We start from the raw sequence: 56,337 nt of genomic DNA on the forward strand, positions 1-56,337 counted from the left end.
AGGGCTTCGGTGGGCGCCTCGACGAACGACGGGTCCGCCGGGGGAGTGACGAAGGTCGGCGGCGGGGGCGGTGCCGGGGTGGCGGTGGCTTGCGGCGCGGGCCGCGGGGCAGCCGTGACGACCGGCTCGGCCGTCTTCTCCTTCAACCAGACCGGCTGACCGGCGACCACCAGCACCACGCGGTCACACGCGTCGGCCAGCGCCTGGTTGGTCGTGCCCAGCGCGTCGGTGAACGCGCGCCCGACCGGCGTCATCGGCACCAGCGCGAGGCCTACCTCCGGGCTGACCAGCACGATCCGTGCCGGGCAGCCGCGCACCGCCTCGGCCAGCGCGGTCACGTCGGCCTCGTCGTCGTTCGGCTGGCGGGCCGGGTCGAGCACCGAGGCCACCCAGCCGCCCAGGTCGTCGACGAGCAGCGTCTCGTCCGGCTTCGCCTCGGCCAGCAGCTCGGTGAGCCGGGCCGGGTCACCGGCGGTCTCCTCGGTCGACCAGGACTGTGGCCGGCGCCGCTGATGCTCCTCGATCCGGGCCAGCCACTCCGGATCGTCCTCACCGCCGATCGCGGTGGCGACGTACCGCACCGTCGGCGCGTCTGCCACCAGCGATTCGGCGAACGCGGATTTGCCGGAGCGGATCCCGCCGAGCACCAGGACCGTGTTCCACCGATCTTCGGACATGCCCCGTACCTTAAAGCCGGGACGCACACGCGCACGCCGTAGGGTGGAAGGCCACCGACGTACGACGTGAGGGGGCGGCTCAATGCCGTGGAGTTGGCGGTACGAAGACGTCGACGGCAAATCGGTCGACTTGCCGACCGAGACGTTCAGCAGCCAGGCCGATGCGGAGTCCTGGATCGGCCAGGAGTGGCGTCAGTTGCAGTCGAACGGAGTCAGTACGGTCATCCTGGTCGAGGACGATCGGGTCGACTATCAGATGAGCCTGCAGTCGGCGGAGTGACGTGACCTACGAACCGGTCTACACGCGCACCCCTCGGAACGCGTTCATCCCGAGCCCGGTCTTCGTCGCCATCGTCGCGGTCTTCGCGGTGAGCGGCGTCCTCACCTGGTCCCGGTACGGCAACGTCGGGTTCGACGTGTTCCTGTTCGTGATCTCCGGCTGGCTGATCTCGCTCTGCCTGCACGAGTACGCGCACGCGGTTGCGGCGTACTTCTCCGGTGACCTGACCGTGGCCGAGCGCGGCTACCTGCGGCTCAACCCGTTGAAGTACACGCACCCGCTGCTCTCCATCGTGCTGCCGGTGGTCGTGGTGATCCTGGGCGGCATCGGCCTGCCCGGCGGCGCCGTCTGGGTCGACCACCGGTACATCAACAGCAAGATCAAGGATTCACTGATCAGTGCGGCAGGGCCGCTCACCAACGTGATCCTCGCGGTGGTGGCGGCCGTGCCGTTCCTGTTCGGCCTGGGACCGGATCTCCTCGACACCGGCACCCGGCTGGTGGTCTACACCGATCATCCGGAGTTCTGGCAGGCGCTCTCGGTGGTGGTCTTCCTGCAGATCACCGCGAGCGTGCTGAACCTGCTGCCCATCCCGGGCCTGGACGGTGGAAGCATCGTCCGGCCCTGGATGAGCCCGGCGTACCGGCGGGCCTGGGACATGTGCGCCCCGTTCGGGTTCCTGCTGCTCTTCGTCGCGCTCTGGCAGACCGACCTCGGCATCTACTTCTCCGACCTGGTGATCTGGATCGGCGAACGCCTGGGCCTCGATCGAAACCTGATCGCCAGCGGCTTCGAGCTGATGCGCTTCTGGAGCAGTAGTTAGTCCGGGCTAGGAACCGGTGCTCACGGCCGCTTCGATGGGCTGGTCGTGAGCGCCGGATCCCGGGTGACGACCGGGTCGACGATCTCGTCGATCGCCTTGAGCAGCCCGTCGTCCAGCTTCACCCCGGACGCCTTGACGTTGTCCCGGACCTGCTCCGGCCGGGACGCACCGATGATCGCCGCGGACACGTTCGGGTTGTGCAGCACCCAGGCCACCGCGAGCTGGGCCATGGTCAGCCCGGCCTCGTCGGCCAGCGGCTGCAGCCGGGCGACCGCGTTCAGCACGTCGTCCTCGAGCCATCGGGCGATGAAGGTCGCACCGGACTTCTCGTCGGTGGCCCGCGACCCGGCCGGCGGCTGCGCACCCGCCTTGTACTTGCCGGACAGCACCCCCTGCGCCAGCGGCGACCAGACGATCTGCCCCAGGCCCAGCTCCTGCGACGCCGGCACCACCTCGGCCTCGATCACCCGCCACAGCATCGAGTACTGCGGCTGGTTCGACACCAGCCGGATCTTCAGTTCGTCGGCGAGCGGCTTCGCGGCCCGGATCTCCGCGGCGCTCCACTCGGACACCCCGATGTAGTGCGTCTTGCCCCGGTGCACCACGTCGGCGAACGCCTCCATGGTCTCCTCGAGCGGCGTGTGGTGATCGAACCGGTGCGCCTGGTAGAGGTCCACGTAGTCGGTGCCGAGCCGCCGCAGCGAGCCGTCGATCGAGCTCATGATGTGCTTGCGGGACAGGCCGCTGTCGTTCTGGCCCGGCCCGGTCCGCCAGTACACCTTCGTGAAGATCTCCAGGCCGTCGCGCCGCTCGTCCTTCAGCGCCCGGCCCAGCACCTCTTCGGCGCGGGTGCCGGCGTAGACGTCGGCGGTGTCGAACGTGGTGATCCCGGAATCCAGCGCCGCGCGCACACAGGCGAGCGCGGCGTCCTCCTCCACCTGGGACCCGTGGGTGATCCAGTTGCCGTAGGCGATCTCACTGACCAGCAGGCCGGAACGGCCGAGATGACGAAACTCCATCCCCCGACCCTATCCACCGCCTCAGAGGACCGGCCGGACCTCCGGGCGCAGCAGCTCCACCTGTTCGATCGCGTCCGCCCGCTCCACGTACCGGGTCTCCACCAGCGGCTCGCCCTGCCGGTCCAGCGCACCCCAGCGCCCCGCCTCGTCGGCGATCAGGAACGCCGACGGGTGCAGCACCACGGCCTTGTGCACCGGCGGGACCACCGGCTGACCGGTCCGGTCCACCACTCCGGCGCCGGCTTCCGCCTCGACCACGGCCAGGCCCTCGTCGCTGAACCCGTCGATCGGCCCGCCGGCGCTGAGCACCGTGGCGAACTGCCGGTACTTCGGCTGCACCACGATCCGCCCGTGCCGGTCGACGGCGCCCCACCCGCCGGCCCGCCGGAACAGCGCCAGCCCGCGCCGGAACGGCCGTACGTCCTCGAAGCCCCCCGGCACCACCAGCCGGTTGGCCCGGTCGATCGCCGACCAGCCACCCTCGGCGTCCCGGGTCACCCAGGCCAGCCCTTCGGCGAACCGGTCGGCCGCGAGGTACCCGGAGTCGGCGCCGATCAGCACCGTCCCGGACGGGTCGATCAGTTCCCAGGCCGGCGACTCGGGGCGGCGCACCCAGGCCACCCCTTCGGCGAACGGCTGCGCCTGGGCGTACCTCGGCTCGACTGCCGCCGCGTACCCCCAGAGGCCGGTGCCGTCGTCGGTCAACGGCGTCGGCGCGGCCGGCAGCCCGAGCACCTCGTCGCGGCTGCGCGGGTACGGCCCCCAGCCCTCACCGGACCGCCGGGAGATCACGTCGAGGGCCAGCTCGATCCGTTCCACCAGCTCCGGGTCACGGTTCTGGCACAGGTCCAGGGCCCGCTCGAAGTGGTTCACCGCCTCCAGGAACCGCCCCTGCTCGAACGCCGACCGTCCGGCCATCTCGCGGATCTCCGCGCGGGTCCGGGCCGGCAGCTCCGGCGTGTCGGCCTGCGCGTAGAGCCGGTCCGCCTCGTCGAATTCGGTCCGCCACTGCAGCACGTGCGCCAGCCGGGTCTGCGCGACCGACACCGTCCGCGCCTCACCGCTCGCCTCGGCGTGCCGCAGCGCCTCACGCCCGTCGGCGAGCGCGTCGTCCAGCTCACCGAGCACCCGCGAGACGACCGCGCGCAGGCTGAGCAGCCCGGCCCGGACGTTGTCCCGCTCGGCGAACTCCAGCCGGTCGCTGAGCCGGTCGGCGAGGTCACCGAGCCGGTCCGGGTCCGCCACCTGCTCCCGCAAGGTCTGCGGATCGAACATCCAGGGGTAGGCGGCCAGGATCTCCTCCGGGTCCGCCCGCCGCCGGTCCGCCGGGGCGTGCTGGTCCCGGCGCTGCCGGATCGGCGCGGCGTCCGCCTCGCCTTCCAAGATCTTTCCGGTACGGACGTCCGCTTTCCCGGCACGGGTGTCTGCGTGCCCGGCCACCGCTTCGGCTTTTCCGGTACGGATGTCAGCGTGCCCCGGCGCCGCTTCGATTTTTTCGGTACGGACGTCAGCGCGCTCGGGCGCCGGTTCGGTGGCCGTCTGCGCCGCTTCTGCGGTCGCGGGGTGCCCCGGGGTCACGATCGGCGCTGCCGGCGCTGCCACCGCGATCTCAGCCGCCTCGTGACCGGTGCCCGCCGTCGTGGCGTCGTCGTCGATCGACGCGGACGCGCTGTCCGTTCCGCCGGCCACCGTGGCGTCCACGATGGTCGGGACGGCGGCGGACGTCTCGGCCGCAGTGTCGTCGGTGAGTGTTCTGACCGGCACGGTCTCGCTGTGGTGGTGCGCAGTGGTCGACCCCGGAGCGGACGTGTCATCCGCGTCCCCGGACGCCGGTCCCGCACCAGCACTCACCGCGCCGGCCGAGACGCCGCCGTCCCGAACGCCCTCACCCGCCGGACCAGCCTGCGCCAGTCCGTCCCCGACGGCCTCCGCGGTGTCCGTCCAGGCGGTGGCGCCGGCCTCAGCGGTCGCGCCGGCTTCAGTGATCGTGCCGGATATGGGGGTCGCGCCGGCCTCAGCGGTCGCGGCCGCCCGGGCCACGATCAGCGGCATCGCCACGGTCGGCGACGCGAACTCGTCCCCCGCCGCCAACTTCCAGCCCTCGGTGCCGGGAGCAGCCGTCGCTTCGTCCGCCGCACTCTCCGCGACAGCGGGTGCCGCGTGTCCGGCGGTGTCCGCTGTCCGGTCCGCCGCGCTCCCGCCGTGCTCCGCAGCAGCGACAACCTCATGATCGGTATCGGCCTCGAGATCATCCCCAGCGACCAGGCTGCGATCGATGGAGACAGTCACCACGTGCTCGCCGTCGACGTCCGCCGACGGCATCGCGCCGGTGGCCGAGTCGTCTCGCCCGGACACCGTGGAGCTGGCTTGCTCCGCCCACCCGGCGACCGCGGTGCTGGCCGGGTTCTCCCAGCCGGCGACCGCAGCCACCGGCAACGTCTCATCCGCCACGAACCCGACCGGCAGCGCCGCACCCGAGACCGGAGCGATGCGGCCGAGGTCCGCCCGCGCGCCGGCAGGCTCGTCGGCAGCCGGGCTTGCGCCCAGTTCCGAGTCGCCCCCGGCCGCTCCGGAGAATTCGGCCGCCCGCTCGTGCCGCCCCGCCCGCTCGCCGAGCGTGTCCTGCTCGTGCCGTCCGGCCTGCTTGCCGAGCGTGCCCTGCTCGTGGCGACCGGCCTGCTCGCCGAGCGTGCCCTGCTCGTGGCGACCAGCCTGCTCGCCGAGCGTGCCCTGCTCGTGGCGGCCGGGCCGCGGCTCTGCTGCTCCGTCCCGCGCGTCATCTGCGATGCCGGTGTCCAGAGCCTGCTGATCAATGCCGGTCAGAAGCTCTTGATCATCGTCCATCCGCGCGTGGCTGTGGCTCTCGCCCGTGGTCCAGCCAGCCGGAGCCTCGGCGGCGGGGAGGCTCGCCGCCGCGGCGGCGACGGCCGCCGCCTCGATGTCCGCCACAACCGTGGTTGCACCGGTCGCCGGGCCGACGGCCGCGGGCGCGTCGACGTTCGTGACCCCGGGCGCTGTCGCAGCGGTGTTCGCGGACCCCAGCGGGGTCTCGGCGGTGCTCGCGGAAGCCGCCGAGGTCTCGGCGGTGCTCGCAGAGCCCGGCGTGGGCTCAGTGGTGCTGTCGTCGGCAGTCCCGCTGCCGGCCTGGGCTTCGCTGGCTTCTGCCTCGGTCGCCTCGGCGTCGTCCTCGTCGACGGGCTGTGCGAACCAGCCGGCCGGTGGCACCGGGATCTCCTCCGGAACGATCGTCTCGGGGACGGCCAGCGGTGAGGTGTCCGGTACCGGCGTTTCCGCGCCGAGCCCGCTCATCGACAGCAGCCAACCCAGCCCGCGCGGCCCCTCGCCGGATTCCGGCTCGGCAACCGGCTGCGCAGAACCGGGCGCTCCGGTGACCGGCGCACTCGCCTCCGCGAACGGCACACCGGTGACCGGCTCGACCGCTTCCGCAAACGGCAGCCCGGTGACCGGCGCGTTCGCCGGAATGAACGACGGCCCGCGTGCCGGTGCGTCGGCCGGGGTGAACGACGGCCCGCTGACCGGCGCACCGGTGACCGGGGCAGTCGCCGCTGCCGGCGGCACGACCGAACCGGCGCGGCGCGGATCGATCGCCTGGGTGCGGTCCTCCGGCGGCAGGTTGCCGTGCGGTCCCTGGTTGCCCAGGTCGACCCGCCGGTGAGTGCGCTCGTCCGGAACCGCCGGACCCGCCACCTGCTCGCGCGGGGCGGTCTCGGCCGGGCCGGCGCGGCGCGGGTCGAAGCTCGGCGTATACGCCTGTTCGTGCAGACCGGACGCGCCGAGGTCCGCGCGCCGCGGGTCGAGCGGCCGGGTCGGCTCGTCGCCGGGTGCGGGCGCTGCCGGGTCGACCGGCCGGGCCGGAGCGGGCCGGGTCGGCTGACCGGTGCGGCGCAGGTCCAGCGGCCGGGTGCGCTCCTCGGAGTCGTGCTCGTAACCCTGAGCCGCACCGACGTCGCCACTCTGCTCCGCACGGCGCGGATCCGCCGCCCGGAACCCACCGTCCGGCCCCGGCCCACCGAATCCCGAACCCTGACCGGTGAAGCTCGTGCTCGGAGCGGACCCCTGGCCGGCGAAGCCCGCACCTGGAGCGGACCCCTGGCTGGCGAATCCCGAGGCAGGCACAGCGCCCGGACCTGCGGACCCCTGGCTGGCGAAGCCCGCACCTGGAGCGGACCCCTGGCCGGCGAATCCCGAGGCCGGCACGACGCCCGGACCTGCGGACCCCTGGCCGGCGAAACCCGAGGCCGGCATCGCGCCCGGGCCCGCGGTGCCGGAGCCCGGCGCGGCCACGCCGGAGACCGGCGCCGAGGAGACGCCGGAGACCGGCGCCGCGGCGATGCCGGAAACGGGCGCATTGCCGGGAATCTGACCGGCGAGACCCGACACCGGGGCGTTGCCCGGCATCGAACCGGCGCCACCCGAGACAGGGGCGTTGCCCGGAACCGAGCCGGCGAAGCCGGATACCGGGGCGTTGACTGGGACATAACCGGCGAAGCCGGACACCGGAGCGTTGCCCGGGACCTGACCGGCGACGCCCGAGACGGGTGCCGAGGTCATGCCCGAGACCGGTGCGGCGGCGATGCCGGAGACCGGTGCCGAGGCGATGCCGGAGACAGGGGCGGCGGCGATGCCGGAGACCGGCTGGTTGGCCGCCCACGAGGAGTCGCGGCCGTAGCCTCCCGGCGCGACCGGCCCGGAGACCGGGGCGACCGGAGCCTGGCCAGGCTGGCCATATCCCTGGCCCGGATTGACGGGAACCTGACCCGGCTGACCGGGCTGACCGGGCTGACCAGGACGGCCGGGCATGACCGGCGGCTGCCCCGGGGTGGCCGGGTAGGACGCGGCCGGCGGCATGGCCGGCTGCTGCGGCGTCATCCGCGTCGGCTGGGCCGCCGGACGGGACGGCGCCGGGCTGTTCCGGTCCTGCGGAACGGGGCGCAGATCGAACGGCGCCTCCGGCGTCCGCCCGCCGTCGCGGGTGGGCCGGGCCGGGAACGCATCCGGCGGAACGGGCCGGGCACTGCCATAGGTCGGCGCGGCCGGCGACATCGGTCGCGGGTCGGCGCGGGGATCGACCCGCGGGTCGGTGCCGGGACGCGGAACGGCCTGCTCCGGAGTCGGCCAGGGCACACCCGGCGCACCGGGTGCACCAGGCGCGACCGGGCCGCCGGGCTGCTCGCCCGCCGGTCGCCGGACCTGGAAACCGGAATCCTGCTCACGGCCCTGCCCAGGCGCAAACCCGGCAGGTCCCCCGAAACGGGACTGCGAAGTACCTTGCTGACGTTCCGGGCCCGGAGCGGGCGACACCGGGCCACGAGGGCCGTTCGGCGCCTGCGCGCCACCGCGGACCGGCGGAATCGGCCCACCCTGCTGGCCCGGCCCGAAGTCCGGACGTCCGGCCGGCGACACCGGCCGTGGACCGTGCCCGGGCGCGTCACCGCGCTCCCACTGCTGCGGGCCGCGTGGCTCCTGCTGCCCGCCCCAGTTCTCCGGCCCGCGCTGCGGCGATCCGGGCTGCTGAGACCCCTGCTGAGCGCCGCGCTGCGGCAGACCGGACTGCTGCCCCGGCTGCTGTTGCGCGCCACGTTGCGGCAACCCGGACTGCTGCCCGGGCTGCTGCTGACCGAACTGTCCGGGCTGCTGCTGACCGGATTGCCCAGGCTGTGGGTAACCGGGTTGCTGCTGACCGGGCTGACCGGGCTGACCGGGCTGACCGGGCTGACCGGGCTGACCGGGCTGCGGGTAACCGGCCTGCCCAGGCTGCGGGTAACCGGGTTGCTGCTGTCCGGTTTGTCCAGACTGCGAAAAGCCGGGCTGACCGGGTTGCGGAAAACCGGGCTGACCGGGCTGCGAAAAGCCGGGCTGCTGCGGACCGGGACCACGACGCGGCCCGTCCTGCTGCTGCCCAGGCCCGCGCGCCGCCCCCGGCGCCGGATAACCGGGCTGCTGGCCGGGCGAGACCGGCGCCGCCGACCCCGGCACCCGGGCATGTCCGGGCGTCACCGGCACGGAGGGAGCACCCCGCCCATAGACCGGAGCCGCCCCACGCCGCGGATCCGGCGCACCCTCGTAGGGGACCGGCCGGTTCCACGACGGATCGTTCTGGGTCTCCCGGCGGCTGCCGCCGTACCTCGGAGGCTCTTCGCCCGAAGCGGCCGGAGGGCGGCCGAAACCTGGCGCCGGACCGCTCACCGGGACCGAGCTGACCGGTGCGGATCCACCGCGGGACGCCTCGTAGACCGGGGTGTGCACGGCCTTGCGCCGGCCCGGGTCGCCGGGGTAGCGCTGGCCGGGTACCGGTTCCCACTCCCAGGTGATCTCGTAGACCCAGGCGGGCTCGTCATCCCAGCCGTCCGCACCCGGACGGGAGCTCCAACCGTTCATCGGGTATCCCGACCCGGCGATTGGCAACGCTCCGTCACGGCGAACTCCAACGTGTCAAAAATCGAGCCGTGGCCGGCCGGGGACCCGGGTACAGTCGCCCGGCTCCACTGCGGGGGTGTGGAAAGGAGATTAGCGGCGTGGTCGGGAAGGACGCCAGCGTGCTCACGATCTCAACGGTCGGTCCGTTACGAGGCTCGGTCACTACTTTCGGTGCACTGGTCGGGTCGGGTTTCCGTCGCTACACGACCTATCGTCAGGCCACCATAGCCGGAACGTTCACCAACATAGTCTTCGGCTACCTGCGCTGCTATGTGCTGCTCGCGGTGGCTGCGGGCACCGTCGGCGGCCGTCCCGGCGGGTACGCCCCGGACCAGCTCGTCACCTATGTCTGGTTGGGTCAGGGGCTACTGAGTGTGGTGATGCTGTGGGGCTGGGCGGAGCTCGCCGAACGCATCCGTACCGGTGACGTCGCTGCCGATCTGTTACGTCCGGTGGCCCCGTTGACCGCTTACCTGGCCGCTGACCTGGGTCGCGCGGCACACGGGATGCTCACCCGGTTCATCCCGCCGGTGGTGGTCGGTGCGCTGTGCTTCCCGATGCGGATGCCGACCCGCTGGCAGACGGTCCCGCTGTTCCTGGTGTCGGTGCTGATCGCGGTGGTGGTCAGTTTCGGCTGCCGGTACCTGGTCAACGCGACCGCGTACTGGCTGCAGGACGCCCGCGGGCCGATCCTGCTCTGGACGCTCGGCGCCGGGGTGCTGGGTGGGCTCTACTTCCCGCTGCGCCTGCTGCCGGAGTCGGTGGCGGTCACGTTGTGGCTGGCCACGCCGCTGCCGAGCATCCTGCAGACGCCGCTGGACGTGGCCGCCGAGCGGGACGGCCCGGCGCTGCAGCTGGGCCTGGTCGCGCTGCAGCTGTTCTGGGCGGTGGTGCTGCTGGTGCTGGCCGCCGTGGTGCAGAAAAGGGCCGAGCGCCGCCTGGTGGTCCAGGGTGGGTGAACTGCGGGCCTATGCCGCGCTGGCCGGCGCCCAGGCGCGTTCGGTCTTCTCCTACCGGGCCTCGTTCCTGATCGAGTTGTTCAGCAACGTCGGTGCCACGGTCTTCGACGTGCTCTCCGTGCTGGTGCTCTTCCGGGCCACCGACCGGGTGGGCGGTTTCACCCTGCCCGAGGCGCTGCTGATGACGAGCATCACGTCGGCCGGGTTCGCGCTCGCCGACTTCACGGTCGGCAACGTCGACCGGCTGAAGGTCTACGTCCGGGCCGGGACGCTCGACGCGGTGCTGGTCCGGCCGCTCGGCGCGCTGCCCCAGCTGCTGCTCATGGACCTGCCGATCCGCAAGCTGCTGCGGGTGGTGTTCGGCTTCGGCGTGCTGGCCGTGGCGCTGCGGATGAACCACATCGACTGGACACCGGCCCGGGTGTTGTTGATCACGGTCGCGCCGATCGCCGCCGCGGTGTTCCTCAGCTCGATCTTCGTGCTGAGCGCCAGCCTGGCGTTCTGGTGGGTGGACTCCGGCGAGCTCGGCAGCGCCTTCACGTACGGCGGCCGGGACTTCACGTCGTACCCGATCACGGTGTACGGCCCGCTCTTCCGCGGCTTGTTCGCGTACGCGCTGGGTTTCGCGTTCGTCTCCTACCAGCCGGCGTTGGCGCTGCTCGGCCGCCCGGACCCGCTCGGTCTGCCGGCCTGGGCCGGCTTCGCCGCCCCGTTCGTCGCCTGCGCCGCCGCGGTGGTCGCGGCGGTCGTCTGGCGCACCGGGATCCGCCACTACCGGAGCACAGGATCATGATTCGTACGAATGAACTGCGCAAGGACTTCACCGTACGGGTCAAGAGCGGCCGGTTCCGGCGCGAGAAACGTGTGGTCGAAGCGGTCGCCGGGGTGACCCTGAGCATCGAGCCGGGGGAGATGGTCGGCTACATCGGCCCGAACGGCGCCGGCAAGTCCACCACCCTGAAGATGCTGACCGGCGTGCTCACCCCGTCCGGCGGTGACGTCGAGGTGTGCGGCCTGCGCCCGGTCCCGCAGCGTACGAAGCTGGCCCTGAACATCGGTGTGGTCTTCGGCCAGCGCTCCCAGCTCTGGTGGGACCTGCCGCTGCACGAGTCGTTCGCCCTGCTCCGGCACATCTACCGGGTGCCCGCCGCGGAGCACGCCGCCCGGCTGCGCCGTTGCCGGGACCTGCTCGACCTGGACGACTTCCTGGACATCCCGGTGCGGCAGCTCTCCCTGGGCCAGCGGATGCGCGGCGAGCTGACCGCGGCCCTGCTGCACGGTCCCCGGGTGCTGTTCCTGGACGAGCCGACGATCGGCCTGGACGTGGTCAGCAAGCAGGCGGTCCGCTCGTTCCTGGCCGAGCTGGGCGCGACCGGTGACGTGACCCTGGTGCTGACCACGCACGACCTGGCCGACATCGAGCGGCTCTGCGAACGCCTCGTGGTGATCGACCACGGCCGGGTGGTGCACGACGGGACGATCGACGCGCTGCACACCCGGTACGGCTCCCGCCGCAGCCTGGTCGCCGACCTGGCGGATCCGCTGCCGGACGGCTTCGTGCTGCCGGGCGCGACCCTCGTCGGTGTCGAGGCGGACCGGCACCGGGTGACGTTCGCGCTGGACGGGGTGACCGCCGGGGTCGCGGTGGCCGGGCTGGTCGCGGCGGTGTCGATCCGGGACCTGTCGGTGGTCGAGCCGGACATCGAGGACGTGGTGGCCCGGCTCTACGCGTCTACCGATGCTCCATGACCAGGACCGCCCAGGACGGCTCGAGGGCCTCGTAACGGTGCGGGACGTCGCCGGGGAACGTCACGTAGTCGCCCGGACCGACCTCGATCGGCTCGTCGACCGGCCCGGTCCGGATCCGGCCGGCGCCCACCACGATGTGTTCCACGCTGCCCGGGATGTGCGCCGCCGCCTCCCGGGCCTCGCCCGGTTCCAGCTCCATCAGGTAGAGGTCCCGGCGTACGTGCGGTGACCCGGTGGCGAGCAGGGTGGCCACGAAGTCGGCCCGGTCGGCGCGCAGCCGGGTGGCGCCCTCACCGGAGCGGATCACCCGGACCCGGGTCGGCTCCGGCTCGACCAGCCGGCTGAACGGCACGCCGAGCGCCACGCCGAGCGCCCACAGGGTCTCGATGCTGGGGTTCCCGTTGCCCGCTTCGAGCTGCGACAACGTGGATTTGGCCAGGCCCGCGCGGCGGGCCAGCTCGGCCAGGGAGATCCCGGCGCGGTCCCGTTCGCGGCGCAGGGCGGCGGCGATGGCGGCGAGCGGCGGCGCCGGCTGATCCATGGGCGTTCGCTCCATCGGTCGGGTCGTTCGGTTTGACGAACGCTGCGGGTTCGTTCAGCATAACGAACCATGAGCCCGGTAAATCGAACGCAAGCCCGTCCGCGTGACGTCGCCGCGCTGGCCGCCGCGACGCTCGCGGTGGGCGCTTCGTTCGGCGCCATCACCATCGCGTACGGCCTGCCCGCCTGGCTGCCCACGCTGATGTCGGTGGTGGTCTTCGCCGGTGGAGCGCAGTTCCTGGCGGTCGGCCTGTTCGCGGCCGGCAACCCGATCGCCGCGGTCCTCGCCGGTCTGCTGCTCAACGCCCGGCACCTGCCGTTCGGTCTGGCGGTCGCGGACACCCTCGGCCCGCGCTGGCGGGACCGGCTGATCGGCAGTCATCTGATGACCGACGAGGTGGTGGCGTTCACCCTCGCCGAGACGGACCCGGCTGCCCGGCGCCGGACGTACTGGCTGGTCGCGGTGTCGCTGCTGGTCGCCTGGAACGTCGGCACGGTGCTCGGCGTGCTGCTCGGCGGCGCCACCGGCGACCCGGACGCCCTGGGCCTCGACGCGGCGTTCCCGGCCGGGCTGATCGCGCTGATCCTGCCGTCGCTGCGGGACCGGGACACCCGCCTGGTGGCGCTCTCCGGCGCGGCGATCGCGGTGCTGCTGACCCCGGTCCTGCCAGCCGGGCTGCCGGTGCTGGCCGCGCTGCTCGGCCTGCTGGTCCTGTTCCGCCCCACCCGCCGCGCCGGCGGTGGCCGGCCGCCCGTGCGAGCGAGCGGAGACCCCGAGGAGAAGACATGCTGATCGTCGCCGTGATCGCGCTCGGCGTGGGCACCTACGCGATGCGGCTGAGCGGTGTCCTGCTGCGCGATCGCCTGGAACTCTCCCCGGCCGTCCAGCGCCTGCTCCCGATGGCCGCGGCGGCCCTGCTGGCGGCCCTGGCCGGCACCGCCGCGCTGACGGCCGGCGCCGAGTTCGCCGGGGTGGCCCGCCCGGCCGGGGTGGCCTTCGGGGCGCTGCTGGCCTGGCGCAAGGTCCCGTTCGTGCTGGTCGTCGTCGGCGCGGCGGTGGTCGCCGCCCTGCTGCGCCTGGCGGGGCTGCCCTGAAGGTCCGGGCAGCGTCCGGATCCCGGGCAGCACGAAGCCCCGGCGCGGAACCGCACCGGGGCTTCGGGGAAAGACGTCAGATCTTGGCGCCGAGCTCGACCTTCGGTTTCGGCACCCGCATCCGGCGGAAGGTCAGGCCGCGCATGATGCCGTACAGGTAGAGCGAACCGAGCCGCTGCTGACTGTTCGGGATGCGCGCCTTGACGGTCTTCTTGATCCGGCGGGCGATGAAGATGCTGTCCACCACGACGGCGAGCGCGAGCAGCGCCCACAGCACGTTGCTGGCCAGGACCACGACCTCGTTCCGGACGATCGAGCCGATCATCACGATCACCGCGCCGGCGATGAAGAACGAACCGACGGTACGGCGGGAGTCGACGAGGTCACGGACCAGCGAGCGCTCCGGGCCGCGGTCCCGGGCGAGGAGGTATTTCTCCTCGCCGTTGCGCATGCCCTCGGAGGCCTCCGAGCGCTCCTGGCGTTGCCGCTCGCGGAGCTGCTTCATCGCCTCCTTGCGGTTGGCGGGAGCGGCCTCCTGCGTCCGGCGACCCTGCTGCGTCCGCTTCGGCGTGACCACACCCAGCTCTTTCTTGCTGGGTGTGTAGCTTTTCCGGCGTGCGGCAGAGTCCTCCTCGGTTACCGAGGTGGTGGCGTCTTCGACGAGGTCGACTGGCTTGCGACGAAACAGCGGGGACACGAGACGAGCGTAGCCAAACGGCGCGGTGTGCCACACACCGCGCCGTTGATCGAGATGAAATTGCAGCTGGAAGGCTACGGCCGCTCGACGTGAGCGCCGAGCGCGGCCAGCTTGGCCTCGAAGTCCTCGTAGCCCCGCTTGATCAGGTTGACGCCGTACACCCGGGAGGTGCCCTCGGCGGCCAGCGCGGCGATCAGGTGCGCGAAACCGGCCCGCAGGTCCGGGATGACCAGGTCGGCGGCGTGCAGCTTGGACGGGCCGGCGATCACCGCGGAGTGCATGAAGTTGCGGCGGCCGAACCGGCACGGGGTGCCGCCGAGGCAGTCCCGGTAGACCTGGATGGTCGCGCCCATCGAGTTGAGCGCCTCGGTGTAGCCGAGCCGCTGCTCGTACACGGTCTCGTGCACGATCGAGATGCCGCGCGCCTGGGTCAGGGCGACGACCAGGGGCTGCTGCCAGTCGGTCATGAAGCCCGGGTGCACGTCGGTCTCCAGGGCCACGGCCTTGAGCTCGGTGCCCGGGTGCCAGAACTTGATGCCGCCCTCGGAGCCGGTCACACCCGGCCGGGACACCCGGTCGTCGGTGATCTTCAGCTCGCCGCCGATGTTCCGGTAGACGTTCAGGAACGTCATCATGTCGGCCTGCCGTGCGCCGAGCACCTCGATCTCGCCGCGGGTGGCGAGCGCGGCGGCGGCCCAGCTGGCGGCCTCGATCCGGTCCGGGATCGGCTTGTGCTCGTAGCCGTACAGCTTCGGCACGCCCTGGATCTCGATCATCCGGTCGGTGTGCACCGTGATGATCGCGCCCATCTTCTGCAGGATGCAGATCAGGTCGATGATCTCCGGCTCGATCGCGGCGTTGCGCAGCTCGGTGACGCCCTCGGCGCGGACCGCGGTGAGCAGCACTTGCTCGGTCGCGCCGACGCTCGGGTACGGCAGCTCCAGCTTCGCGCCGTGCAGCCCGTTCGGGGCACTCAGGTGCATGCCCTCGGGGGTCTTGTCGACGACCGCGCCGAACTCGCGCAGCGCCCTGATGTGGAAGTCGATCGGGCGCGGGCCGATGTGGCAGCCGCCCAGATCCGGGATGAACGCGTGGCCGAGCCGGTGCAGCAGCGGGCCGCAGAGCAGGATCGGGATCCGGCTCGAGCCGGCGTGCACGTTGATCTCGTCGGTGCTGGCGGACTCCACGCTGGTGGGGTCCATCACCAGCTCGCCGTCCTCGACGCCGTCGCTGACCTTGACGCCGTGCAGTTCGAGCAGGCCACGAACGACCTCGACGTCACGGATCCGAGGTACGTCGAAGAGCCGGCTCGGTGACTCGCCCAGCAGGGCGGCGACCATCGCCTTGGAGACCAGATTCTTGGCGCCACGGACCCGGATCTGACCCTGCAGTGGCGTACCGCCATGCACGATCAAGACGTCGTCGGTCAACGTAACCTCCAGCCGGTGGGCGCATGGACGCCCGGTGATCGAGGGGGCAGTGATTTCGGGTGGGGGTACCCGATCCTGCAACCGGGGAAGCATAGCGCTGAGTGACAACTCCGCCAGTCGTAGCGCGGCCGGAAAACCGAGTAGCCGGGCAATCACCCTGCAGGGTGAAATCTCCCGGCTACGCAGCGTTACGAAAATGGGTTACGGCAGGGCGAGCATCTGGTCCAGCGCGATGCGGGCCGCCCGTGCGGTCTCCTCGTCGACGGTGATCACGTTCGGCACCCGGCCGGCGACCAGCTCCTCCAGGGTCCACACCAGGTGGGGGAGGTCGATCCGGTTCATCGTCGAGCAGTAACAGACCGTCCGGTCGAGGAAGGTGACCTGCTTGTCCGGGTGGGCCAGGGCCAACCGGCGCACCAGGTTGAGCTCGGTGCCGATCGCCCACGACGAACCGGCGGGCGCGGCGTCCAGGGCCTTGATGATGTACTCCGTCGAGCCGACGTAATCGGCCGCGCGGACCACCTCGTGCCGGCACTCCGGGTGGACCAGCACGTTCACCCCGGGGACCCGCTCGCGGACGTCCCGGACGCTGTCGATGGTGAACCGGCCGTGCACCGAGCAGTGGCCGCGCCAGAGGATCATCTTGGCGTTGCGCAGCTGCTCGTCGGTGAGGCCGCCCTGCGGCTTGTGCGGGTCGTAGAGGACGCAGTCGTCCAGGTCGAAGCCCATCTCCAGGACCGCGGTGTTGCGGCCCAGGTGCTGGTCGGGCAGGAAGAACACCTTGCTGCCCTGCTCGAACGACCAGTCCAGGGCCCGCTTGGCGTTCGACGAGGTGCAGACCACGCCGGAGTTGCGCCCGACGAAGCCCTTGATGTCGGCGGACGAGTTCATGTACGTCACCGGGACGACGTCGCCGGCGATGCCGAGGTCCTGGAAGTGCTCCCAGGCCGTCTCCACCTGACCCAGCACCGCCATGTCGGCCATCGAGCAGCCGGCCGCCAGGTCGGGCAGGATGACCCGCTGCTCCGGCTTGGTCAGGATGTCGGCGCTCTCGGCCATGAAGTGCACGCCGCAGAACACGATGAACTCGGCGTCCGGCCGGGCCGCGGCCTGCTGGGCCAGCTTGAACGAGTCGCCGGTCACGTCGGCGAACCGGATCACCTCGTCGCGCTGGTAGTGGTGCCCCAGCACGAACACCCGGTCGCCGAGCGTCGCCTTCGCCGCGGTGGCCCGGGCCACCAGGTCCGGGTCGCTCGGCGCGGGCAGATCGCCGGGGCAGTCCACACCCCGCTCGCTCGCGGGGTCGCTGCCCTTGCCGAGAAGTAGCAGCGCGACAGGGGTGTTTCCAGGTTCGGTCCAGGTCGCCGTCACGAGAATCATCGTTGCACAGGGGCTGAGAAGGCGGCTGTGTGCTGCCACACTCCTGGGGTGCGCGTACTGATCTGTCCGGACAAGTTCGCCGGTACCCTTTCCGCCCCCGAGGTGGCCCGTGCGGTCGCCGACGGCTGGGCCGTCCCGACCGATGAGCTGGTCCAGCGACCACTCGCCGACGGCGGGCCGGGCTTCGTCGACGTGCTGGCGTCCGCGCTGGGCGGGCGGCGGATCCCGGTCGGCACCGTCGACCCGCTGGGCCGTCCGGTGCAGGGCGAGATCCTGTATGCGAACGGTGTCGCTTATGTCGAGAGCGCTCAGGCCTGCGGCCTTCACCTGCTGACGCAGGAAGAACGCAACCCCAACACCACTACGTCGTACGGCCTGGGCCTGCTGCTGGCGGCCGCCGCCGAGTCCGGCGCCGCCCAGGTGGTAGTGGGGCTGGGTGGCTCGGCGGTGAACGACGCGGGCGCCGGGATGCTGGCCGCGCTCGGCGCCGCCCCGGTCGACGTGGCCGGGTACGCGCTGCCGTACGGCGGGGCGCCGCTGCTCACGGCGGAGAGCCTGGGCGGGACGCCCCAGCTGCGGCCGATCAGCCTGATCGCGGCGACCGACGTCGACAACCCGCTGACCGGGCTGCACGGCGCCAGCAACGTCTTCGGCCCGCAGAAGGGCGCGACCCGGGACGACGTGCTGCGGCTGGACGCGGCGCTCGAGCACTTCGCCCACGTACTGGAGAAGGCTTTTAAGATCGACGATCTCGCGGCCCGGCCGGGAGCCGGAGCGGCCGGCGGCATCGGGGCGGCCCTGATCGCCCTCGGCGGGCAGGTGACCTCCGGGATCGGCCTGGTCGGCACGCTGATCGGGCTGGACCGGGAGCTGGACGCGGCCGACCTGGTGATCACCGGCGAGGGCAGCTTCGACCACCAGTCGCTGCGCGGCAAGGTGGTCGCCGGGATCGCGGCCGGCGCCCGGGACCGCGGTCTGCCGTGCGTGGTGCTCGCCGGGCGCAACGAGACCGGCCACCGGGAGGCCTCGGCGGCCGGGGTGACCGAGACGCACACCCTCGTCGAGCATTTCGGCTCGGTCGGGACGGCCATGGCCGAACCGGCTCGCGGCCTGCGGGAACTCAGCGAGCGGTTGTCAAGGCAATGGAGTCGCTGATCTCGACCCGCCCGGATTGGGAATCCCCGGGAATGGGGTTAGCGTTGCCTGGTACGGCACATGACCGCACCTGGCAGGGAGATACCTACGTGACCACTGAAGCGCACACCGAGTCGACCGAGGCGACTGCCCCGACCGGCATCAACCTCACCGATGTCGCCGCGGTGAAGGTCAAGGCCCTGATCGAGCAGGAAGGGCGCGACGACCTGCGCCTGCGCATCGCCGTACAGCCCGGTGGCTGTTCCGGCCTGCGTTACCAGCTCTTCTTCGACGAGCGTTCGCTCGACGGTGACGTCGTCAGCGATTTCGACGGGGTCGAGGTCGTGGTGGACCGGATGAGCTCGCCCTATCTGGCCGGCGCCACCATCGACTTCGCGGACCGGATCGACGCGCAGGGCTTCACCATCGACAACCCGAACGCGCAGAACTCCTGCGCCTGTGGTGACTCGTTCCACTGATCTCCGCATGATGCTGTGCTAGCCCCGCAGCGGAAAACAGAATGACAAAGCACGATTGGACAGGCCGTCCCGTTCACGGGGCGGCCTGTTCCGCGTAACCGGACCGGTAGTCTCTAGTCGTAACGACCCCCTGCTCCCCAACCTCGAGGGCCGCCATGAAGATCGCCGTCACCGGCTCGATCGCCACCGACCACCTGATGCACTTCCCGGGCCGGTTCGCCGACCAGCTCATCGCTGATCAGCTGCACAAGGTCTCGCTCTCGTTCCTCGTCGACGACCTGGTCGTACGCCGCGGCGGCGTCGCGCCGAACATCGCGTTCGGGATGGGCAAGCTCGGTCTGCGGCCGATCCTGGTGGGTGCGGTCGGCGCCGACTTCGCCGACTACCGGTCCTGGCTGGAGCGGCACGGGGTGGACTGCGACTCGGTGCACATCAGCGACGTGGCGCACACCGCCCGGTTCGTCTGCACCACCGACGACGACCTCAACCAGATCGCGTCGTTCTACGCCGGTGCGATGTCCGAGGCCCGCAACATCGAGCTGACCCCGGTCGTCGACCGGGCCGGTGGCCTCGACCTGATCCTGATCGGCGCGAACGACCCGGCCGCGATGATCCGCCACTCGCAGGAGTGCCGCACCCGCGGTTACCGGTTCGCCGCCGACCCGTCCCAGCAGCTCGCCCGGATGGACGGCTCCGACGTGCTGAGCCTGATCGGCGGCGCGGAGTACCTGCTGACCAACGAGTACGAGCGCTCGCTGCTGGAGACGAAGGCCGGCCTCACCTCCGACCAGGTGCTCGACCAGGTCAAGGTCCGGGTCACCACGCTCGGCAAGGACGGCGTGGAGATCACCGGCAAGGCGATCGAGCGGATCCACGTGCCGGTCGTCCCGGACGTGCTCGGCGAGGACCCGACCGGTGTCGGCGACGGTTTCCGGGCCGGTTTCTTCTCGGCCGTCTCCTGGGGCCTCGGCCTGGAGCGGTCGGCCCAGGTCGGCTCGCTGGTCGCGGCGCTGGTGCTGGAGACGGTCGGCACCCAGGAGTACGACATCAAGCCCACCGAGTTCACCAAGCGTCTGGCCGCCGCGTACGGCGACGAGGCAGCCGCCGAGATCGCGCCGCACCTGCCGGCTTGAAGGTAGAAACAGACTCATGGTTCTAGCAGTTTTCGCCGGCCTGCCCGGGGTCGGTAAGAGCACCCTGGCCGCCGGCGTCGCCTCGGAGTTGCCGGCGGCCGTGCTCGCCGTCGATGTCGTCGACTTCACGTTGCAGCGCTACGCCGTGCAGGAGTCCCGGCCCGGCTTCGCCGCGTACGGCGTGGTCGCCGCGCTGGCCGAGGAGCAGCTCCGGATCGGCCACCACGTGATCATCGACGCGGTCAACCCGGTGAAGGCGGCCCGCGATCTCTGGGTCGACCTGGCCGAGCGGATGGACGTGCCGCTGCGCGTGGTCGAGGTGATGTGCGGTGACGACCTCGAGCACCGCCGCCGCGTCGAGGCGCGGTACGCGGCCCGGGACCACGAGGGCGTGCCGGACTGGGTGCGGGTGCTGGAGCGCCAGACCGAGTACGAGCCGTACCTGGGCCCGCGCCTGGTCGTCGACACGTTCCTGGCCAAGGACCCGGTCCCCCAGGTGGTCAGCTACCTGAGGTGATCAGCTGGTCCTCAGGGGTGTCTCCGCACGGCGGAGACACCCCTGAGCCCTGTCCGGACTAGCTGATCCGGCGCACGTCGAAGGTGTCGTTGTGGCCCGCGACGAACTCCTGGCCCTTCATGCGGCACCAGGCGGGGATGTCGTTGGCCGCGGCCGGGTCGTCGGCGAGCACCCGGACGATCTCGCCGATCGCCACGCCGGGCAGCGCCTTGGCCAGCTTGATCACCGGCAGCGGGCAGCGCTGCCCCCGGCAGTCCAGGGTGATCAGAACCCGGCCTCCTTGCGGATCTCCGCCACCAGGCCCGGCAGCACCGCCAGGAAGCGGTCCACCTCGGCCGGGGTGGTGCCGCGGTGCAGCGACACCCGGACGTTGCCGTGGCTGAGCACGCCCATCGCCTCCAGCACGTGGCTCGGGCGCAGCGTCGACGAGGTGCACGAGGACCCGGACGAGACGGCGAACCCGCGCCGGTCCAAGGCGTGCAGCAGCGCCTCGCCGTCGACGTAGAGGCAGCTGAAGGTGACCAGGTGGGGGAGCCGGTCGACCGGATCGCCGACGATCTCCACGTCCGGCACGGTGGCCGCGACCCGGTCCCGGATCTGCTCGACCAGCGCGCTCAGCCGGACCGCCTCGGCCTGTGCCTCCGCGGTCACCGCCCGCAGGCTGGCCGCCGCGGCGACGATCGCCGGTAGATCAGCCGCGCCCGAGGGCCGCGGGCGATAAAGATCATCCTGTGGAGTGGGTGAGATCCATCGCACCCCTTTGCGGACGACCAGCAGGCCCACCCCGGGCGGCCCGCCCCACTTGTGCGCGCTGGCGCTCAGCAGCGACCAGCCGGACGGCAGCGGAACCCGGCCGGCCGACTGCGCCGCGTCCACGAACAGCGGCACCCCGGACCCGGCGCAGGACGCCGCCGCCTCGGCCACCGGTTGCACCGTGCCGACCTCGTGACTCGCGCTGATCAGGGCGGCCAGGGCCACCCCGGGCGCGGCCACGGCGGTCGCCCAGGCGTCCAGGTCGAGGCGCCCGAGCCGGTTCACGCCGACCTCAGTGGTCTCACCGGCACCGGCCGCGTGCAGCACCGCCGAGTGTTCGATCGCCGAGTGCACCAGGACGCGGCCGGCCCGCCTGCGCCCGGCGAGTCCACCCAGCACAGCGGCCTGGGCGGCGGCGGCGCCGGAGGGCCAGAAGGAGAGCTCGTCCGGGCGTACCCGAAAGATCTCCGCAACCACCGCGGTCGCCGCCTCCTGCAGCTGCTGGGCCCGCCGGCCCGCCGCGTAGAGGCGGGCCGGATCGGCCCAGCCGTCGGCGAGCGCGGCGAACATCGCTTCCCGGGCGACCGGATGCAGAGGCGCCGCGCTGGCGGCGTCCAGGTAAACCGGTGGCCCGGCCGGATCGCCTGTGTAATCCACACCGAGAACGGTATCGTCCGGTTGACTGGAGTTCCGGGGAAGGCCACGCATGTGGATCTTCTTCGGAGGCCGGGTGCCCGCGGTTCCCGCGGACCCGGGTCAACGCCCCCCGGTGACGGGCGGTCCGTTCTTGGTCGAGTAATGTGCGACCGTCAGTGAGCCTTGCCGCCAGGTGTCCGATTCGGGCAGGGCGGCGCTGCTAAGGAGGCATAAGCAGGTGGGCGCAAGGAGTTCGGCCACACGGCCGCGGGCACTAGGCCGGGCGGCCGGGCTGGGTCTGGGCGCCGCGGCGCTGCTGACGCTGCTGTCGGGGTGCTCGCTCGAGGACGTCGGAAGCAAGTTCGGCCACTTCGGATGGCCCGGACCGGGTGTCAGCCTGCAGGCGCACAAGATGTACGACCTGTGGATCGCCTCGGTGATCGCGGCGCTGGTCGTCGGCATCGGCGTCTGGGGCCTGATCTTCTGGTGTGTGATCCGGTATCGCAAGCGCGGCGACGAGCTGCCCGTGCAGACCCGGTTCAACATGCCGATGGAGGTCCTTTACACGGTCACGCCGGTTCTGATCGTCGCGGTGCTGTTCTACTACACCGCGATCGTGCAGACCGATGTGGACAAGCTTTCCAAGAACCCGGATCAGATCGTCCAGATCACCGCGTTCAAGTGGAACTGGGAGTTCGACTACCGCGACGGCATGGGCACCGAGGCCAAGACCGTGACGTCCACGGTCGGTTCCTCGGACGTCATCCCGATCCTGGTCGTGCCGACCCACGAGAAGATCCGCTTCGAGGAGACCAGCAAGGACGTCATCCACTCGTTCTGGGTGCCGGAGCTGCTGTTCAAGCGGGACGTCATGCCGGGCAACGTGCGTAACGTCTTCGAGGTCACGGTGGACAAGGAAGGCCGGTACGTCGGCCGCTGCGCCGAGTTGTGCGGCACCTACCACGCGTTCATGAACTTCGAGATGGTCGCTGTCACGTCGGAGAACTTCAAGAAGTTCCTGGCGGCCAAGACCACCGGTGGCAAGACGACGCAGGAGGCGCTCGTCGAGATCGGGGAAGACCCGTACTCGACGAAGACGCAGCCGTTCGACACCCGCCGGGGCACGCACAGCTGGAACCAGGGTGGCGAAACCGTCGCCGCGGGGAAGTAGGGGTTTGACGTGAGGACCGAATACAAGATCTTCGCTGGGGTCGCCCTGTTCCTCTTCGGTGCGGCCGCCGTCTACGGCTTCTACACCCACGGCCAGCAGCACCAGGTCGAATGGGTCGGCACCGTGGCGCTGGTCATCTCCGGCCTGCTCTGCTCGATGTGCGGTGGCTTCTTCTGGTTCGTCGCCCGGCGCATCGACCTGCGCCCGGAGGACCGTGAGGACGGCGAGATCGCCGAAGGCGCCGGCGAGCTGGGCTTCTTCAGCCCGGGTAGCTACTTCCCGTTCGGCATCGCGCTCGCTGCGGCGGTTGCCGGCCTGGGTCTGGTCTTCTGGATGTGGTGGCTGATCGCTCTCGGTCTGATCGCGGTCATCTTCACGTCCTGCGGCATGCTCTTCGAGTACTACTCGGGCACTCGGCAGGCCGAGCACTGAGGCTGGTCACAACGTAGGAAAGCCCGCGTCTCCCGGAAGGGCGGCGCGGGCTTTTCGCTGTCCAGGTCAGGCGGCGGCGGTGCGCTGCTGAGGGGCGATCCGGCGGGGACCTTTCGCCCCCGGGTCCATCCACAGGTGGACGACGATCGGGGCGATCACCTCGGCCGCCCCGCAGCGGGTGCAGACCAGCTCGGGGCAGTCGTCGTGCCCGTCGTCGCAGGGCGGCGTCTCGAAGAGCATGTCGCCGTCACAGATGACGCAGCGCTGTTCGCGTTCGTACACGGGCTTCTCCTTCATGGGGAAGGTGGGATTACCCGAATGTCATTCAGACGCTGTCATGCCGATCGGGTGATGCCGAGCATTGCCCGCGGCGTGTTGCGGTCTTTTTCCGGATTTTTCAGCAGGTAGTGCCTTATTCGGCGGCCTTGGCCGCCTGCGCGGCCGCGACCCAGCGCTCCAGCAGCGCGGTGGTGGCGCCGGAGTCGATCGCCTCGGCGGCCCGGTTGATGCCGGCCCGCATGGTGTCCCGGAAGTCGCCCGGAAAGCCACTCTGCGCCGCGAACGCGGCCGCGGCGTTGAGCAGCACCGCGTCCCGCACCGGGCCGCTCTCTCCGGAGAACACACGCCGCGCCACGTCGGCGTTGAACGCGGTGTCGCCACCGCGCAGCGCGCCCGGCTCGCTGCGCGGCAGGCCCAGCTGGGTGCTGTCGACGAGCAGCTCCTCGACCTTGCCGTCCCGGGCCAGCCAGAGACGGGTCGGCGCGGTGGTGGTGAACTCGTCCAGGCCGTCCTCGCCGCGCATCACCAGCGCCGAGTCGCCGCGCCGGGCGAAGACCTCGGCCATCACCGGCGCCATCCGCGGGTCGAAGCAGCCGACCGCGGCCGCCGTCGGCCGGGCCGGGTTGGTCAGCGGGCCGAGCACGTTGAAGAAGGTGGGCACACCCAGCTCGCGCCGGGTGACCGCGGCGTGCCGCATGCCGGGGTGGTACCGCGCCGCGAAGCAGAACCCGATGCCGGCCTCGGCGACCGTCCGGTTCACCCCGGCCGGCCCCAGGTCCAGCGGGATGCCGAAGTGCTCCAGCAGGTCGGCGGTGCCGGTGGTGGAGGAGGCCGAGCGGTTGCCGTGCTTGACCACCGTCACCCCGGCGGAGGCCGCCACGACGGCCGCCATGGTGGAGATGTTCACCGTGTTGGCCCGGTCGCCGCCGGTGCCGACCACGTCGACCGCACGGGTGCGGGTTTCCTCGGGCAGCTCCACCAGCGTGGCGTTGGCGAGCATCGCCTCCACCAGGCCGGCCAGCTCGGCCGGTGTCTCGCCCTTGGCGCGCAGCGCCACCGCGAAACCGGCGATCTGGGCCGGCGTGGCGTTGCCCGCCATGATCTCGCCCATCGCCCAGGCCGTGTCCGCGGTGGCGAGTTCCTCGCCACGCAGCAGGGAACTCGTCAGATTCGGCCAGGTGCGTGCGCCCATGGCGGGGCCTCCGTCGGGGGGTGGTTCGTGCAATCGGTCAGTTGGGGGGCAGAGCACCCAGCGGGACCACGCCGGCCCGGCGGGCACGGAGCAGGCCGGCGACCGTCTGACCGGTGGTGACCGGGTCGAGCGGGGCCAGCAGAGTCGCGTCGGCCTGTGCGTACGCCGCGAGCCAGCGGTCCGCGGCACGGGCGATCACGACACAGGTGGGCGGGGGATCCTGATATTCGTCCTTGGTCTGCCGGGCGATGCCCAGCCCGCCGGCGGGGGTCGCCTCGCCGTCGAGCACCATCAGGTCGATCTCGTAGTCGTCGAGCAGCCGACGGCAGTCCTCCCAGGTGGAGGCGTCAGTGAACTCGACCGAGAGATCGGCCGCCGGACGCGTGCCGATGGCGAGCCGGATCCGGTCGCGCACCGCAGGGTCGTCGCTGTATAGCAGAACGGTGTACTGAGTCGTGGTGGTGTCGCTCATCTTTGTGCCCCACTTCACCTCGTAAGTCCCGCCGATCGTACCGAATCTGTTATCCGGCGTCGGGGGCCGGGCGCGTGGCGCTCTCCGGTGATGTGATCTTGGCCGCTGCGGCGGCCTCCTCCATCTCCACGCGGTCCAGCGCGCGGTCGACCCGGCGGGCCTCCCGCTCCGACTGGCGGATCCACTGGATCACCAGGATCCCGAGCATGGTGACGCTGACGATCTCGCCGCCGGCCCACAGGATGCCGCCCGCCGTGACCTGGTCGGAGTGCGGATCCATCCAGGCCAGGTGCAGGTTCGGGTACCAGTCGCCGCCGAGCAGCTCACGGGCCTGCATGATGGTCAGCCCGAGCACGGTGTGGAACGGCACGGAGAGCACCATCAGCAGCGCCCGCCCCGGGTACGGCCACCGGTTCGGCAGCGGGTCCAGCCCGAGCAGCGGCCAGAAGAACAGGCACCCGGTGATCAGGAAGTGCACGTGGATGAACTCGTGCAGCCAGCCGTGCTCCAGGGTCAGCCGGTACAGCCCGGTGAAGTAGAGGATGAACGGGTTCGCGATGAACAGTCCGAACGCGACCAGGGGAAACGTCAACACCCGGACGTACCGGCTGTGGATCACCGCGAGCAGGACCTTGCGCGGTCGCTGGTGCAGCACCCGCAGGGCCAGAGTGGTCGGCGCGCCCAGGGCCAGGAAGATCGGCCCGATCATCGAGAGCACCATGTGCTGGACCATGTGCACCGAGATCAGCGTGGTGTCGTACGCCTCGATGCCGGTCACCGACACCGCGGCGATCGAGCCGAGTCCACCCGCGACGAACGCCACCGTGCGGCCCTGTGGCCACTCGTCGCCGCGCTGCCGGAGACGCCGGACCCCGTACAGATAAAGGGCTGCCGAGACCAGCAGGCCCACCGCGATCAGGCTGACCAGGTTGAACTGGGTGAAGATGGCCGCCGCGGTGAACGGGGGGAGTCCAGTATCCCGGGCGACGTCCGCCAGCGGGGCGATTTCGACTGACTGCACCACTCGAAGCTAGACCTACCTGCTGGTCACCGAATATTCCCCCTGCCCACGATGCCGGATTAGGGACCCCGCCTGACCTTGGACCTTCGGCGGGGGAATAATGAGCCCGTGACAGCGGCAGCCATCGACAAGAGCCGGATCCACTCGTTGACCAGACCGAACATGGTCAGCGTCGGGACCATCGTGTGGCTCTCCAGCGAGCTCATGTTCTTCGCGGCGTTGTTCGCCATGTACTTCTCCATTCGGGCGGCTGCACCAGAGCTGTGGGAGAAGCACACCGAGGCGCTCAACATCCCTTATGCGACGACGTTCACGGTGATCCTGGTCCTCTCCTCTGTGACCTGCCAGCTGGGCGTCTTCGCGGCGGAGAAGGGTGACGTGTTCGCGCTGCGGCGCTGGTTCACGATCACCTTCGTGATGGGGCTGATCTTCGTGCTCGGCCAGGCGAACGAGTACCGGAATCTCGTCCACGAGGGCGTCAAGCTCAACGGTGACGGATACGGCTCGATGTTCTACCTGACCACAGGCTTCCACGGCCTGCACGTGACCGGCGGCCTCATCGCCTTCATCGTCTTCATGATCCGCACGACCATGGGCCGGTTCACCCCGGCCCAAGCGACGTCGGCGATCGTCGTGTCGTACTACTGGCACTTCGTCGACATCGTGTGGATCGCGCTGTTCGCCATGATCTATTGGCTTCAGTGAACCTAGCGCCGCAGGCGAGGATCTCTAACCACACCCAGAGGGACATAGCCCATGACTTCTGACACCCCCGCCCGCAGGCGTGCCCGGGTGTTCTCCCGGCGCCGCGGCGCGCCCAGCCGGGCACGCCGGCGGATCGGCGCGGCGGTGCGCATGCTCGCGGCGCTCGCGCTCGCCGGCGGCGTTTACACCGCTTTCACCCCGGGCGCGTTCGCCGAGGACAACACCCCACTCTCCACCGCGGCACAGCAGGGCAAAGAGCTCTTCGACAACAGCTGCATCTCCTGCCACGGGCGGGACGGGCAGGGTGTCGAGGCGCGCGGCCCGAGCCTGATCGGCGTCGGTTCGGCCTCGGTCGAGTTCCAGGTGGGCACCGGCCGCATGCCGATGACCCGCCAGGAGGCCCAGGCCGAGCAGAAGGCCCCGCAGTTCACTCCGGACGAGACCAAGCAGATCGCGCAGTACGTGCAGGAGATCGGTGGCGGGCCGGAGATCCCGGCCGGCGAACTCACCGAGGACCTGAAGGCGAACCCCGACGCGCTGGCGCGCGGTGGCGAGCTGTTCCGGGTCAACTGCACCTCCTGCCACAGCTTCGGTGGCGCCGGTGGTGCGCTGTCGTCGGGCAAGTTCGCTCCGAGTCTGGGCGACGCGACCCCCGAGGAGATCTACGCGGCCATGCTGACCGGCCCGCAGAACATGCCGGTGTTCGGTGACAACCAGATCTCGCCGGACGAGAAGCGCGAGATCATCACGTACATCCAGACCCAGATCCAGGAAGACAAGGACCCGGGCGGCGTGTTCAACCTGGGCCGCTACGGCCCGGCGACCGAGGGTGTGGCGATCTTCCTGATCGGTATCACCATCCTGGTCTTCACGTCGCTCTGGATTGCGGGGAAGTCATGACGGCGCACCACGGCGCGACCGCCGAGCCGGTCGACGTGAACGATCCGAAGCTGACGCGCTTCGACATCGTCAAGGAAGGCCTGCGGCGCGATGACATCGAGATCATCACGTACGAGTCGCAGTTCCAGGGGCCGAACTCGAAGGCGGAGAAGCGGGTAGTCCGCAACATCTCCTTCCTGTTCCTCCTGTCCGGCCTGTTCGCGCTGGTCTTCCTGGTGTCCTACATCGTCTGGCCGTGGAAGTTCGAGCTCGGCCACACGCTGAGCGACTACTACACGCCGATCCTGGGTGTGAGCCTCGGCATCTCGCTGTTCGCCCTCGGCATCGCGATCCTGGCCTGGGCCAAGAAGCTGCTGCCGCACGAGGTGTCGATCCAGCAGCGGCACGGCGACCCGTCCAGCGACGACGAGCGGCTGATCACCGGTCAGACCGCGATGTACGTCGCGGACGAGCTCGGTGTGGCGCGGCGCCCGCTGCTCAAGGGCGCGATCGGCCTCGGCCTGGCCCCGCTCGGCCTGGCCGCGGCGGCTCCGCTGGTCGGCGGTCTGATCCAGAACCCGCACCGGGACGCCGAGCCGATGATGTACCACACCGGCTTCGACCCGAAGACGAACGGCGACAAGCTGGTCCGGCTGACCCGCGACGACGGATCCCCGATCCGTCCCGACGACGTCAGCGCGGGCGGTCAGATGACCGTCTACCCGGGAGTTCCCGGCGGCGCCACCAACAAGTTCGCCGACTCGCCGACCCTGCTGATCCACCTGCGGGCCGACGACGCGGAGAAGACCCGCGTGGCGGCCGACGGTGACAAGAACGGGCGCAACAAGGGTTCGATGTGGGGCAACTACGTCGCCTACTCGAAGATCTGCACGCACGCCGGTTGCCCGGCGAGCCTGTACGAGCAGCAGACCAACCGGCTGCTCTGCCCGTGTCACCAGTCGCAGTTCCTGATCACGGACAACGCGCAGCCGATCTTCGGCCCCGCCACCCGGCGTCTGCCGATGTTGCCGCTGTCAGTGGACGACGAAGGTTTCTTTGTGGCAACGTCTGACTTCAAGGACACTGTCGGACCCGACTTCTGGGAGCGGCCGTGAAACGCCGAAAGTTAGATCCAGCCGAGGCAACCGCCAATTTCGCCAAGGGCGCCGATGACCGCTTCCAGGCGGCCACCCCGCTCCGCGGCCTGCTCAACAAGGTCTTCCCGGACCACTGGTCGTTCCTGCTCGGCGAAATCGCGCTGTTCTCGTTCATCGTGCTGCTGCTCAGCGGCGTCTTCCTGACTCTCTTCTTCGACCCGTCGATGAAGGAGATCCCCTACGAGGGCTCCTACCCGGCACTGCGCGGCGTCGAGATGTCGCAGGCGTACGCGTCCTCCCTGCACCTCTCGTTCGAGGTGCGCGGTGGTCTGTTCATGCGCCAGATGCACCACTGGGCGGCGCTGCTGTTCATGGCGTCGATCGTGGTGCACATGGCCCGGGTGTTCTTCACCGGCGCGTTCCGCAAGCCGCGTGAGATCAACTGGGTGATCGGCGTCCTGCTGTTCCTGCTCGGGTTCTTCGCCGGCTTCACCGGTTACTCGCTGCCGGACGACGGCCTGTCCGGCACCGGTCTCCGCATCGCCTCCGCGATCATGCTGTCCCTGCCGGTCATCGGCACCTGGCTGTCCGCCGCGATCTTCGGCGGGGAATACCCGGGCGAGCTGATCATCGGCCGGTTCTACATCGCGCACGTGCTGCTCATCCCGGGCATCCTGCTCGCGCTGATCAGCGTCCACCTGGGCATCGTGTTCAAGCAGAAGCACACCCAGTGGGCGGGTCCGCTGCGGACCAACGAGAACGTGGTCGGCGAGCGCATGTTCCCGCGGTACGCCATGAAGCAGGGCGGCTTCTTCATGGCCGTCTTCGGTGTCATCGCGTTCATGGCCGGCATGTTCCAGATCAACCCGATCTGGCTGTTCGGTCCGTACCGCGCCGCCGAGGTCTCCTCGGCCAGCCAGCCCGACTGGTACGTCATGTTCATGGACGGCCTGGTCCGGCTCATGCCGAACTGGCAGATCTACATCCCGTTCGGCGACGGGTACAGCATCCCGCCGCTGTTCTGGCCGGCCGTGGTCGGCCTCGGCGCGCTGTTCACGCTGCCGATGGCGTACCCGTGGCTGGAAGCCCGCAAGCTGAAGGACACCCGCAGCCACCACCTGCTGCAGCGGCCCCGGGACAACCCGGAGCGGCTCGGCATCGGCATGATGGCGCTGGCGTTCTTCACGGTCGCGACGCTCTCCGGCGCCAACGACGTCATCGCGGACAAGTTCCACATCAGCCTGAACGCGATGACCTGGGCGGGCCGGATCGGCCTGCTGGTCCTGCCGCCGCTGGCGTATTACGTCTCGGTGCGGATCGCTTTCGGTCTGCAGCAGCACGACCGGGAGGTGCTGGCGCACGGTGTCGAGACGGGCATCATCCGGCGCCTTCCGAACGGGAAGTTCGAGGAGATCCACCAGCCGCTCGGCCCGGTGGACGAGCACGGACATCCGGTGCCGCTCGAGTACGCCGGGTGGGTCGTGCCGAAGAAGATGAACAAGATCGGTGCCCTCGGGCCGGCGGTCAAGGGCTTCTTCTTCCCGGTCGAGGCTCCGGCGGAGACCCCGGTTTCCCCGGCTCCGATCGGGTCGGCCAAGAAGGAAGAGATTTCTTCCAAGCGGTGATCGTTCATGGTTTCGGCCCGTCGGCGTTCTGCGCCGGCGGGCCGATTCTTTTTCCGGCCCGGCGTGATCAGCCGGGTCGAGGCAGGCTTTCCGCTTGCGGCTCAGAGCCTGCTTTTGTACGGGGATAGCATGGGCCGACTGTTGTTTTCTGGGTGAGGAGACGCTTCGGTGAATACCGCGATTGTGCACATCGACTGTGCTACCGACTCGATTCCTGAGGTGGCGGAGGCGCTCGCGGCGCTCGAGGGGGTCAGCGAGGTCTACTCGGTGGCGGGGAACGTGGATCTGATCGCGATCGTCCGGGTCCCGAGGTTCGATGACATCGCCGAGGTGATCGCGGGGCGGATCTCCAAGACGCCCGGGGTGATCAACACCGAGTCGCACATCGCGTTCCGGGCCTACTCCAAGCACGACCTCGACGATGCGTTCGCGATCGGCCTGCCCGACGCCGATTAGGACTGGCGGGTGGCCTGGATCGTCAGGCCGTTGGTGGCCCTGATCGCGTCCGTGAGGGATTCGCCGGGGGCGACGGTGGCGCCGGGCCAGATCACGCAGCGGGTGATCGTGCCGGCGACCTGAGCGCCCGCGCCGATCACTGACTCCGTGGCGGTGCCGGTGAGGGTGGCGGTGGGGTCGAGCAGAGTGCTCCCGCCGGCGGCGTGGAGATTTGCCGTCAGGTAGTCGGCGGGGGTGCCGGTGTCCAGGTAGTAGCCCTCGTATTCGATGAGCTCCAGGGCACCTTCCGACTCGGCGGGTCGCCAGGCGGTGCGGACCAGGTTGTCGGACTGGTCGGGGAGACCGGTGACGTAGCGCCACGGGAGCAGGGAGAAACCGGCGAAGCGGTTGCCGCTGAAGCCGCCGGTGTCGCCCGGGAAGCAGGGCTTGGTGAGCATCCGGACCGTGTCGCCGGACCAGCCCGACAGCAGGGCGGCGATGTCCTTGCCGGGGTCGCGGAACGGGTCGGCCAGGTAGGCGTCCGCGTTGCCGACCAGGACGCCCCGGCCGTCGATCCAGCTCCGCAGCCGGGCCACGCCGCCGGAGGTGCCCAGCGGGCCGTCCGGTTCGGGGGAGAGATGGGCCCGGCCGGTGGCGTGCGTGATCACCTGGTCGGCCAGGTACGCCGCGTTCACCGCGACCCGGTCCGGGCCGGTGAGACCCAGCCCGGCCAGCCGGCGCAGGGCGTGATCGAGCAGCGGAAGGTTGCCGACCGGGCAGAGCGCCTTCGGCACGGCACCGGTGAGCGGGCGCAGACGCTGGCCCTCGCCGGCGGCCAGGACGATGCCGCAGATCTCCGGAGTGGTCATCGCGGGGGAGGTCACCTCTGCGGTCACTGGGCCGAGTCGCGGGTCGGCGCCGGGGTGGACGACGGAACCGAGGCCGGCAGCTGACCCGCCCGCGGGCCGATGCCGTAGATGCCGAGCAGCCGCTCGGTGGGCCAGGTGAGCCGGGGCAGGTCGTCGACCGGGAACCAGTTCGCCTCCAGGACCTCGCCGCCGTCGACGATCAGCGGAGTGCTGGACGCGGGCACCCAGCCGAACCAGACCATGTCCACCGAACCGGCGCTCGGGTGGACGATCGCGTTCGGATTGCCGGGGATCAGGTCACCCGGCTCGACCCGGACACCGGACTCCTCGTGCAGCTCGCGGGCCGCGCCGACGGCGGGCATCTCGCCACGCTTGAGCAGACCGGCCGGCAGACCCCAGGCCCGGCCCGGCGGCTGACGCAGCAGCAGGATCCGGTCGGTGCCGGCCGCCTCCGCGTCACGGATCACCGCGACCGCGCCGACCAGGTATTTCGGGGAGACCGCCCGGGCCACCTGACGGCGGACCGGCAGGGGCAGCCCATAGAACACTTGGTATGCCAGGCCACGCACCCGCCGAGAGATGTTCACCCGCCCAAGGCTAGCCGGGCCCGCGGCGTGTCTCAGTCCGGGTGGTCGACCATGGCGATGAGCTGCTCGACCACCGCGTCCGGCTCGACGGTGCGCTCGCAGACCGCGACCAGCAGGGTCTCCAGGTCGGGGTAGCCCATGTCCTCGGCGAGCCGGCGCAGCGGCACCTCACTGGCCAGGCCGCGGTCGTGCTTGCGCAAGGTCAGGCCGATCGTCGCGCGGCCCAGGCGCACCTTGTCGTTGATGCTGATACCGGGCTCGTTCCGCTCGTCGAAGAAGCGGTTGATCTGCATCTGGGCCTGGCTGGACTTGACGAAGCCGAGCCACTCCTTGCGGGGGCCGCGGGACGAGCTCGGCTCGTTCTCGACCTGACCGTCGTTCTCCGAGAAGATCTCGACGACGTCGCCGTCACGGAGGGGGGAGCTGAGTGGAGCGAGGCGACCGTTGATGGTCGCGGCGATACATTGATCGCCCTTCTGCGTGCCCAGTTCGTACGCCAGGTCGACCGGGGTGGAGCCGCTGGGTAACTCGTACGCGTTGCCGTGGGCGAAGACCGTGATCTGGGCCTCGGCGAGGTCACATCGCAGCGAGTCGAGGAACTGGGCCGCGTCGGTGGTGTCCTGCTGCCAGTCGAGCACGCGTTTCAGCCAGGTCAGCTGGTCGGAGCCCGGCGGCTCGTCGGACACCTTCGGATATCGGTAGCTGGTGGCGACGCCGTACTCGGAATACCGGTGCATGGTCTGTGTCCGGATCAGCACTTCGACCAGCCGGCCCTCCGGGCCCACCACGGTGGTGTGCAGGGACCGGTAGAGGTTGTTCTTCGGTGACGCGATGAAGTCCTTGAACCGGCCGGCCACCGGGCGCCATCGGCCGTGGATCGCGCCGAGCGCGGCGTAACAGTCGGTCTCCGGGCCGTCCACCACCACCGCGATCCGGGGCAGGTCGAGCGGCACCGCATGGCCGCCGGCGACCGTGTCCTTCCAGATCGAGTAGTAGTGCCGGGGACGGGCGGTCACCTCGGCGTCGACCCGGGACCGGCGCAGCGCGGCGCGGGCCTTGGCGGAGACGTCGGTGAGGTACTCGTTCCAACCCGGGCGGTTCTTGACGTGCTCCTCGATCCGGGCGAACGAGTCCGGCTCCAGGTGGTAGAGCACCACGTCGTCGAGGTCGCGCTTGAGCGCCTGGATGCCGAGCCGGTCACAGAGCGGGACCAGCACGTCCAGCGTGGCGTTGGCGATCCGGGCCCGGGACGCGGGGGAGCGGGCGCCCAGCGTCCGCATGTTGTGCAGCCGGTCGGCCAGCTTGATCACCAGCACCCGGACGTCCTTGCCGGCCGCGACGATCATCTTGCGGATCGTCTCGCCTTCGGCGGCCTTGCCGTAGAACGCCTTGTCGAACTTGGTCACCCCGTCGACCAGGTGGGTCACCTCGGCGCCGAAGTCACCCTCCAGCGCCTCCAGCGTGTAGCTGGTGTCCTCCACCGTGTCGTGCAGCAGCGAGGCGACCAGGGTGGTGGTGTCCATGCCCAGCTCGGCGCAGATCTGCGCGACGGCGAGCGGATGCGTGATGTACGGATCACCGGACTTGCGGAACTGGCCGCGGTGCATGCTCTCGGCGATCGCATAACTGCGGCGGAGCAGGGCCACGTCGGCCGACGGATGGATGCTGCGATGAGTCCGGGCCAATTCGGAGACCGGATCGTCGTCATTGCCCTGGAAGCTCAGGAACGAGCGGAGCCGCTGGGTGAGGCTCAGCGGGCTCGCGGACCCGACCTGAGACGGGGTGGCCGGCAGGGCACGACCGAGAGCGGCGCCGTGGCCGGCGTCGACGTCCACCCGGACACCCCCTCACCGATCGTCCATGCGTTCTCGACGAAGCATGGCACTCGAACCCGTGATGGCTGAATCACCACGAGGCTCTGCCTTACAGCCTAAGCGAGCGAGCGTCATCCGAACGGTCAGTTACCGATAGGCGAACGGTCGAGTCTTGACCGGACGCTGCCGCCTCGGCCCTGGTGAGCAGGCCGGCAAAACGCGCGGCGCCACGAGCCGGTGACACCCAGTCGCCGGACGTCTCCACCAGGCGGGTGTCGGGCCGGTCCAGCCAGGCCAGAACCCGCTCGGTCTCCTCGGCCGACGCGGCCGGCACCGGACCCGGTCCGGGAAGGACCGTCTCGGCCGTCAACCGGGCCGTGTCCAGCGTGGGACGTGGGTGCTCACGGGGCGGGGAGGTGGCCGCGGCGGCCAGCCGGCCGTACCGGATCACGGCGATCTCCCAGCCGCCGTGGTCGTCCCGCCGGGCGGCGACGATCTCGGGGAGCCGGGTCAGCGCGTTCAGCCGCTGCATCCGGATCAGGGCGCGCAGCAGGGCGATCAGGCGGGACCGGACGGTGGCCGCCTCCTCGTACCGCTGCTTGTCGCTGAGCGACTCGATGCGCTCCAGGATGGCGGAAATCACCGGTCCGGGGTCACCCGAGGTGGCGACCCGGAACGGGAGGGCGGCGCGAACGTCGTACTCCTCCGGGGTGATCTCGTGCTCGCAGGGGGCCGGGCAGCGGCCCAGCTCGGCCAGCGCGCAGGCCGGGGTCTTCGAGCGCAGCGAGAGTTTGTGGTTGCACTGGCGCAGCGGCACGGCGTCGTAGACACCGGCCGCGGCCAGCTCGGCGGTGCGCCGGGAGGAGAACGGCCCGAGGTAGGTCGCGTCGTCGTCGGCGAACCGGCGGACCACCGAGAGCCGTGGGTACGCCTCGGCGGTCAGCTTCAGCCAGACCATCCGCTCCGGATACTTCGACCGGCGGTTGTACGGCGGGGCGTGCGCCGCGATCAGCCGCAGCTCACGCACCTCGGCCTCGAGCGAGTGGGCACACTCCAGCGCCTCCACCCGGACCGCGGCGGTGAGCATCTCGGAGATCCGGGCGCGCTTCTCGCCGGCGGTGAAATAGCTGCGCACCCGGGTGGCGACGTCCTTGGACGTGCCGACGTAGAGCGGGCGCTCGTCGGCGGCCCGGAAGATGTAGACCCCCGGCACGTGCGGCAGGTTGTCGGCCAGGTGCCGCCGGTTGCGCTGCGCCGGGGTGACCGCCTTGCCGAACTCGATCGCGTCGCCAAGGGTGTGCACCCGGAAGCTGCCCAGCCGCTCGATCAGCCCGTGCAGCACGTCGACGGTGGCCTTGGCGTCGTCGAGCGCCCGGTGGTTCGGCGCGACCGTCGAGCGGAAGAACTGGGCCAGGGTGCCGAGCTTGCGGTTCGGCACCTCGTCGTTCGTCAGCGCGCGCCGGGCCAGGGCGGCGGTGTCCAGCACCCGGGGCGCCGGCCACGGATAACCGTGCTTGGCGCAGGCGGCCTTGAGGAACCCGACGTCGTAGGGCGCGTTGTGTGCCACCAGCACCGCGCCGCGCAGGAACTCCAGCAGGGCCGGCAGCACCGTCTCTATCGACGGGGCCGGGCGCAGCATCGCCTCGGTGATCCCGGTCAGCACCGTGATGAACGGCGGCAACGGCTGACCCGGGTTGACCAGCGTGCCGAACTCGGCCAGCTGCTCGCCGGAGCGGACCTTGACGGCGCCGATCTCGGTGATCCCGCCGCCGTCCGGAGCGCCGCCGGTGGTCTCCAGGTCGAGCACCACGAAGGTGGTGTCGGCGAGCGAGACGGCGGCCGGATCCACCGAACCGTCGGCGGACAGCAACGTGTCCAGAGTGCCCTGCACGTAAGCGGGTTGTGCCACGGCGGGGAACCTTAGAGCGGGGGTACGACAGAAACCGAGCCGGGCCGGAAAAGATCACTTGACTCGACAAGCGTTTTGGCGGGCCACGGTGTGAGAATGGGAGCATGTCCGCGCCGCTTGACCCCGATGACCGCCCCCTCGAGGAGGCGGCGCCGACGGATGCGGAATTCACCCTTCCGGAGCCGATTCTCCCGGAAGCGGTCCGTCAACGGATCATGACGCTGTCCGCCGCCGCGCTGCCCGGGCTGCCGGCCGACGAGATCCCGGTCGTGCTGCGCCGGGTGGCCCGTTTCGCGCCGAACCGGCGGGCCCGGCTCGGCGGCCGGGAGATCGCCGCCCAGCTCACCGCCGACCCGTTGTTCCGGCAGCGGCTCGGCACCCGGATCATCACCGAGGCCGGTGACCTGGGCACCGCCGTGACCAGCGGGGTCGCCCCGGCCGCGGCCGACCCGGTCGAGGTCGCCGCGCTGGCCTACCTGTCCCGCCCGGACGGCTGGCGCGAGCTGATCGAGGCGGCCGGCGACGTGGTCCGGGCCGACGCCGACAGCGCCGCGCTGGCCGACCGGATCCGGGCCGCCGAGCAGCGCGCCACCCGCGCCGAGCACGACCGGGCGGTGGCCCGGGTCGAGGCCGACAAGCTGCGTGACGAGCTGGCCCGGGTCCGCGAGGAGCTCGGCCAGCTGCGCGAGGAGTCGCGCAGCACGGCCAAGGCGCTGCGCGAGGCGCAGGCCGGGCAGAAGCGCGCGGCCGATCTGCTGGCCACCGAGAAGGGGCGCGCGTCCCGGGTCGTTCTCGACCACGAGGCAGAGGTACGCCGGATGCGGTCCCGTCTCGCCGACGCCGAGGCCTCAGCGGCCACCGGCAAGCAGGCGGTCAAGGACGCCCGGGCGGTCGACGACGCCCGCCTCTGGCTGCTGCTCGAGACGATCGGCCAGGCGGCCACCGGGCTGCGCCGCGAGCTGGCGCTGGACCCGACCGACAAACTGCCCGCCGACTTCGTGGCAGAGGCCTCGGCCGACCGGCCCGGCGCTCCGGAGCGCTCCCGGGCCCGCGCACAGGACACCGACGACCCGGGCCGGCTTGACCAGCTGCTCGCGCTGCCCCGCGCCCACCTGGTGGTGGACGGGTACAACGTGACCAAGCGCGGCTTCGCCGACATGTCCCTGGAACAGCAGCGCAAGCGCCTGATCACCGGGCTGGGCGGGATAGCCGCGCAGACCGGCGATGAGGTGACAGTGGTCTTCGACGGCGCCGAGCGGGTGCATGGCCTGCCGCCGGCGCCGCGCGGGGTGCGGGTGTTGTTCTCCCGCAAGGGCACCACCGCCGACGAGCTGATCCGTCAGCTGGTCCGGGCCGAGCCGCCGGGTCGCCCGGTGGTGGTGGTCTCCTCCGACCGTGAGGTGGCCGACGGCGTGCGCCGGCACGGTGCGTACCCGATGGGCGCCGACTCGCTGCTGCGCCGGCTCGCCCGCTCCTGAGAAGTTGTCGTACCCCTCGCCTAGCGTGACGGTCACTTGAGGTGATCGGTCCGTCGCTCGGGTCGGGCCTCGATGCTGAGGAGGGGTGATGATCATCGATTGTGGTCGTTGCATTGAGCGGACCGTCGAGTGCGCCGGGTGCCTGGTCAGCGTGCTCGCGCAGACACCCGACGGGATCGCCGACCTGACTCCCGGCGAGCTGCGGGCGATCGAGACGTTCGAGCTGGCCGGCTTCGAGGTGGAGCTGCTGGAGACCCCGGAGCCACCGGTGGTGGTGCCGCTCCACCGCCACGTGGCGTGATCATGAGAACTCTTTAGGATGTGCGGTCATGACTCCGCGAATGTGGGCCCTGGTGTCGTTCGGGGTGCTGGTGGTGGCGCTCGTGGTCGTCGCGGCGCTGACCGTGCCCTGGCACCGCGCCCCGGCGCCGCGTGCCGACCAGGTCGCCGCGCTCGGCCAGTTGCCCGCCGAGCAGGTGGCCCGGGCCCGGCGGTTCCACGCCGAGCTGCGGCCCGGCAGCTACGCGGGGATGGCCCTGAGCCTGCTGGTCGCGCTGGTCCTCGGGCTCACCCCGATCGGCGCGCGGCTGGTCGAGCTGGCCGGCCGGCCGTTCGGTGACCACTGGCTGGCCCGGGCGGTGCTCGGCGGCATGCTCGTGGTGCTCGCCGGTGAGCTGCTCACCCTGCCGCTGGCGGCCTGGCGGCACACCATCGTGGTGCGCTACGGCATCTCCATCCAGTCCTGGGGCGGCTGGGGCGCCGACCTGCTGAAGTCCTTCGCGGTCGGCGCGGTGCTGGGCGGGCTGGCGCTGGCCGGGTTCTTCGCCGTCACGCACGCCGCGCCCCGCTGGTGGTGGGCGTTCGGGGCGGCCGGCGCGGCCGGGCTGGTGGTGCTGCTCTCGTTCGTGCTCCCGGTGGTGGTCGAGCCGATCTTCAACAAGTTCACCGCGATGCCGGACGGGCCGCTGCGCACCGAGCTGATCGCGCTTGCCGACGCCGACGGCGTGCCGGTGCGCGACGTGCTGGTCGCCGACGCGTCCCGGCGCACCCGGGCGGTGAACGCGTACGTCTCCGGGCTCGGCCCGACCCGCCGGATCGTCGTCTACGACACCCTGCTCACCGAGGCCACCCCGGAGGAGGTGGTGTCGGTGGCTGCGCACGAGCTGGGCCACGCCAAGGACGGCGACGTGCTGACCGGGACGCTGCTGGGCGCCCTGGGCGCGGCCCTCGCGGTGATCGCGCTCTACCTGCTCGGCTCCTGGGCCGGGCTGCTGCGGCTGGCCGGGGTCGACTCGATCGGCGAGCCCCGGGCGATCGGCCTGCTGCTCGCCGTCGCCGCGGTTGCCGGGCTGCTCAGCGGGCCGGGCCAGGCGTTCGTGTCGCGGCGCATCGAGGCTCGCGCCGACCAGCACTCGCTGGCGCTGACCGGCGACCCGGCGACGTTCGAGGCCATGCAGCGCCGCCTAGGCACCCTGAACCTGTCCGATCCTGATCCGCCGACCTGGGAGTTCCTGATGTTCGCCTCGCACCCGTCCACCGTGCAGCGGATGGCCGCGGCCCGCGCGTACGCCCGGGGAGAACGCTGATGGGACGCACCCTGCTGGTCACCAACGACTTCCCGCCCCGGCCCGGCGGCATCCAGCAGTTCGTGCACAACCTCGCGGTGCGCCAGCCGGCCGGCTCGGTGGTGGTCTATTCGTCCACCTGGAAGGGCGCCGCGGCGTTCGACGCCGAGCAGCCGTTCGAGGTGGTCCGGGAGGACACCGGGATGCTGCTGCCCACCCCGTCGGTCGCCCGCCGGGCCGCCGAGCTGGCCCGGTCGCACGGGTGCGACAGCGTCCTGTTCGGCGCGGCGGCCCCGCTCGGCCTGCTCGCGCACGGCCTGCGCCGGGACGCCGGGATCACCCGCGCGGTCGGTATCACCCACGGGCATGAGATCGGCTGGGCGGCGCTGCCCGGCGCCCGCGGCCTGCTGCGCCGGATCGCCCGGGGCAACGACGTGATCACGTATCTCGGCGAGTACCAGCGGGTGCGCCTGGACAAGGCGCTGCACGGGCTGACCGACCTGCGGCGGCTGGCGCCCGGGGTCGACGTCGACACGTTCCACCCCGGTGTGGACGGGTCCGCGGTCCGCAAGCGGCACGGGCTGACCGACCGGCCGGTGGTGGTCTGCGTGTCCCGGCTGGTCCCGCGCAAGGGCCAGGACATGCTGATCCGGGCGCTGCCGGAGATCCGCCGGAGGGTGCCGGGCGCTGCGTTGTTGCTGGTCAGTGGCGGGCCGTATCGGAAGACGCTGGCCCGGCTGGCCCGCGAGCACGACGTCGAGTCCGACGTGGTGTTCACCGGCTCGGTGCCGTGGGCCGAGCTGCCCGAGCACTACGCGGCCGGCGACGTCTATGCCATGCCGTGCCGCACCCGGGCCGCCGGCCTCGATGTCGAGGGCCTCGGCATCGTCTATCTGGAGGCGTCCGCCACCGGGTTGCCGGTGGTCGGCGGGGATTCCGGCGGGGCACCGGACGCGGTCCGCGAGGGCGAGACGGGGTATGTCGTGGGCGGCGCCGACGTGGCCGCCATCGCCGATCGGGTGGCCGGCTTGCTGTCCGATCCCGATCAGGCGCGGGCGATGGGTAAGGCGGGCCGGGCGTGGGTGGAACGGGAGTGGCGCTGGGAGACCCAGGCCGCCCGCCTCACCGAACTGCTCGCTCCGGCGGCCTGACCGCACCCCCGCGCCCGGCGATCGAAGCCGTGCCCCTGCCCCTGCGCCCGCCGCCTGCCCGGCGCTGGCCGCCTCCCGGTGTTCGCTGACTGCCCGGCGCCCGCCGCCTCCCGGCGCCCGCCGCCTCCCGGCGCCTGGCGCCCGGCGTTCGCTGCCTCCCGGCGTTCGCTGCCTCCCGGCGTTCGCTGCCTCCCGGCGTTCGCTGGCTGCTGGGTGTTCGCTGGCTGTGTGGTGGGAGGTTGGCGCGCTCGGCGTCCGGCGGCCGGGCGGCTGGGGTGGGGGCTGCGGGCTCGCCAGGGAGTTGCCGCGCGCGGCGTGAGTGAGGCGTGAACTCCGTGGACAGGGGGTGGGCGGGCGGCGTAGGAACGAGGGCGGAGGTAACCCCGACCGGAGGTCGCCGATGCCGGATGCCGCCCCCACCCGCCCCGACGACCATCTGACAGCCGATCCCGCCGACTCCGGGCAGAACGACTCCGGGCAAGGCGATCCCGGGCGGGGCGATCCCGGGCGGGCGGAGGGTGACTCCGAACTTCCCGCGCTCGGCGGTGATGACGGTGAGCTGGCGCTGCCGTACTGGCTGACCGGGACCGAGGAGGCGGCCAACACCAGCTTTCTGCGGATGCTGCGGCGGCTGCCACGCCTGCTCCGCTCCGCGTGGCTGCTCGCCTGGCGGGCCGACCGGCGTACCGCCGGCGCGGTGGTGGTGCTGCAGATCGCGGCGGGGCTGGCCGGCGCCCTCGGACTGATCAGCGTGGTCGGGGTCTTCGACGGGCTGCTGCGGGCCGGGCCGACACCGGAACGGGTGGCTGCTGCCGTACCGTCGCTGGTGATTTTGATTGTGGCTCTTGCCCTGCGCGGACTGCTGGCGTCAGCGGCGACCGCGGCCCACGGACGCCTGTCGCCGGCGGTTTACGAGGCCGCGGAGAACCGCCTGCTCGACCTGACCACCCGGGTGGATCTGGCGACGTTCGACGATCCGCAGTGGCGGGACGCCATGGAACGGGCCCGGGACCGGGGCATCTACGCCGCCCAGCAGGTCGTCGACGTCGGCATCGAGGTGCTCACCCACGTGATCGGGCTGGTCGCGGTGGCCGGAGTGCTGGCCGTGCTGCACCCGGCGCTGCTGCCGCTGCTGGTCTGCGCGGTGGTGCCGACCGGCTGGGCGGCGGTGCGGGCGGCCAGGGCCGGCTACCGCAGCCGGTTGCGGTACATCGCCGTCTGGCGACGGCACCGGATGCTCGCTGATCTCCTGGCCGCCCGGGAGCCCGCGGGTGAGCTGCGGGCTTTCACCGTACGACGGTTCCTGGTCGCCGAGGCGGCCCGGCTGCTGCGGCTCGCGACCGTGGAGGAGGTCCGGGTGGTCACCCGGGCGGTTCGCACCAATTTGTACGGGCGGGCGCTCAGTGGGCTGATCACCGGGCTGACCTACGCGGCGCTGTGCTGGCTGCTCTGGACCGGCCGGATGGAGCTGGCCGCCGGTGGCGCGGCGGCGTACGCGATAAACATCGGCATCGGGAAGCTGAGCGAGCTTGCCTTCGCCGCGAACCGGGTCTACGAGCAGGGCCTGTACTTCTCCGACTTCCAAGGGTTCTGCGAGCTGTCCGAGACCCGGGCCGAGCCTTCCTCTGCCGAGCCTTCCTCTGCCGAGCCTTCTCCTGCCGAGCCTCTTGTTGCCGGCGCCGCGCCTTCCTTTGCCGGCGCCGAGTCGGAGCCGCGGGCGCCGGCCGCGTTCAGTGAGCTCCGGCTCGACGGGGTGACGTTCCGCTACCCGGACGCGGACCGGGACGCGGTCGCCGGGATCAGCATGACCCTGCGCCGCGGCGAGATCATCGCGCTGGTCGGCGAGAACGGCTCGGGCAAGTCCACGCTCGCCGCCGTGCTGGCCGGGCTGTACCGCCCGCAGCACGGCACGATCACCTGGGACGGTGCGGACGCGTCCCGGTTCCCGCCGGAGTCGGTGCGCGAGCGGGTCGCCGTGGTGATGCAGGAGCCGACCCGGTGGCCGCTCTCCGCCCGGGCCAACATCGCGATCGGGCGGCACGACCGGCCCGCGTCGCTGGCCCAGGTGCAGGCGTCGGCGCGGGCGGGTGACGCACACGACTTCGTGATGGAGCTGCCCCGGACGTACGAGACGCTGCTGTCCCGGCACTTCACCGACGGTGCGGACCTGTCCGGCGGGCAGTGGCAGCGGCTCGCGGTGAGCCGGGCGTTCCACCGGGACGCGCCGCTGCTGATCTGCGACGAGCCGACCGCGAACCTGGACGCGCGCGCGGAGCACGAGGTGTACCGGCGGCTGCGGGAGCTGGCGCAGGGCCGCACCGTCGTGCTGATCACGCACCGGATGGCGAGTGTGCGGGAGGCCGACCGGATCTACGTGCTGGATCACGGGGTGGTGGTCGAGGAGGGCGGTCACGACGAGCTGATCGCGGCCGGCGGGACCTACGCCCAGTTGTTCACGTTGCAGGCCAGCGCCTATCAATCCACCTGATCGGCGTGTCACAGTAAACCTATGGATCCGGTGGGATTGAGTGCGGTCGCGGTGGTGCTGGTGGCCGGGGTGGGCGTGGGCCTGTGGCGCCGCCGCGTCGACGGCCGCCTGCGCCCGGTCGCCCCGGCCCCGGTGCCGGTGGACGGGGCGGTGGAGCAGACTGGCGGCGTGGAAGATGTGCAGGAGATCGAGCGGCTCGACCCGGCGCTGCTGGCGCGCCTCGGTGCGGAGCCCGGCCGGGTCACGCTGTTGCAGTTCTCCACCGCGTTCTGCGCGCCGTGCCGGGCGCTGCGCCGGATCAGCGCCGAGGTCGTCGCGCTGCTGCCGGAGGTGCGGCACGTGGAGGTTGACGCCGAGAGCCACCTGGACGAGGTGCGCGAGCTGAACATCTGGCGCACCCCGACGCTGCTGATCCTGGACGCCGACGGGCGGGTCACCCGGCGCGCCACCGGCATCCCGACCAAGCCACACCTGATCGCCGCCCTCGCCGCCCTGCTCCGCAGCGTGTGAGTGTGCGGCGCACTCCGCACCGAAAGTCCCCACGCAGGGTGGGGCCAGACGCTGCGTGTGAAGTTGTGGTGCGCTGCGCGCCGAAAGTCCCCACGCAACGTGGGGTCACGCGCTGTGTGGGGACTTTTGGTGCGCTCCGCGCCCAAAGTCCCCACACAATGTGGGGGTGGGTGCTGCGTGGCTGAGCTTCACACGAGGGCGGGGGCTGGGGCGGGGGTGGGGGCGGGAGAGCGGGTGAGGTTGCGGGAGCCGGGGATGAGCAGCTGGGAGGCGCTCGAGACGAACAGCACGACGGCACATGCCACCAGCACCGTGTCCAGGCCGAACCGGGCCTCCAGCGGCCCCGCGAGGGCATTGCCGATCGGCATGGCCAGGAACGACGTCAGGTAGTCCCACGAGGAGACCCGGCCCAGCATCGCCTGCGGCACCCGGTCCTGGATCGCGGTCTCCCAGGCCACGGCGAAGAACATCAGGCCGGCGTACCCGACCACCGCGCCGAGCAGCACCGCGGTCAGCATGCCGGGCCACACGTAGGCGAGGGCCCAGAGCGGCATCAGCAGCAGGGTGAGCCAGCCGGCGCGGAGCAGGTATCGGGGCTGGAAACGCAGGGCCAGGGCCGAGCCGAGCAGTCCGCCCAGCCCCTCGGTCGCCGAGATCCAGCCGATGGCGTGCGCGCCGCCGAGCCGTTCCACCGCGATGACCGGCACCAGCACCAGGATCATGCCGTTCGCGACGTGGTAGACGGTGGCGCCGAACAGGCCACCGATCAGCCAGTCCCGGCTGCGGATCTCCTGCCACCCGGCGGCCAGTTCCCGATACATCGACTCGCGCGGGCCGCGCTCCGCCCGTACCCGAAGAAAAGCGGCAGCGACCCCGGACAACAGGAAGCTGACCGCGTCGACCGCGAAGCCGGCCGGAGCGCCGAAGGCGGCGACGGTGAGGCCGCCGAGCGCCGGACCCACGATGCCGCAGCCGGTCTGCAACATGCTCAGGGTGGCGTTGGCCTTCTGCAGGTGCGCGGCCGGGACCAGCAGTGGTTTGAGCGCGCTCATCGCCGGGGTGAAGAACGCGCCGGCGCCGGCCGAGACCACGGTGAGCGCGCAGAGCAGCGGCAGGTGGTAGCCGCCGCCGGCGAACATCACCGCGATGCCGGCCGTGGCGAGCAGCCGGACCAGGTCGGAGACAACCATGACGAGCCGGGGCTGGAGCCGGTCGGCCCAGACGCCGCCGAAGAGCGTGCCGGCCAGCATGGTGAGCACCGAGGACGCCATCACCAGGCCGAGATCGTTCGCCCCGCCGCCGTGCGTGACCACGGCGACGGCGAGCGCCACGGTCTGGAAGCCGCTGCCGAGCCAGGACAGGGTCTGCCCGGTGGCGAGAAGCCGGAAGTCGCGTGTCATGCCCCGAAAGTAATTCAGCGTCTAACTATCAGGCAACTAATAATCAGAAACGTGCCAGACTTTGGGGCGTGGAAGACAGCGTGCAAGACGGCGTGGATCAGCATGTGGCCCGGTGGGCGGCCTTCTGGCGGGACGAGCCGGCGTTCGCCCCGGAGGTCGAGGGCGCGCTGGTGCGGATGAAACAGCTCCTGCGGTGGATCGAGCGCGCCGACGCCGCGGAGTTCGCCCGCGGCGAGGGGGACTTCACCTTGCAGGACTACAAGACCCTGCACGTGCTGATGGTGCAGCCGTGGCCGACCGAGGCGACCCCGGCACAGCTGGCCGAGGCGGCGAACGTGACCCGGGCGGCGATGACCAGCCGGCTGGACCGGCTCGAGACGGCCGGCCTGGTGACCCGGGCGATCGACGCCGGGGATCGGCGGCGGGTGCTGATCCGGCCCACGCCGCAGGGCCGGGAGATGTGGAACCGGTACATCTTCGAGGGCATGGCGCGGGATCAGGCGGCGCTCGAGGCGCTCTCGCCGGAGGAGTTGACACAGCTCAACACGATGCTGCGGAAAATCCTAGTTTCCTTAGGGGAATAATAGGATTCATGGAACTGGACCCACGCGGCCAGCGGTTCGCCGCCGCGCTCACCAGCATCGTCATCGCCCTCGTGCTGATCACCGGCTGGGGTTGGCTGGCCCTCGCTCAGGCGGCGGTCTTCGCGATCACCGCGTGGAAACCGCGGCTCGGGCCGTACCCGTTGATCTTCCGGGCTCTCGTGCTGCCGCGGTTGAAAAAAAGCACGGAACGGGAGCCTGCCGCGCCGGTGCGGTTCGCGCAGCTTGTCGGCTTCGCGTTCCTGAGCGTCTCCGCGGGGGGATATCTGGCGGGCGCGGAGACACTCGGGCTCGTCGCGGCGGCGTGCGGGCTGCTCGCCGCGTTTCTCAACGCGGCCTTCGGGCTGTGCCTGGGCTGCGAGGCGTATCTGGGGATTCGCAGGCTTACAGGGAGAAACGCCGAAACAGTCCGGAACGCCTAGAACTTCGGGGCGTCGGGCGCTTCCAACAGGCCCAACCGCAGCGCCGTCATGAGTGCCTGGGCCCGGTTCGCCGCGCCCAGCTTCTCGTAGAGCTTCGAGATGTGGGTCTTCGCCGTCGACTCGGAGACGAACAGCTGCTTGGCGATCCCGGCGACGCTCATGCCGTCGGCGAGCAGCCGCAGCACCTGACCCTCGCGCGGGGACAGCTGCGGTCCGGACGGGGCGAGACGACGCTTCATCGCCTCGGCGAGGTCGGCCGCGGTGAACGCGCTGGGCGCCGACGCGGCGTGCCGGGCAGCCGCCACGACCTCGTCCGCCGGAGCGGTCTTCGGCACGAACGCGCTGGCCCCGGCCTCGAGAGCACCGAAGAGTTGGTCATCGCCGGCGTACATGGTCAGCACCACGATGCCCATGTTGGCGTTGTTCTTGCGCAGGGCGCGGGTGGCCTCCAGGCCACTGCCGTCGGGCAGGCGCAGGTCCATGATCACGACGTCCGGCTGCAGTGCGCCGGCCTGGCGCACCGCCTCCGCGGCCGTCGCCGCTTCGCCGACGACCTCGAACTGCCGGTCGCGCTCGAATGCGTGTCGCAGCCCCTTACGAATCAGGTCGTGATCGTCGACAAGGAGGACCTTGGTGCGCGTCGTCGGCGCAGGACTGGTCGACATGCTCGGGTTACTCCCCTTCTGGAGCGGAAACGCTATCCCGCACGCTATCGCGCCGAGGCGGGGTTCCGAGCACTACGGCGACGGTTGTCCCGCTGGGGTGTCTTGGAGTGATCTTGAGACGACCCCGGATGCGTTCGGCCCGCTCGGCCATGATGGTCAGACCGTACCGGCCGTCGGGTCGGTTGTCGGCGAAACCCTTGCCGTCGTCGGAGACCTCGATCTCCGCGTACGGAGGATCGACGGTACAGGTCACCCAGAGGTTTGACGCACCGGCGTGCTTGCGCGCGTTGGTGATCGCCTCCTGGGCGATGCGCAGCAGCTCGGCCTCGGTGGCGGCGGGCAGGCGCGCGGTCGACTCGTCGAAGGTGAAGTGCACCCGCAGACCGGCGCTGGTGCCGAGGGTGCGGGCGTACTCCGCGATCGCGGCGGCCAGGCCACCGTTGCGGTCCACCTCCGAGCGCAGCTCGAACAGGCTCAGCCGCAACTCGGTGATCACCCGGGTCACCTCGCCGCGCAGCGAACGCAGCTCCTCGGCCGTCTCCTCGGCACCCTCCGGCAGGGTGGCCTGGGCGTTGTCGATGCCGTACCCGACCATCACCAGCTCCTGGGCGACCCCGTCGTGGATCTCCCGGGCCAGGCGCTGGCGCTCCTCGTTGGTGGCCAGCGAGCGGACGTCGTCGAAGAGCAGCGCGGCCTCCAGGCGCAGCGCGGCCGGGTCGGTCACCTCGGTCACGCTCTGCACCACGGCCGGCGGGTAGGCCCCGGCGGCGTCGGTCTCCAGGATCACCAGGCCGATCGTGCGTACTCCGGCGACCAGCGGGATGACCAGCGAGGACACCTCGCCGCCCCGGTGCGTGCGGGCCTGCGAGCGGCTGGCCGCGTGCGGCTGCTGGGTGGCCCAGGAGTCGGCGATCGCCGAGTCGGCGTCGAGCGTGGTCTCCCAGTCGACACGTTCCGCGCCGGTCTGCGCGAGCACGACCAGCCGGCCGCCGCCGCTGGCCGACAACACCGCGGCGCGGTGGCCGGGCGCGACCGCGCGCAGCTCCTCGAGCAGGTGCTCGGAGATGCCGCCCGGGTCCAGGGTCGCCCCCGGCAGCGAGCGGGCGACACTGCGCAGCTGGGTGAGCAGGCGGGTGGCCTCGGCGTACGGCTGCGGGGTGGGCTCGGCCGGCTGCAGGAACTGGCGCATCGCCTCGGCGGCGAACGTCACGATCGCGCCGAGCACCAGCCACTGGCCACCGGCCGCGAGATAACCCAGGTTGCCCAGCACGGTGCTCGGCCCGGCCAGGGCGCCACCGGCCACCAGGGCGACCGCGGCCACCCCGAGCAGCGCGGCGCCCTCGGTCGGTTTGCGGCGCAGGGCCGCGGTGAGCAGCGGCACGGCGAGGTACGGCAGCACCGCCTCGGCACGGAACCCGGCGGCCGCACCCTCGGCCGCGGAGGCGATCGATCCGGCGGCCAGGCCGGTGACGATCACCTCGGCGAACCGGCCGGTGGTGGCCAGGACCGGGTGGTTACGGGCGACGAAGGCGGGCAGCGCGGCGACCGCGAGCAACGCGATCCAGTACAGCTGCTGCGGGCCGCCGGTGGCGATCGCGGTGAGCACCGCGACCAGCGCGAGCATGATCACGCGCGACACGGCTTCGAGCGGACGAATGCGCATGGATCCGCTGGCTAGGGCTGGCACGTCACGGATGGTAGCGGCACCGGCGGACATCGGCCCATCGGCGACGGGGCGGTGGCGTGCTTTGTCGTACCCAACGGGTAGCCTGCCGTGCATGGCGGACACCTCGTCGCAGTCGATCCAGGTCCATGCTCCCCTGGCCCGGGTGGCCGCGGTCATCTGTGATTTCCCGAGCTATCCCGAGTGGGCCGACGCGATCAAGCAGGTCACGGTCGTCGAGGAGTATGAGGACGGCTACGCCGCTCAGGTCCGGTTCCGGATCGACGCGGGCGTGATGGCCGACGAATACACGTTGGAGTATGCGTACGCCGACGACCTCTCCCGGATCGAGTGGCACCTGGTCGCGCCGTCCAAGACGCAGAAATCCCAGGAAGGGTCCTACGACCTGGTGGCGGATGCCTCCGGCGGCACTACCGTGACTTACACCCTCGCGGTGGAGCTCGCCATCGGGATGCTCGGCATGTTCCGCCGCAAAGCCGAAAAAATGATCATGGACACGGCGTTGAAAGAGCTCAAACGCCGTGTGGAGAGCTTGCCCGCGGCCTGACCGCGGCGGGCGTTGAGGGGGAGCGGATGGCCGGGTCAGCGCGCGAAGAGGCCGAGCGACTGGTCGCCACGATCCTCGCCAGGGCGGCGGCGAGCGGCGTGGGTGCCGCGGCGAGCGGCCGCGACCCCGGCGATTCTTCCGGTTCGTCCACCGGCTCAGGCCGACCTTCCGGTCCGGGTGGATCCTCTGGTACGGGTGGAGCCTCCGGTACGCCGGTGGCCGACGCGGCCGCGGTGATCGGGGACGCGGTCAACGGGTTCTTCAGCCGGTTGACCGAGGCGGCCCGCGACAGCGGTGGCAGCGAGCGCCCGTGGAGTGCCGGTGCGCGCACGTCACCCGCGCCGTCGGATTCGTCCCCGGAGTCCGGCTCGTCGCGAGCCGGCGACTCGGCCGGCGGCCGGGCGAGTGCCGGCGGGTCCGGGCCGGCGGGCCCCGGCAGGTCAGGCACGGCCACCGGCGGGCCGGGCTCGTCGAGTGCCGGCAGCCGGGCGCACGGCCGTCAGGGCTGGTCGACCGGCAGCGCCGAGTGCTGCCGCTGCCCGGTGTGCCAGGCCATCGCGGCGGTCCGTGATCCCAGCCCGCAGACGATCTTCCGGGTCGCCACCGGCGCCGGTGACATCGCGACCGGTGCGGCCGGCGTGCTGCGCGGTCTGGCGTCGCTGGCCGGTGCGTTCCAGGGGGAGCGCTCGCGGCGCGCCCCGAAATCACCCGCCGGGGGAGCCACCAGGCACGCGCCGGCCCCCGACGCGGCCTGGTCGGCGGCGACCCGCGCGGGCGCTCCGAGTTCGCGCCCGGCCGCGCCGGTGGCCGACGAGTCCGACACCTGGGCGGCCGCGACCGCCGCCGGCGCCCGTGCGGCCGAGGCGGACCGTGCCCGGGCGAAGGCCGAGGCCGAGGAGGCCGCGCTGGTGGCCGCCGCGGAAGCGGCCGAGATCGCCGCGGGGCTGGCCGCCGCGCACGAGGCGGAGAGCGGCGCGCAGCCGGCCGCGGGTTCGCAGCCGGCCGCGGAGCGCGCTGGGGACCGGAGCCGTGACCCGTGGGCGGCCGCCACGGCGGACAGCGCCCGCGAGGCCGCGGCCGCCCGGGCCCGCGCCGCGGCCGCCGAGAAGGCCGTGGCCAAGGCGGTGGCCGACGCCCGCCGGGTCGCCGCGCTGCGCACCACGCCTGAGACGGCGACGCACACGGGTCGCCCGGAAGTGCTGGGTGGGACACCGGCGTCCGGGGCCGCGGCGGGAGAGGATCAGGGCGGGACGACGGCCGGGGTCCGACCGGACGCGGCGGCTGTCGTCCGTACACAATCCGGGTCTGATGTGTGGGCCGCCGCCACCGCGGAGGCCGCCGCAGACGGCGCGGCCCCGACCCGTAGCGTGGATCATGAGTGGGGCGCCTCGGCGCCCATGGGCCGCGATGGCGAGCCGGGCGATGGCGCCCGCGACGACGACGCGGTGTGAAACTGGCATCAGAGGGGACGGGCAGCGTGACGCTGACCATCGGAATCGACGTCGGCGGCACCAAGGTGGCCGGTGGCGTGGTCGACGAGCTCGGCAACGTGCTCGCGTCGAACCGCCGGCCGACGCCGGCGGAGGACCCGGCCGGCACCCGGGACACGATCGTCGAGGTGGCCGCCGAGCTGGCGGCGCAGTACCCGACCGCGACCGCGATCGGGATCGGCGCCGCGGCCTGGATCGACGCCGCCGGTTCGACGGTGCTGTTCGCGCCGAACCTGGCCTGGCGCGACGAGCCGCTGCGCGACTACGTCGCGAAGGCGGTCGGCCTGCCGACCGTGCTGGAGAACGACGCGAACGTGGCCGCCTGGGCGGAGTTCCGGTTCGGCGTCGCCAAGCACGCCGACGACTCGATGGTGATGATCACCGTGGGCACCGGCATCGGCGGCGGCATCGTGCTGAACGGCAAGCTGTGGCACGGCGCCAACGGCATCGCCGGTGAGCTAGGCCACCTGCAGTCGGTGCCGGACGGGCACCCGTGCGGCTGCGGCCGGCTGGGCTGCCTGGAGCAGTACGCGAGCGGCAACGCCCTGGTCCGGTTCGCCCGGGCCGGCGCGCGGCAGGAGCCGGAGCGGGCCGCCAAGCTGCTCGCCCTGGCCGGCGGCGACGCGCTGGCGATCAGCGGCCGGCAGATCACCGAGGCGGCCCGGGGTGGCGACGGTGTGGCGATGGACGCGTTCGCGCAGGTCGGGTATTGGCTCGGCGTGGCCCTGGCCGACCTCGCGCAGAGCCTCGACCCGCAGATCCTGGTGATCGGCGGCGGCGTGGTCGACGCCGGCCCGCTGCTGATGGGCCCGGCCGAACGGACCTACCGCGACCAGCTCGCTCAGCGCAACCGGTTCCCGGTCGCCGAGGTGCACGCCGCTCAGATGGGCAACGTGGCCGGCGTGGTCGGCGCGGCCGACCTGGCCCGGCGTTCCTAGCCGTGGAGGCGGGGATGTCCGGCGTGCCGCTGCGGGTGGTCAGCTGGAACGTGCACGGGATGAAGGACGACCGGGCCGCGCTCGTCGGCCTGGTCCGTGAGCTGGCCCCGGACGTCCTCGTCGTGCAGGAGGCGCCGCGCCGGTTCCGCTGGCGGGAGAAGAGCGCGACGCTGGCCGCCGACTGCGGCATGGTGGTGGCCGCCGGCGGTCTGCCCGCGCTGGGCAACCTGCTGCTGGTCAGCCTGCGGGTGGCGATCGGGGAGACCTGGTGCGTGCGCTATCCGCTGACACCGGGCCGGCACCTGCGCGGCGCGTTCTTCGCGCAGGGGCGGGTGCGCGGCGCGTCGTTCACCGTCTCCGGCTCGCACCTGGCCACCGACCCGGCGGAGCGGCCGACCCAGGCCGCGCACTGGAAGGACGAGCTGATCAAGATCACCGGTCCGGTGATCGCGGCCGCCGACCTGAACGAGGGCCCGGGCGGCGGCGCCTGGCGCACCGTCGAGGACGGACTGGTGACCTCGAAGGACGACGACCCGACGTTCCCGGCCGCGGCGCCCAGCAAGCGCATCGACGGGCTTTTCGTCAGCCCGGACGTGCACATCGAGCGATACGAGATCATCGCGACTGATCGGGCACGTGTCGCGAGTGATCATTTACCGGTCCTCGCGGACCTTCTTCTCCCTTCCGACTGAGGCTCACGTCTGGCAGGATCGCCGGGTGCACGACTCCCCGGACCTGGGCGACCGTCGCGACGCCGTCTGCGTCGTCGGCGCCGGCGCGAGCGGCTTGACCGCCGTCAAAAACCTGCTTGAGCTGGGCTTTCAGGTGGACTGCTACGAGCGGGAGACCGCGGTCGGCGGTGCCTGGAACTGGCGTCACGACCGCAGCCCGGTCTATGCCGGCGCCCACCTGATCTCGTCCCGTCAGCACACCGAGTTCCCCGACTTCCCGATGCCGGACACCTGGCCGGACTACCCGCACCACAGCCAGGTGCTGACCTACCTGGAGCGGTACGCCAAGCACTTCGGGCTGGGCGAGCACGTCTGGTTCGGCATGGAGGTGGTCTCCGCGGTCCCGACCGCCGACGGCGGCTGGGAGGTGACCACCCAGTCCACCGGCGGCGGCTCGTCACGCACCCAGCGGTACGCCGCGCTGATCGTCGCGAACGGGCACAACTGGGATCCCCGCAAGCCCGACATCCCCGGCGAGTTCCGGGGCCGGGTGATGCACGCGAACGCGTACAAGGACCCGGCCGTGCTGCGGGGCCGCAAGGTGCTGGTGGTCGGCGGCGGCAACACTGGTTGCGACATCGCGGTGGAGGCCGCCCAGCAGGCGACCCGGGTGTGGCACTCGACCCGGCGCGGCTACTGGTACGCCCCCAAATACGTCCTGGGCCGTCCCGCCGACCAGGTCAACGACGCCCTGCTCAAGTGGCGGCTGCCGTTGCGCCTGCGGCAGTGGCTCTACCGTCGTACGGTCCGGCTGACCACCGGTGACCTGACCCGCTTCGGGCTGCCCGCGCCGGACCACCAGCCGTACGAGAGCCACCCGGTGGTGAACAGCCAGCTTCCCTACTACCTGGGCCACGGCAAGATCACTCCGGTGCCGGACGTGACCGCCTTCGACGGCGCCGCAGTCGAGCTGGCCGGTGGCGAGCGGATCGAGCCGGACCTGGTGATCACCGCGACCGGCTATCGCCCGCGCTTCGAGTTCCTCGCCCCCGAGCTGCTGGACGTGAACGAGCACGGCCGCCCCGACCTGCACCTGCACACGTTCGCCCGGAAGAACCCGACGCTGGCCGTGATCGGCCTGGTGCAGCCGGACGCCGGGGTGTTCCCGCTGGCGCACTGGCAGAGCGTGGCGGTGGCCCAGTGGCTGCGGCTGCGCCGGACCGACCCGGCCCGGGCCGCCGTGGTGCAGCAGAAGGAGTCGGTCCGCCCGCTCGCCAGCTGGTCGCGGCGGCAGGTGGTGCCGAGCGAGCGGCACTGGTTCGAGGTGGACCACATCGACTACCTGCGCTCGCTGGAGAGCCTGCTGAACCAGATGGAGCCGTCGAAGTGACCGCTTTTGATCTGCGCCTGTCGAGCCCGATGGAGCCATCGAAGTGACCGCCTTTGATCTGATGCGCTTCGAGGACTGGACCGATCCGGTCCGGTCGGCCGAGCGCGAGGTGGCGTCGCTGCTGCCGGACGCGGACGAGGGCCGCCCGCCGGTGCTGTTCGTGCCCGGTCTCGGTCACGGCGCCTGGGCGTTCGCCGAGCACTGGCTGCCGCACGCGGCCGGGCGCGGCTTCCCGGCGCACGTGCTCGGCCCGCGCCCCGGCGGCGACCTGCGCGCCCTGGTGCACGACGTGGTGCAGACCGCGGCGGCGCTGCCGCGTCAGGCGGTGCTGGTCGGGCACGGTGTCGGCGCCCTGGTGGTGGCCCGCGCCCTGGGTCGCTATCCGGCCCGGGCGGCGGTGCTGGTCGCGCCGGTGCTGGACGGCTGGTCGGCGCTCGGCTCGGCACTGCGGGCCAACCCGGGCGGCACGCTGCCGGCGCTGGTCGGCGGGCGGCTCAAGCTCTCCGCCCGGCAGCTCTTCGGCGCCGGCCTGCCGGCCGAGCAGGCCGGCGAATACCTCGCCCGGATGGACCCGCGGCCGCGGCGCGAGCTGCTGGGCCGGGCCGTGCCGCCCCGGCCCGTCGGCACGCCCCCGGTGCTGGTGGCCGGGAGCCCGGACGACCGGGTGGTGTCCCGCAAGGCCCTCGACCGGGCCGCCGCGGCGTACGGCGGCGACCCGCTGCTGTTCCCCGGGATGGCGCACGACCTGATGCTGGAGTCCAGCTGGGCCGAGCCGATCGACGCGATCCTGGACTGGCTCGGCAAGCAGGGAGGCCGCTGACCCGCGCAGGGCAGCCGCTGGGCGCGCGGCAGCCGCCGGGCGCGGGCGGCGGGCCGCTACCCGGTGCGCGGTAGGCGCCGGGCCAGCCGCCCGGTGTGGTCCAGCGCGGTCAGGTAGGCGCGGGCCCAGGCCATGATGTCGTGTTCGGCCAGGTGCGCGCGCATCGCCCGCATCCGGGCGGACAGGTCGGCCGGATCCGCCTCCATGGCCCGCAGCAGGGTCTGCTTCAGATCGTCCAGGTCGTGCGGGTTGACCAGGAACGCCGCGGAGAGCTCGGCGGCGGCCCCGGCGAACTCGCTGAGCACCAGCGCGCCGGACTCGTCCTCCCTGGCCGCCACGAACTCCTTGGCGACCAGGTTCATCCCGTCCCGCAGCGGCGTCACCACCATCACGTCCGCGACCTGGTAGAGCGCGGCCAGCAGGGCCCGGTCGAAGCGTTGGTTCAGGTAGTGGATGGCGGGCTCGCCGACCCGGCCGTACTCGCCGTTGATCCGGCCGACCTCGCCCTCGATCCGGTCGCGCAGGTCCCGGTAGCTGTCCACGCCCTCCCGGCTGGGCACCGCGACCTGCACCAGCACGGTGTCGCGCACCTTCACGTGCCCGTCCCGCAGCAACTCCCGGTACGCCGTCAGCCGGTGCTCGATGCCCTTGGTGTAGTCCAGCCGGTCGACGCTGAGCAGGATCCGTTTCGACTCGCCCAGGTCGTGCCGCAGCTGCCGGGCCTGGCCGACCACGTCCGGCCGGGCGGCCAGCGCGCGCATCTCGGCGACGTCGATGGAGACCGGGAACGCCCCGGTACGCACCGTCCGCCCACCCACCGTGATCGCGTCGTCGGTGGCCTCCGCGCCGAGCAGCTTCTGCGCCAGCTGGGCCAGGTTGTGCCCGGCCTGTTCGCGCTGGAAGCCGACGAGGTCTGCCCCGAGCATCCCGACCAGCAGCTCGATCCGGCGGGGGAGCTGCATGAACAGCTCGGGCGGCGGGAACGGCACGTGCATGAAGAAGCCGATCAGCAGGTCGGGTCGCAGCTCCCGGAGCATCTGCGGCACCAGCTGCAGGTGGTAGTCCTGCACCCAGACCGCGGCGTGCCGGCCGGCCACCTCGGCGGCCGCCTCGGCGAACCGCTGGTTGACCGCCCGATACGTCTCCCACCACTCCCGCTGGAAGACCGGCTGCTGCACCGCGTCGTGGTAGAGCGGCCAGAGCGTGGAGTTGGCGAACCCCTCGTAGTAGCCGCTCTGCTCCTGCTCGGTCAGCGCGACCGGCCGGAGCCGCAGGCTGCCGATGCTGGGCAGTTTCGGTGACGGGCCGATCGCGCCGCTCCAGCCGACCCAGGTGGCCGGGGTCTGCTGGAGGATCGCGTGCAGGGCGCTGGCCAGCCCGCCCGGGCTGCGGCGCCACTCACAGGCGCCGTCCGGAGCGATGTTGTCATCCAGGGGAAGGCGGTTGGCGACGACGACGAGAGAACTCGGGCGCATCACCGTAGGTTACCGGGCAGGTACCTACGTTTGTCGATGCGTCACGCTTGCCGCGGTCGATGTGACCGATTCAGACCACAGCGCCGTCGTCGTAGTCGTCGTCCTCGTCGCCCGAGCGCAGCCGCCACACCAGGGTGGCCGCGCCGCCGACGATCGCCGCGAACCCGAACAGCATCACGAAGAAGCTGTCGATCGGGATCAGGGTCGGGACGAGGAAGAGCACGAAGCCGACGAGCACACCCAGGATGCCGGTGATCGCATACTTCGAGATGTGCGGCAGCGGCGGGGGAGGCGGCGGGACGTACCGCTCCTCTTCCTCGTCGTCCTCGGCCGCGCTGCCCGGGAAGTCGAACGGATCGATCACCGGATGGATCGAGGGCGGGTCGGTGCGCCGCCGGTTCAGCGGGCGGCCGTCCTCGCCGACCGGGCGGCCGCTCTCCCGCCGCTCGGTGTCCGAGGTGGTGCCCTCGGCGACCGGCCAGGGTGCCGACTCGGTCTCGACGGCGGTGTGGAAGCCCGCGATGATCTTTTCCCACTCGGCGTCCACCTCGGCCTGCTCCCGGGCCGGCGGTGCGGCCTCGGTGACCGGTGTCGGTGGCGCGCCGCCGGTGACCTGCTGCAGGTGCTCGCGCGCGGCCTCGAGGTGCGCCCGGTCCACGAAGAGCCGGTCGATCGGCCGCGCGGGCAGGGTGGTCGCCCGCAGGATCGGGTTCAGATCCGCGGTGGGTTGCAGGTAGGCCGCGATGTTGTCGCCCGCCAGCACGTCGAGCAGGTGCTCACCGACCCGTGGATCGACATCGCCCGCGACCGCGTAG

54 protein-coding genes (2 of these 54 cut by a window edge) are annotated in these 56,337 nt (G+C 71.6%); 32 read left to right on the forward strand and 22 right to left on the reverse strand.

What is annotated here, in order from left to right; all coding sequences use genetic code 11:
* Positions 1–677 carry the beginning of a bifunctional adenosylcobinamide kinase/adenosylcobinamide-phosphate guanylyltransferase gene (gene cobU / locus Apa02nite_RS04830; RefSeq protein ID WP_203824002.1) on the reverse strand. 1,306 nt of this gene lie to the left of the window's left edge, so only the first 677 of its 1,983 coding nucleotides appear in the window; it begins with the start codon at positions 675–677; its stop codon lies off the left edge, out of view.
* Between the two features lie 82 nt (positions 678–759).
* Here cobU and Apa02nite_RS04835 point away from each other — a divergent pair, with 82 nt between their 5' ends.
* Both Apa02nite_RS04835 and Apa02nite_RS04840 read left to right on the forward strand, forming a co-directional pair.
* Positions 760–957 (forward strand): hypothetical protein, encoded by a 198-nt coding sequence (locus Apa02nite_RS04835; RefSeq protein ID WP_067704746.1) that lies wholly within the window; start codon positions 760–762, stop codon positions 955–957.
* A gap of 1 nt (position 958) precedes the next feature.
* Positions 959–1,780 carry a site-2 protease family protein gene (locus tag Apa02nite_RS04840; protein ID WP_203824003.1) on the forward strand — a complete coding sequence of 274 codons (822 nt, stop codon included), beginning with the start codon at positions 959–961 and terminating at the stop codon, positions 1,778–1,780.
* A gap of 20 nt (positions 1,781–1,800) precedes the next feature.
* On the opposite strand, the gene Apa02nite_RS04845 is transcribed toward Apa02nite_RS04840, so the two are convergent.
* On the reverse strand, positions 1,801–2,799 hold the full coding sequence (locus tag Apa02nite_RS04845) for an aldo/keto reductase family protein (protein WP_203824004.1): 999 nt from the start codon (positions 2,797–2,799) through the stop codon (positions 1,801–1,803).
* Positions 2,800–2,820: 21 nt separating this feature from the next.
* Positions 2,821–7,944, reverse strand: a complete 5,124-nt coding sequence (locus Apa02nite_RS04850; RefSeq protein WP_203824005.1) for a WG repeat-containing protein — start codon at positions 7,942–7,944, stop codon at positions 2,821–2,823.
* A 1,412-nt stretch (positions 7,945–9,356) separates the two neighbouring features.
* Between Apa02nite_RS04850 and Apa02nite_RS04855 the strand changes: the two genes are divergently transcribed.
* Genes Apa02nite_RS04855 through Apa02nite_RS04865 form a run of 3 tightly spaced genes read left to right on the forward strand, consistent with a single transcriptional unit; the run spans position 9,357 to position 11,945 of the window.
* Entirely contained in the window at positions 9,357–10,196 is an 840-nt protein-coding gene (locus tag Apa02nite_RS04855) for an ABC transporter permease (protein ID WP_239164128.1), read from the forward strand.
* Positions 10,189–10,989, forward strand: coding sequence for an ABC transporter permease (locus Apa02nite_RS04860; protein ID WP_203824007.1), 801 nt, complete (start codon positions 10,189–10,191; stop codon positions 10,987–10,989). The genes Apa02nite_RS04855 and Apa02nite_RS04860 overlap by 8 nt, the downstream gene beginning before the upstream one ends.
* A complete protein-coding gene (locus tag Apa02nite_RS04865; RefSeq protein ID WP_067704729.1) occupies positions 10,986–11,945 on the forward strand; it encodes an ABC transporter ATP-binding protein in 960 nt (319 codons plus the stop codon). The genes Apa02nite_RS04860 and Apa02nite_RS04865 overlap by 4 nt, the downstream gene beginning before the upstream one ends.
* Here the strand turns inward: Apa02nite_RS04865 and Apa02nite_RS04870 are convergent.
* A complete protein-coding gene (locus Apa02nite_RS04870) occupies positions 11,929–12,486 on the reverse strand; it encodes a helix-turn-helix domain-containing protein (RefSeq protein ID WP_067704728.1) in 558 nt (185 codons plus the stop codon). The genes Apa02nite_RS04865 and Apa02nite_RS04870 overlap by 17 nt on opposite strands.
* A gap of 69 nt (positions 12,487–12,555) precedes the next feature.
* Between Apa02nite_RS04870 and Apa02nite_RS04875 the strand changes: the two genes are divergently transcribed.
* Positions 12,556–13,278, forward strand: coding sequence for an AzlC family ABC transporter permease (locus tag Apa02nite_RS04875; protein WP_203824008.1), 723 nt, complete (start codon positions 12,556–12,558; stop codon positions 13,276–13,278).
* The gene (locus Apa02nite_RS04880) at positions 13,272–13,580 is read left to right on the forward strand and encodes an AzlD domain-containing protein (RefSeq protein WP_203824009.1); all 309 of its coding nucleotides are present in this window, start codon (positions 13,272–13,274) and stop codon (positions 13,578–13,580) included. Before Apa02nite_RS04875 ends, Apa02nite_RS04880 begins: the two co-directional genes overlap by 7 nt.
* 76 nt (positions 13,581–13,656) lie before the next feature.
* Here the strand turns inward: Apa02nite_RS04880 and Apa02nite_RS04885 are convergent, their stop codons facing one another.
* The 3 genes from Apa02nite_RS04885 to nadA all read right to left on the reverse strand — a co-directional run bounded on the left by Apa02nite_RS04885 (position 13,657) and on the right by nadA (position 17,078).
* Positions 13,657–14,277, reverse strand: coding sequence for a DUF3043 domain-containing protein (locus Apa02nite_RS04885; RefSeq protein WP_067704963.1), 621 nt, complete (start codon positions 14,275–14,277; stop codon positions 13,657–13,659).
* A 74-nt stretch (positions 14,278–14,351) separates the two neighbouring features.
* Positions 14,352–15,707 carry a UDP-N-acetylglucosamine 1-carboxyvinyltransferase gene (gene murA / locus Apa02nite_RS04890; protein WP_067704724.1) on the reverse strand — a complete coding sequence of 452 codons (1,356 nt, stop codon included), beginning with the start codon at positions 15,705–15,707 and terminating at the stop codon, positions 14,352–14,354.
* A gap of 201 nt (positions 15,708–15,908) precedes the next feature.
* The gene (nadA, locus tag Apa02nite_RS04895; RefSeq protein ID WP_373872828.1) at positions 15,909–17,078 is read right to left on the reverse strand and encodes a quinolinate synthase NadA; all 1,170 of its coding nucleotides are present in this window, start codon (positions 17,076–17,078) and stop codon (positions 15,909–15,911) included.
* A 57-nt stretch (positions 17,079–17,135) separates the two neighbouring features.
* On the opposite strand from nadA, the gene Apa02nite_RS04900 reads away from it, so the two are divergent.
* The 4 genes from Apa02nite_RS04900 (at position 17,136) to Apa02nite_RS04915 (ending at position 20,350) form a co-directional block, all read left to right on the forward strand.
* Positions 17,136–18,242, forward strand: a complete 1,107-nt coding sequence (locus Apa02nite_RS04900; RefSeq protein WP_203824011.1) for a glycerate kinase family protein — start codon at positions 17,136–17,138, stop codon at positions 18,240–18,242.
* Positions 18,243–18,331: 89 nt separating this feature from the next.
* A complete protein-coding gene (gene erpA / locus Apa02nite_RS04905; protein ID WP_067704718.1) occupies positions 18,332–18,700 on the forward strand; it encodes an iron-sulfur cluster insertion protein ErpA in 369 nt (122 codons plus the stop codon).
* 155 nt (positions 18,701–18,855) lie between these two features.
* Positions 18,856–19,833, forward strand: coding sequence for a carbohydrate kinase family protein (locus Apa02nite_RS04910; protein WP_203824012.1), 978 nt, complete (start codon positions 18,856–18,858; stop codon positions 19,831–19,833).
* Between the two features lie 16 nt (positions 19,834–19,849).
* The gene (locus tag Apa02nite_RS04915; protein ID WP_203824013.1) at positions 19,850–20,350 is read left to right on the forward strand and encodes a P-loop nucleotide/nucleoside kinase family protein; all 501 of its coding nucleotides are present in this window, start codon (positions 19,850–19,852) and stop codon (positions 20,348–20,350) included.
* A 58-nt stretch (positions 20,351–20,408) separates the two neighbouring features.
* Here the strand turns inward: Apa02nite_RS04915 and Apa02nite_RS04920 are convergent, their stop codons facing one another.
* Positions 20,409–20,618 (reverse strand): sulfurtransferase TusA family protein, encoded by a 210-nt coding sequence (locus tag Apa02nite_RS04920; RefSeq protein ID WP_203824145.1) that lies wholly within the window; start codon positions 20,616–20,618, stop codon positions 20,409–20,411.
* Positions 20,615–21,760 carry a cysteine desulfurase family protein gene (locus Apa02nite_RS04925; RefSeq protein ID WP_239164129.1) on the reverse strand — a complete coding sequence of 382 codons (1,146 nt, stop codon included), beginning with the start codon at positions 21,758–21,760 and terminating at the stop codon, positions 20,615–20,617. Before Apa02nite_RS04925 ends, Apa02nite_RS04920 begins: the two co-directional genes overlap by 4 nt.
* 217 nt (positions 21,761–21,977) lie before the next feature.
* Between Apa02nite_RS04925 and ctaC the strand changes: the two genes are divergently transcribed.
* Positions 21,978–22,910 carry an aa3-type cytochrome oxidase subunit II gene (gene ctaC, locus Apa02nite_RS04930; protein ID WP_067704707.1) on the forward strand — a complete coding sequence of 311 codons (933 nt, stop codon included), beginning with the start codon at positions 21,978–21,980 and terminating at the stop codon, positions 22,908–22,910.
* A 9-nt stretch (positions 22,911–22,919) separates the two neighbouring features.
* Positions 22,920–23,342, forward strand: coding sequence for a cytochrome c oxidase subunit 4 (locus Apa02nite_RS04935; protein ID WP_203824015.1), 423 nt, complete (start codon positions 22,920–22,922; stop codon positions 23,340–23,342).
* 66 nt (positions 23,343–23,408) lie between these two features.
* Here Apa02nite_RS04935 and Apa02nite_RS04940 read toward each other — a convergent pair whose 3' ends face one another.
* The 4 genes from Apa02nite_RS04940 to Apa02nite_RS04955 all read right to left on the reverse strand — a co-directional run bounded on the left by Apa02nite_RS04940 (position 23,409) and on the right by Apa02nite_RS04955 (position 26,306).
* On the reverse strand, positions 23,409–23,624 hold the full coding sequence (locus tag Apa02nite_RS04940) for a hypothetical protein (protein ID WP_067704959.1): 216 nt from the start codon (positions 23,622–23,624) through the stop codon (positions 23,409–23,411).
* A 130-nt stretch (positions 23,625–23,754) separates the two neighbouring features.
* Positions 23,755–24,813, reverse strand: a complete 1,059-nt coding sequence (gene trpD / locus Apa02nite_RS04945) for an anthranilate phosphoribosyltransferase (protein WP_203824016.1) — start codon at positions 24,811–24,813, stop codon at positions 23,755–23,757.
* Positions 24,814–24,850: 37 nt separating this feature from the next.
* On the reverse strand, positions 24,851–25,285 hold the full coding sequence (locus Apa02nite_RS04950) for a response regulator (protein ID WP_067704701.1): 435 nt from the start codon (positions 25,283–25,285) through the stop codon (positions 24,851–24,853).
* 49 nt (positions 25,286–25,334) lie between these two features.
* Positions 25,335–26,306: a cytochrome c oxidase assembly protein gene (locus tag Apa02nite_RS04955; protein ID WP_203824017.1), complete on the reverse strand. Its 972-nt coding sequence runs from the start codon at positions 26,304–26,306 to the stop codon at positions 25,335–25,337.
* Between the two features lie 108 nt (positions 26,307–26,414).
* On the opposite strand from Apa02nite_RS04955, the gene ctaE reads away from it, so the two are divergent.
* The 5 genes from ctaE to Apa02nite_RS04980 all read left to right on the forward strand — a co-directional run bounded on the left by ctaE (position 26,415) and on the right by Apa02nite_RS04980 (position 31,068).
* Positions 26,415–27,011 carry an aa3-type cytochrome oxidase subunit III gene (gene ctaE / locus Apa02nite_RS04960; protein WP_203824018.1) on the forward strand — a complete coding sequence of 199 codons (597 nt, stop codon included), beginning with the start codon at positions 26,415–26,417 and terminating at the stop codon, positions 27,009–27,011.
* 51 nt (positions 27,012–27,062) lie between these two features.
* Positions 27,063–27,911: a cytochrome bc1 complex diheme cytochrome c subunit gene (gene qcrC, locus Apa02nite_RS04965; RefSeq protein WP_203824019.1), complete on the forward strand. Its 849-nt coding sequence runs from the start codon at positions 27,063–27,065 to the stop codon at positions 27,909–27,911.
* Positions 27,908–29,005 carry a cytochrome bc1 complex Rieske iron-sulfur subunit gene (qcrA, locus tag Apa02nite_RS04970; RefSeq protein ID WP_203824020.1) on the forward strand — a complete coding sequence of 366 codons (1,098 nt, stop codon included), beginning with the start codon at positions 27,908–27,910 and terminating at the stop codon, positions 29,003–29,005. The genes qcrC and qcrA overlap by 4 nt, the downstream gene beginning before the upstream one ends.
* The gene (qcrB, locus tag Apa02nite_RS04975) at positions 29,002–30,612 is read left to right on the forward strand and encodes a cytochrome bc1 complex cytochrome b subunit (protein ID WP_203824021.1); all 1,611 of its coding nucleotides are present in this window, start codon (positions 29,002–29,004) and stop codon (positions 30,610–30,612) included. Before qcrA ends, qcrB begins: the two co-directional genes overlap by 4 nt.
* 168 nt (positions 30,613–30,780) lie before the next feature.
* Positions 30,781–31,068: an Lrp/AsnC family transcriptional regulator gene (locus Apa02nite_RS04980; RefSeq protein WP_067704684.1), complete on the forward strand. Its 288-nt coding sequence runs from the start codon at positions 30,781–30,783 to the stop codon at positions 31,066–31,068.
* Here Apa02nite_RS04980 and Apa02nite_RS04985 read toward each other — a convergent pair.
* The 4 genes from Apa02nite_RS04985 to Apa02nite_RS05000 form a co-directional block, all read right to left on the reverse strand.
* Complete coding sequence (locus Apa02nite_RS04985) at positions 31,065–31,916, reverse strand: NTP transferase domain-containing protein (protein WP_203824022.1); 852 nt, start codon at positions 31,914–31,916, stop codon at positions 31,065–31,067. The two genes, Apa02nite_RS04980 and Apa02nite_RS04985, sit on opposite strands and share 4 nt — an antisense overlap.
* A gap of 23 nt (positions 31,917–31,939) precedes the next feature.
* Complete coding sequence (locus Apa02nite_RS04990; protein WP_083972448.1) at positions 31,940–32,503, reverse strand: NUDIX hydrolase; 564 nt, start codon at positions 32,501–32,503, stop codon at positions 31,940–31,942.
* 32 nt (positions 32,504–32,535) lie between these two features.
* Positions 32,536–34,338, reverse strand: coding sequence for a RelA/SpoT family protein (locus Apa02nite_RS04995; RefSeq protein WP_203824023.1), 1,803 nt, complete (start codon positions 34,336–34,338; stop codon positions 32,536–32,538).
* An 88-nt stretch (positions 34,339–34,426) separates the two neighbouring features.
* On the reverse strand, positions 34,427–36,226 hold the full coding sequence (locus tag Apa02nite_RS05000; RefSeq protein ID WP_203824024.1) for a DEDD exonuclease domain-containing protein: 1,800 nt from the start codon (positions 36,224–36,226) through the stop codon (positions 34,427–34,429).
* A gap of 104 nt (positions 36,227–36,330) precedes the next feature.
* Here Apa02nite_RS05000 and Apa02nite_RS05005 point away from each other — a divergent pair, with 104 nt between their 5' ends.
* The 6 genes from Apa02nite_RS05005 (at position 36,331) to Apa02nite_RS05030 (ending at position 43,418) form a co-directional block, all read left to right on the forward strand.
* Positions 36,331–37,704 carry an NYN domain-containing protein gene (locus Apa02nite_RS05005; RefSeq protein WP_203824025.1) on the forward strand — a complete coding sequence of 458 codons (1,374 nt, stop codon included), beginning with the start codon at positions 36,331–36,333 and terminating at the stop codon, positions 37,702–37,704.
* Between the two features lie 88 nt (positions 37,705–37,792).
* Positions 37,793–38,005: a hypothetical protein gene (locus tag Apa02nite_RS05010; RefSeq protein WP_203824026.1), complete on the forward strand. Its 213-nt coding sequence runs from the start codon at positions 37,793–37,795 to the stop codon at positions 38,003–38,005.
* A 28-nt stretch (positions 38,006–38,033) separates the two neighbouring features.
* Positions 38,034–39,290, forward strand: a complete 1,257-nt coding sequence (locus Apa02nite_RS05015; RefSeq protein WP_203824027.1) for a M48 family metallopeptidase — start codon at positions 38,034–38,036, stop codon at positions 39,288–39,290.
* The gene (locus Apa02nite_RS05020; RefSeq protein WP_067704666.1) at positions 39,290–40,420 is read left to right on the forward strand and encodes a glycosyltransferase family 4 protein; all 1,131 of its coding nucleotides are present in this window, start codon (positions 39,290–39,292) and stop codon (positions 40,418–40,420) included. Before Apa02nite_RS05015 ends, Apa02nite_RS05020 begins: the two co-directional genes overlap by 1 nt.
* A gap of 400 nt (positions 40,421–40,820) precedes the next feature.
* Positions 40,821–42,908, forward strand: coding sequence for an ABC transporter ATP-binding protein (locus Apa02nite_RS05025; RefSeq protein WP_203824028.1), 2,088 nt, complete (start codon positions 40,821–40,823; stop codon positions 42,906–42,908).
* 21 nt (positions 42,909–42,929) lie between these two features.
* On the forward strand, positions 42,930–43,418 hold the full coding sequence (locus Apa02nite_RS05030) for a TlpA family protein disulfide reductase (protein WP_203824029.1): 489 nt from the start codon (positions 42,930–42,932) through the stop codon (positions 43,416–43,418).
* A gap of 188 nt (positions 43,419–43,606) precedes the next feature.
* On the opposite strand, the gene Apa02nite_RS05035 is transcribed toward Apa02nite_RS05030, so the two are convergent.
* Positions 43,607–44,818 (reverse strand): MFS transporter, encoded by a 1,212-nt coding sequence (locus Apa02nite_RS05035; RefSeq protein WP_203824030.1) that lies wholly within the window; start codon positions 44,816–44,818, stop codon positions 43,607–43,609.
* Positions 44,819–44,886: 68 nt separating this feature from the next.
* Here Apa02nite_RS05035 and Apa02nite_RS05040 point away from each other — a divergent pair, with 68 nt between their 5' ends.
* Together Apa02nite_RS05040 and Apa02nite_RS05045 are read left to right on the forward strand one after the other, a co-directional pair.
* On the forward strand, positions 44,887–45,402 hold the full coding sequence (locus Apa02nite_RS05040) for a MarR family winged helix-turn-helix transcriptional regulator (protein ID WP_239164130.1): 516 nt from the start codon (positions 44,887–44,889) through the stop codon (positions 45,400–45,402).
* 8 nt (positions 45,403–45,410) lie between these two features.
* The gene (locus Apa02nite_RS05045) at positions 45,411–45,842 is read left to right on the forward strand and encodes a DUF4395 domain-containing protein (protein WP_203824031.1); all 432 of its coding nucleotides are present in this window, start codon (positions 45,411–45,413) and stop codon (positions 45,840–45,842) included.
* On the opposite strand, the gene Apa02nite_RS05050 is transcribed toward Apa02nite_RS05045, so the two are convergent.
* Both Apa02nite_RS05050 and Apa02nite_RS05055 read right to left on the reverse strand, forming a co-directional pair.
* Positions 45,839–46,507 (reverse strand): response regulator transcription factor, encoded by a 669-nt coding sequence (locus tag Apa02nite_RS05050; protein ID WP_014688640.1) that lies wholly within the window; start codon positions 46,505–46,507, stop codon positions 45,839–45,841. The two genes, Apa02nite_RS05045 and Apa02nite_RS05050, sit on opposite strands and share 4 nt — an antisense overlap.
* A gap of 7 nt (positions 46,508–46,514) precedes the next feature.
* Positions 46,515–48,194: a GAF domain-containing sensor histidine kinase gene (locus tag Apa02nite_RS05055; RefSeq protein WP_373872830.1), complete on the reverse strand. Its 1,680-nt coding sequence runs from the start codon at positions 48,192–48,194 to the stop codon at positions 46,515–46,517.
* 91 nt (positions 48,195–48,285) lie between these two features.
* On the opposite strand from Apa02nite_RS05055, the gene Apa02nite_RS05060 reads away from it, so the two are divergent.
* The 6 genes from Apa02nite_RS05060 (at position 48,286) to Apa02nite_RS05085 (ending at position 54,047) form a co-directional block, all read left to right on the forward strand.
* On the forward strand, positions 48,286–48,738 hold the full coding sequence (locus Apa02nite_RS05060; RefSeq protein WP_067704655.1) for an SRPBCC family protein: 453 nt from the start codon (positions 48,286–48,288) through the stop codon (positions 48,736–48,738).
* 215 nt (positions 48,739–48,953) lie between these two features.
* Positions 48,954–50,189, forward strand: coding sequence for a hypothetical protein (locus Apa02nite_RS05065; protein ID WP_203824033.1), 1,236 nt, complete (start codon positions 48,954–48,956; stop codon positions 50,187–50,189).
* Between the two features lie 26 nt (positions 50,190–50,215).
* Complete coding sequence (locus Apa02nite_RS05070; RefSeq protein ID WP_067704650.1) at positions 50,216–51,166, forward strand: ROK family glucokinase; 951 nt, start codon at positions 50,216–50,218, stop codon at positions 51,164–51,166.
* 14 nt (positions 51,167–51,180) lie between these two features.
* Entirely contained in the window at positions 51,181–51,858 is a 678-nt protein-coding gene (locus Apa02nite_RS05075; RefSeq protein ID WP_203824034.1) for an endonuclease/exonuclease/phosphatase family protein, read from the forward strand.
* Positions 51,859–51,883: 25 nt separating this feature from the next.
* Positions 51,884–53,227 carry a flavin-containing monooxygenase gene (locus Apa02nite_RS05080; protein ID WP_203824035.1) on the forward strand — a complete coding sequence of 448 codons (1,344 nt, stop codon included), beginning with the start codon at positions 51,884–51,886 and terminating at the stop codon, positions 53,225–53,227.
* Positions 53,228–53,288: 61 nt separating this feature from the next.
* On the forward strand, positions 53,289–54,047 hold the full coding sequence (locus Apa02nite_RS05085; RefSeq protein WP_203824147.1) for an alpha/beta hydrolase: 759 nt from the start codon (positions 53,289–53,291) through the stop codon (positions 54,045–54,047).
* Positions 54,048–54,103: 56 nt separating this feature from the next.
* On the opposite strand, the gene Apa02nite_RS05090 is transcribed toward Apa02nite_RS05085, so the two are convergent.
* Entirely contained in the window at positions 54,104–55,522 is a 1,419-nt protein-coding gene (locus Apa02nite_RS05090; protein WP_203824036.1) for an alpha,alpha-trehalose-phosphate synthase (UDP-forming), read from the reverse strand.
* A gap of 70 nt (positions 55,523–55,592) precedes the next feature.
* Positions 55,593–56,337, reverse strand: the 3' portion of a protein-coding gene (locus tag Apa02nite_RS05095) for a DUF308 domain-containing protein (RefSeq protein WP_067704637.1). 56 nt of this gene lie beyond the right edge of the window; the window shows 745 of its 801 coding nt (coding positions 57–801); its start codon lies off the right edge, out of view — the gene reads right to left on this strand; it ends in the stop codon at positions 55,593–55,595.

This window comes from Actinoplanes palleronii (genome assembly GCF_016862315.1).
GTDB lineage: Bacteria > Actinomycetota > Actinomycetes > Mycobacteriales > Micromonosporaceae > Actinoplanes > Actinoplanes palleronii.

Excerpts from the sequence above, each read along its gene's own strand:
- Apa02nite_RS05035 (WP_203824030.1), bottom strand. The coding sequence starts at position 44,818 with ATGACACGCGACTTCCGGCTTCTCGCCACCGGGCAGACCCTGTCCTGG.
- Apa02nite_RS05045 (WP_203824031.1), top strand. The coding sequence starts at position 45,411 with ATGGAACTGGACCCACGCGGCCAGCGGTTCGCCGCCGCGCTCACCAGC.
- Apa02nite_RS04915 (WP_203824013.1), top strand. The coding sequence starts at position 19,850 with ATGGTTCTAGCAGTTTTCGCCGGCCTGCCCGGGGTCGGTAAGAGCACC.
- Apa02nite_RS04910 (WP_203824012.1), top strand. The coding sequence starts at position 18,856 with ATGAAGATCGCCGTCACCGGCTCGATCGCCACCGACCACCTGATGCAC.
- Apa02nite_RS04870 (WP_067704728.1), bottom strand. The coding sequence starts at position 12,486 with ATGGATCAGCCGGCGCCGCCGCTCGCCGCCATCGCCGCCGCCCTGCGC.
- Apa02nite_RS05015 (WP_203824027.1), top strand. The coding sequence starts at position 38,034 with ATGACTCCGCGAATGTGGGCCCTGGTGTCGTTCGGGGTGCTGGTGGTG.
- Apa02nite_RS05050 (WP_014688640.1), bottom strand. The coding sequence starts at position 46,507 with ATGTCGACCAGTCCTGCGCCGACGACGCGCACCAAGGTCCTCCTTGTC.
- Apa02nite_RS05020 (WP_067704666.1), top strand. The coding sequence starts at position 39,290 with ATGGGACGCACCCTGCTGGTCACCAACGACTTCCCGCCCCGGCCCGGC.
- Apa02nite_RS05060 (WP_067704655.1), top strand. The coding sequence starts at position 48,286 with ATGGCGGACACCTCGTCGCAGTCGATCCAGGTCCATGCTCCCCTGGCC.
- Apa02nite_RS04985 (WP_203824022.1), bottom strand. The coding sequence starts at position 31,916 with ATGACCACTCCGGAGATCTGCGGCATCGTCCTGGCCGCCGGCGAGGGC.
- trpD (WP_203824016.1), bottom strand. The coding sequence starts at position 24,813 with ATGGGCGCACGCACCTGGCCGAATCTGACGAGTTCCCTGCTGCGTGGC.
- qcrA (WP_203824020.1), top strand. The coding sequence starts at position 27,908 with ATGACGGCGCACCACGGCGCGACCGCCGAGCCGGTCGACGTGAACGAT.
- Apa02nite_RS04950 (WP_067704701.1), bottom strand. The coding sequence starts at position 25,285 with ATGAGCGACACCACCACGACTCAGTACACCGTTCTGCTATACAGCGAC.
- Apa02nite_RS05085 (WP_203824147.1), top strand. The coding sequence starts at position 53,289 with ATGCGCTTCGAGGACTGGACCGATCCGGTCCGGTCGGCCGAGCGCGAG.
- qcrC (WP_203824019.1), top strand. The coding sequence starts at position 27,063 with ATGACTTCTGACACCCCCGCCCGCAGGCGTGCCCGGGTGTTCTCCCGG.
- Apa02nite_RS05075 (WP_203824034.1), top strand. The coding sequence starts at position 51,181 with ATGTCCGGCGTGCCGCTGCGGGTGGTCAGCTGGAACGTGCACGGGATG.
- Apa02nite_RS04865 (WP_067704729.1), top strand. The coding sequence starts at position 10,986 with ATGATTCGTACGAATGAACTGCGCAAGGACTTCACCGTACGGGTCAAG.
- Apa02nite_RS05005 (WP_203824025.1), top strand. The coding sequence starts at position 36,331 with ATGTCCGCGCCGCTTGACCCCGATGACCGCCCCCTCGAGGAGGCGGCG.
- Apa02nite_RS05090 (WP_203824036.1), bottom strand. The coding sequence starts at position 55,522 with ATGCGCCCGAGTTCTCTCGTCGTCGTCGCCAACCGCCTTCCCCTGGAT.
- Apa02nite_RS04835 (WP_067704746.1), top strand. The coding sequence starts at position 760 with ATGCCGTGGAGTTGGCGGTACGAAGACGTCGACGGCAAATCGGTCGAC.
- Apa02nite_RS05030 (WP_203824029.1), top strand. The coding sequence starts at position 42,930 with ATGGATCCGGTGGGATTGAGTGCGGTCGCGGTGGTGCTGGTGGCCGGG.
- Apa02nite_RS05010 (WP_203824026.1), top strand. The coding sequence starts at position 37,793 with ATGATCATCGATTGTGGTCGTTGCATTGAGCGGACCGTCGAGTGCGCC.
- Apa02nite_RS04875 (WP_203824008.1), top strand. The coding sequence starts at position 12,556 with ATGAGCCCGGTAAATCGAACGCAAGCCCGTCCGCGTGACGTCGCCGCG.
- Apa02nite_RS04845 (WP_203824004.1), bottom strand. The coding sequence starts at position 2,799 with ATGGAGTTTCGTCATCTCGGCCGTTCCGGCCTGCTGGTCAGTGAGATC.
- Apa02nite_RS04880 (WP_203824009.1), top strand. The coding sequence starts at position 13,272 with ATGCTGATCGTCGCCGTGATCGCGCTCGGCGTGGGCACCTACGCGATG.
- Apa02nite_RS05025 (WP_203824028.1), top strand. The coding sequence starts at position 40,821 with ATGCCGGATGCCGCCCCCACCCGCCCCGACGACCATCTGACAGCCGAT.